At 60.7% G+C, this 55,276-nt stretch carries 57 protein-coding genes, 8 pseudogenes and 1 riboswitch (2 of these 66 cut by a window edge); of the genes and pseudogenes, 30 read left to right on the forward strand and 35 right to left on the reverse strand.

What is annotated here, in order from left to right; genetic code table 11:
* The 3 genes and pseudogenes from JO965_RS28430 to zigA form a co-directional block, all read right to left on the reverse strand.
* Nucleotides 1–327: the 5' end (the start) of a hypothetical protein gene (locus tag JO965_RS28430; RefSeq protein ID WP_203445400.1), read on the reverse strand. Its footprint begins 984 nt before the window's first position; only the first 327 of its 1,311 coding nucleotides appear in the window; it begins with the start codon at nt 325–327; the stop codon falls past the left edge of the window.
* A gap of 25 nt (nt 328–352) precedes the next feature.
* Nucleotides 353–1,041 (reverse strand): annotated as a pseudogene (locus JO965_RS28435) (DUF1826 domain-containing protein).
* Nucleotides 983–2,206: a zinc metallochaperone GTPase ZigA gene (gene zigA, locus JO965_RS28440; RefSeq protein ID WP_203445402.1), complete on the reverse strand. Its 1,224-nt coding sequence runs from the start codon at nt 2,204–2,206 to the stop codon at nt 983–985. The pseudogene JO965_RS28435 and the gene zigA overlap by 59 nt, the downstream one beginning before the upstream one ends.
* Nucleotides 2,207–2,301: 95 nt before the next feature.
* Between zigA and JO965_RS28445 the strand changes: the two genes are divergently transcribed.
* From JO965_RS28445 to JO965_RS28470, 6 genes and pseudogenes are all read left to right on the forward strand, one after another.
* Entirely contained in the window at nt 2,302–2,715 is a 414-nt protein-coding gene (locus tag JO965_RS28445) for a Fur family transcriptional regulator (protein WP_203445403.1), read from the forward strand.
* 42 nt (nt 2,716–2,757) lie between these two features.
* A pseudogene (locus JO965_RS28450) lies at nt 2,758–3,683 on the forward strand (metal ABC transporter substrate-binding protein).
* 86 nt (nt 3,684–3,769) lie between these two features.
* A complete protein-coding gene (locus JO965_RS28455; RefSeq protein WP_203445404.1) occupies nt 3,770–4,735 on the forward strand; it encodes a GTP-binding protein in 966 nt (321 codons plus the stop codon).
* A 12-nt stretch (nt 4,736–4,747) separates the two neighbouring features.
* On the forward strand, nt 4,748–5,056 hold the full coding sequence (locus JO965_RS28460; protein WP_203445405.1) for a hypothetical protein: 309 nt from the start codon (nt 4,748–4,750) through the stop codon (nt 5,054–5,056).
* 24 nt (nt 5,057–5,080) lie between these two features.
* A complete protein-coding gene (locus JO965_RS28465) occupies nt 5,081–5,608 on the forward strand; it encodes a transporter substrate-binding domain-containing protein (protein ID WP_203445406.1) in 528 nt (175 codons plus the stop codon).
* 16 nt (nt 5,609–5,624) lie between these two features.
* The gene (locus JO965_RS28470) at nt 5,625–6,320 is read left to right on the forward strand and encodes an amino acid ABC transporter permease (protein WP_203445407.1); all 696 of its coding nucleotides are present in this window, start codon (nt 5,625–5,627) and stop codon (nt 6,318–6,320) included.
* Between the two features lie 707 nt (nt 6,321–7,027).
* On the opposite strand, the gene JO965_RS28475 is transcribed toward JO965_RS28470, so the two are convergent.
* The 4 genes from JO965_RS28475 to JO965_RS28490 all read right to left on the reverse strand — a co-directional run bounded on the left by JO965_RS28475 (nt 7,028) and on the right by JO965_RS28490 (nt 8,792).
* Nucleotides 7,028–7,309, reverse strand: coding sequence for a SelT/SelW/SelH family protein (locus JO965_RS28475; RefSeq protein ID WP_203445408.1), 282 nt, complete (start codon nt 7,307–7,309; stop codon nt 7,028–7,030).
* Between the two features lie 36 nt (nt 7,310–7,345).
* Nucleotides 7,346–8,044: a hypothetical protein gene (locus JO965_RS28480; RefSeq protein WP_203445409.1), complete on the reverse strand. Its 699-nt coding sequence runs from the start codon at nt 8,042–8,044 to the stop codon at nt 7,346–7,348.
* Between the two features lie 159 nt (nt 8,045–8,203).
* Nucleotides 8,204–8,404, reverse strand: a complete 201-nt coding sequence (locus JO965_RS28485) for a hypothetical protein (RefSeq protein ID WP_203445410.1) — start codon at nt 8,402–8,404, stop codon at nt 8,204–8,206.
* 184 nt (nt 8,405–8,588) lie between these two features.
* Nucleotides 8,589–8,792: a hypothetical protein gene (locus tag JO965_RS28490; RefSeq protein WP_203445411.1), complete on the reverse strand. Its 204-nt coding sequence runs from the start codon at nt 8,790–8,792 to the stop codon at nt 8,589–8,591.
* A gap of 813 nt (nt 8,793–9,605) precedes the next feature.
* Here JO965_RS28490 and JO965_RS28495 point away from each other — a divergent pair.
* From JO965_RS28495 to JO965_RS28505, 3 genes are all read left to right on the forward strand, one after another.
* Nucleotides 9,606–9,953 carry an integration host factor subunit alpha gene (locus JO965_RS28495; protein WP_203445526.1) on the forward strand — a complete coding sequence of 116 codons (348 nt, stop codon included), beginning with the start codon at nt 9,606–9,608 and terminating at the stop codon, nt 9,951–9,953.
* Nucleotides 9,950–10,186 (forward strand): hypothetical protein, encoded by a 237-nt coding sequence (locus tag JO965_RS28500; protein WP_203445412.1) that lies wholly within the window; start codon nt 9,950–9,952, stop codon nt 10,184–10,186. The genes JO965_RS28495 and JO965_RS28500 overlap by 4 nt, the downstream gene beginning before the upstream one ends.
* Before the next feature lie 101 nt (nt 10,187–10,287).
* Entirely contained in the window at nt 10,288–10,557 is a 270-nt protein-coding gene (locus JO965_RS28505) for a hypothetical protein (protein ID WP_203445413.1), read from the forward strand.
* A 125-nt stretch (nt 10,558–10,682) separates the two neighbouring features.
* On the opposite strand, the gene JO965_RS28510 is transcribed toward JO965_RS28505, so the two are convergent.
* From JO965_RS28510 to JO965_RS28605, 20 genes and pseudogenes are all read right to left on the reverse strand, one after another.
* Entirely contained in the window at nt 10,683–10,844 is a 162-nt protein-coding gene (locus JO965_RS28510; RefSeq protein ID WP_203445414.1) for a hypothetical protein, read from the reverse strand.
* 797 nt (nt 10,845–11,641) lie between these two features.
* A complete protein-coding gene (gene phnN, locus JO965_RS28515) occupies nt 11,642–12,208 on the reverse strand; it encodes a phosphonate metabolism protein/1,5-bisphosphokinase (PRPP-forming) PhnN (RefSeq protein WP_246777040.1) in 567 nt (188 codons plus the stop codon).
* Nucleotides 12,205–12,924, reverse strand: a complete 720-nt coding sequence (locus JO965_RS28520) for a DUF1045 domain-containing protein (RefSeq protein WP_203445415.1) — start codon at nt 12,922–12,924, stop codon at nt 12,205–12,207. Before JO965_RS28520 ends, phnN (JO965_RS28515) begins: the two co-directional genes overlap by 4 nt.
* Nucleotides 12,924–13,667, reverse strand: a complete 744-nt coding sequence (gene phnL, locus JO965_RS28525) for a phosphonate C-P lyase system protein PhnL (RefSeq protein ID WP_203445416.1) — start codon at nt 13,665–13,667, stop codon at nt 12,924–12,926. Before phnL (JO965_RS28525) ends, JO965_RS28520 begins: the two co-directional genes overlap by 1 nt.
* 54 nt (nt 13,668–13,721) lie before the next feature.
* The gene (gene phnM, locus JO965_RS28530) at nt 13,722–14,927 is read right to left on the reverse strand and encodes a phosphonate metabolism protein PhnM (RefSeq protein WP_203445417.1); all 1,206 of its coding nucleotides are present in this window, start codon (nt 14,925–14,927) and stop codon (nt 13,722–13,724) included.
* A 1-nt stretch (nt 14,928) separates the two neighbouring features.
* Complete coding sequence (phnK, locus tag JO965_RS28535; RefSeq protein ID WP_203445418.1) at nt 14,929–15,726, reverse strand: phosphonate C-P lyase system protein PhnK; 798 nt, start codon at nt 15,724–15,726, stop codon at nt 14,929–14,931.
* Nucleotides 15,723–16,670 carry an alpha-D-ribose 1-methylphosphonate 5-phosphate C-P-lyase PhnJ gene (locus JO965_RS28540; protein WP_203445419.1) on the reverse strand — a complete coding sequence of 316 codons (948 nt, stop codon included), beginning with the start codon at nt 16,668–16,670 and terminating at the stop codon, nt 15,723–15,725. Before JO965_RS28540 ends, phnK (JO965_RS28535) begins: the two co-directional genes overlap by 4 nt.
* The gene (locus tag JO965_RS28545; protein WP_203445420.1) at nt 16,667–17,773 is read right to left on the reverse strand and encodes a carbon-phosphorus lyase complex subunit PhnI; all 1,107 of its coding nucleotides are present in this window, start codon (nt 17,771–17,773) and stop codon (nt 16,667–16,669) included. Before JO965_RS28545 ends, JO965_RS28540 begins: the two co-directional genes overlap by 4 nt.
* On the reverse strand, nt 17,774–18,379 hold the full coding sequence (gene phnH, locus JO965_RS28550; RefSeq protein ID WP_203445421.1) for a phosphonate C-P lyase system protein PhnH: 606 nt from the start codon (nt 18,377–18,379) through the stop codon (nt 17,774–17,776).
* Nucleotides 18,376–18,798 carry a phosphonate C-P lyase system protein PhnG gene (phnG, locus tag JO965_RS28555; RefSeq protein ID WP_203445422.1) on the reverse strand — a complete coding sequence of 141 codons (423 nt, stop codon included), beginning with the start codon at nt 18,796–18,798 and terminating at the stop codon, nt 18,376–18,378. Before phnG (JO965_RS28555) ends, phnH (JO965_RS28550) begins: the two co-directional genes overlap by 4 nt.
* Nucleotides 18,799–19,046: 248 nt before the next feature.
* Nucleotides 19,047–19,748, reverse strand: coding sequence for a phosphonate metabolism transcriptional regulator PhnF (gene phnF / locus JO965_RS28560; RefSeq protein ID WP_203445423.1), 702 nt, complete (start codon nt 19,746–19,748; stop codon nt 19,047–19,049).
* A 64-nt stretch (nt 19,749–19,812) separates the two neighbouring features.
* Complete coding sequence (locus tag JO965_RS28565) at nt 19,813–21,042, reverse strand: alkaline phosphatase family protein (RefSeq protein ID WP_371826948.1); 1,230 nt, start codon at nt 21,040–21,042, stop codon at nt 19,813–19,815.
* A gap of 7 nt (nt 21,043–21,049) precedes the next feature.
* The gene (locus tag JO965_RS28570) at nt 21,050–22,096 is read right to left on the reverse strand and encodes an ABC transporter ATP-binding protein (protein ID WP_203445424.1); all 1,047 of its coding nucleotides are present in this window, start codon (nt 22,094–22,096) and stop codon (nt 21,050–21,052) included.
* Nucleotides 22,093–23,109, reverse strand: coding sequence for an ABC transporter ATP-binding protein (locus tag JO965_RS28575; protein ID WP_203445425.1), 1,017 nt, complete (start codon nt 23,107–23,109; stop codon nt 22,093–22,095). The genes JO965_RS28570 and JO965_RS28575 overlap by 4 nt, the downstream gene beginning before the upstream one ends.
* Before the next feature lie 39 nt (nt 23,110–23,148).
* The gene (locus JO965_RS28580) at nt 23,149–24,633 is read right to left on the reverse strand and encodes an ABC transporter substrate-binding protein (protein ID WP_203445426.1); all 1,485 of its coding nucleotides are present in this window, start codon (nt 24,631–24,633) and stop codon (nt 23,149–23,151) included.
* Nucleotides 24,634–24,722: 89 nt separating this feature from the next.
* Complete coding sequence (locus JO965_RS28585; RefSeq protein WP_246777041.1) at nt 24,723–25,631, reverse strand: ABC transporter permease; 909 nt, start codon at nt 25,629–25,631, stop codon at nt 24,723–24,725.
* Nucleotides 25,631–26,542 carry an ABC transporter permease gene (locus tag JO965_RS28590; protein ID WP_203445427.1) on the reverse strand — a complete coding sequence of 304 codons (912 nt, stop codon included), beginning with the start codon at nt 26,540–26,542 and terminating at the stop codon, nt 25,631–25,633. Before JO965_RS28590 ends, JO965_RS28585 begins: the two co-directional genes overlap by 1 nt.
* Before the next feature lie 688 nt (nt 26,543–27,230).
* A complete protein-coding gene (gene tdh / locus JO965_RS28595; RefSeq protein ID WP_203445428.1) occupies nt 27,231–28,259 on the reverse strand; it encodes an L-threonine 3-dehydrogenase in 1,029 nt (342 codons plus the stop codon).
* Between the two features lie 20 nt (nt 28,260–28,279).
* Nucleotides 28,280–29,482 carry a glycine C-acetyltransferase gene (locus tag JO965_RS28600; RefSeq protein ID WP_203445429.1) on the reverse strand — a complete coding sequence of 401 codons (1,203 nt, stop codon included), beginning with the start codon at nt 29,480–29,482 and terminating at the stop codon, nt 28,280–28,282.
* Nucleotides 29,483–29,590: 108 nt separating this feature from the next.
* Nucleotides 29,591–30,208, reverse strand: a pseudogene (locus JO965_RS28605) (FAD-dependent oxidoreductase); the annotation flags it as partial.
* Between the two features lie 151 nt (nt 30,209–30,359).
* Here JO965_RS28605 and JO965_RS28610 point away from each other — a divergent pair.
* The 17 genes from JO965_RS28610 (at nt 30,360) to phnN (JO965_RS28690) (ending at nt 46,415) form a co-directional block, all read left to right on the forward strand.
* Complete coding sequence (locus JO965_RS28610) at nt 30,360–30,947, forward strand: helix-turn-helix domain-containing protein (RefSeq protein WP_246777042.1); 588 nt, start codon at nt 30,360–30,362, stop codon at nt 30,945–30,947.
* Between the two features lie 662 nt (nt 30,948–31,609).
* Complete coding sequence (locus JO965_RS28615) at nt 31,610–32,386, forward strand: DeoR/GlpR family DNA-binding transcription regulator (protein WP_203445430.1); 777 nt, start codon at nt 31,610–31,612, stop codon at nt 32,384–32,386.
* On the forward strand, nt 32,331–34,172 hold the full coding sequence (locus JO965_RS28620; RefSeq protein ID WP_246777043.1) for an ABC transporter substrate-binding protein: 1,842 nt from the start codon (nt 32,331–32,333) through the stop codon (nt 34,170–34,172). Before JO965_RS28615 ends, JO965_RS28620 begins: the two co-directional genes overlap by 56 nt.
* Before the next feature lie 6 nt (nt 34,173–34,178).
* The gene (locus tag JO965_RS28625; RefSeq protein WP_203445431.1) at nt 34,179–35,210 is read left to right on the forward strand and encodes an ABC transporter ATP-binding protein; all 1,032 of its coding nucleotides are present in this window, start codon (nt 34,179–34,181) and stop codon (nt 35,208–35,210) included.
* The gene (locus JO965_RS28630; RefSeq protein ID WP_203445432.1) at nt 35,207–36,166 is read left to right on the forward strand and encodes an ABC transporter ATP-binding protein; all 960 of its coding nucleotides are present in this window, start codon (nt 35,207–35,209) and stop codon (nt 36,164–36,166) included. Before JO965_RS28625 ends, JO965_RS28630 begins: the two co-directional genes overlap by 4 nt.
* Nucleotides 36,166–37,110: an ABC transporter permease gene (locus tag JO965_RS28635; RefSeq protein WP_203445433.1), complete on the forward strand. Its 945-nt coding sequence runs from the start codon at nt 36,166–36,168 to the stop codon at nt 37,108–37,110. Before JO965_RS28630 ends, JO965_RS28635 begins: the two co-directional genes overlap by 1 nt.
* Nucleotides 37,107–37,967, forward strand: coding sequence for an ABC transporter permease (locus JO965_RS28640; RefSeq protein ID WP_203445434.1), 861 nt, complete (start codon nt 37,107–37,109; stop codon nt 37,965–37,967). The genes JO965_RS28635 and JO965_RS28640 overlap by 4 nt, the downstream gene beginning before the upstream one ends.
* 10 nt (nt 37,968–37,977) lie before the next feature.
* Nucleotides 37,978–39,237, forward strand: a complete 1,260-nt coding sequence (locus tag JO965_RS28645; protein WP_203445435.1) for an alkaline phosphatase family protein — start codon at nt 37,978–37,980, stop codon at nt 39,235–39,237.
* 55 nt (nt 39,238–39,292) lie between these two features.
* Nucleotides 39,293–40,435, forward strand: a complete 1,143-nt coding sequence (gene phnM / locus JO965_RS28650; protein WP_203445436.1) for a phosphonate metabolism protein PhnM — start codon at nt 39,293–39,295, stop codon at nt 40,433–40,435.
* A 51-nt stretch (nt 40,436–40,486) separates the two neighbouring features.
* A complete protein-coding gene (gene phnG / locus JO965_RS28655) occupies nt 40,487–40,951 on the forward strand; it encodes a phosphonate C-P lyase system protein PhnG (protein WP_203445532.1) in 465 nt (154 codons plus the stop codon).
* A complete protein-coding gene (phnH, locus tag JO965_RS28660) occupies nt 40,948–41,583 on the forward strand; it encodes a phosphonate C-P lyase system protein PhnH (protein ID WP_203445437.1) in 636 nt (211 codons plus the stop codon). The genes phnG (JO965_RS28655) and phnH (JO965_RS28660) overlap by 4 nt, the downstream gene beginning before the upstream one ends.
* Nucleotides 41,584–42,693: a carbon-phosphorus lyase complex subunit PhnI gene (locus JO965_RS28665; RefSeq protein ID WP_203445438.1), complete on the forward strand. Its 1,110-nt coding sequence runs from the start codon at nt 41,584–41,586 to the stop codon at nt 42,691–42,693.
* Entirely contained in the window at nt 42,690–43,592 is a 903-nt protein-coding gene (locus JO965_RS28670; RefSeq protein ID WP_203445439.1) for an alpha-D-ribose 1-methylphosphonate 5-phosphate C-P-lyase PhnJ, read from the forward strand. The genes JO965_RS28665 and JO965_RS28670 overlap by 4 nt, the downstream gene beginning before the upstream one ends.
* A complete protein-coding gene (gene phnK / locus JO965_RS28675; protein ID WP_203445440.1) occupies nt 43,589–44,392 on the forward strand; it encodes a phosphonate C-P lyase system protein PhnK in 804 nt (267 codons plus the stop codon). Before JO965_RS28670 ends, phnK (JO965_RS28675) begins: the two co-directional genes overlap by 4 nt.
* A gap of 18 nt (nt 44,393–44,410) precedes the next feature.
* Nucleotides 44,411–45,133 (forward strand): phosphonate C-P lyase system protein PhnL, encoded by a 723-nt coding sequence (phnL, locus tag JO965_RS28680; protein WP_203445441.1) that lies wholly within the window; start codon nt 44,411–44,413, stop codon nt 45,131–45,133.
* Entirely contained in the window at nt 45,133–45,852 is a 720-nt protein-coding gene (locus tag JO965_RS28685; protein WP_203445442.1) for a DUF1045 domain-containing protein, read from the forward strand. Before phnL (JO965_RS28680) ends, JO965_RS28685 begins: the two co-directional genes overlap by 1 nt.
* Nucleotides 45,849–46,415, forward strand: a complete 567-nt coding sequence (gene phnN / locus JO965_RS28690; RefSeq protein WP_203445443.1) for a phosphonate metabolism protein/1,5-bisphosphokinase (PRPP-forming) PhnN — start codon at nt 45,849–45,851, stop codon at nt 46,413–46,415. The genes JO965_RS28685 and phnN (JO965_RS28690) overlap by 4 nt, the downstream gene beginning before the upstream one ends.
* A 495-nt stretch (nt 46,416–46,910) precedes the next feature.
* Here phnN (JO965_RS28690) and JO965_RS28695 read toward each other — a convergent pair.
* Both JO965_RS28695 and JO965_RS48235 read right to left on the reverse strand, forming a co-directional pair.
* Nucleotides 46,911–47,897, reverse strand: a pseudogene (locus JO965_RS28695) (IS481 family transposase).
* 112 nt (nt 47,898–48,009) lie between these two features.
* A pseudogene (locus JO965_RS48235) lies at nt 48,010–48,674 on the reverse strand (transposase); the annotation flags it as partial.
* A 92-nt stretch (nt 48,675–48,766) separates the two neighbouring features.
* On the opposite strand from JO965_RS48235, the pseudogene JO965_RS28710 reads away from it, so the two are divergent.
* The 4 genes and pseudogenes from JO965_RS28710 to JO965_RS28725 all read left to right on the forward strand — a co-directional run.
* Nucleotides 48,767–48,895, forward strand: a pseudogene (locus JO965_RS28710) (ring-cleaving dioxygenase); the annotation flags it as partial.
* Nucleotides 48,896–49,054: 159 nt separating this feature from the next.
* Nucleotides 49,055–49,161, forward strand: a riboswitch (SAM-I-IV-variant riboswitch).
* Nucleotides 49,162–49,201: 40 nt separating this feature from the next.
* Nucleotides 49,202–49,630 carry a hypothetical protein gene (locus JO965_RS28715; protein ID WP_203445446.1) on the forward strand — a complete coding sequence of 143 codons (429 nt, stop codon included), beginning with the start codon at nt 49,202–49,204 and terminating at the stop codon, nt 49,628–49,630.
* 589 nt (nt 49,631–50,219) lie between these two features.
* Nucleotides 50,220–50,431 (forward strand): annotated as a pseudogene (locus JO965_RS28720) (helix-turn-helix transcriptional regulator).
* A 122-nt stretch (nt 50,432–50,553) separates the two neighbouring features.
* Nucleotides 50,554–51,072, forward strand: a pseudogene (locus tag JO965_RS28725) (ISKra4 family transposase); the annotation flags it as partial.
* 212 nt (nt 51,073–51,284) lie between these two features.
* Here JO965_RS28725 and JO965_RS28730 read toward each other — a convergent pair.
* The 6 genes from JO965_RS28730 to JO965_RS28755 all read right to left on the reverse strand — a co-directional run.
* Complete coding sequence (locus JO965_RS28730) at nt 51,285–51,455, reverse strand: hypothetical protein (protein ID WP_203445448.1); 171 nt, start codon at nt 51,453–51,455, stop codon at nt 51,285–51,287.
* 124 nt (nt 51,456–51,579) lie between these two features.
* On the reverse strand, nt 51,580–52,149 hold the full coding sequence (gene phnN / locus JO965_RS28735; protein ID WP_203445449.1) for a phosphonate metabolism protein/1,5-bisphosphokinase (PRPP-forming) PhnN: 570 nt from the start codon (nt 52,147–52,149) through the stop codon (nt 51,580–51,582).
* The gene (locus tag JO965_RS28740; RefSeq protein WP_246777045.1) at nt 52,149–52,904 is read right to left on the reverse strand and encodes a DUF1045 domain-containing protein; all 756 of its coding nucleotides are present in this window, start codon (nt 52,902–52,904) and stop codon (nt 52,149–52,151) included. Before JO965_RS28740 ends, phnN (JO965_RS28735) begins: the two co-directional genes overlap by 1 nt.
* On the reverse strand, nt 52,901–54,094 hold the full coding sequence (locus tag JO965_RS28745; protein WP_203445450.1) for an alpha-D-ribose 1-methylphosphonate 5-triphosphate diphosphatase: 1,194 nt from the start codon (nt 54,092–54,094) through the stop codon (nt 52,901–52,903). The genes JO965_RS28740 and JO965_RS28745 overlap by 4 nt, the downstream gene beginning before the upstream one ends.
* Entirely contained in the window at nt 54,081–54,827 is a 747-nt protein-coding gene (locus JO965_RS28750) for a phosphonate C-P lyase system protein PhnL (protein WP_203445451.1), read from the reverse strand. The genes JO965_RS28745 and JO965_RS28750 overlap by 14 nt, the downstream gene beginning before the upstream one ends.
* A 10-nt stretch (nt 54,828–54,837) precedes the next feature.
* On the reverse strand, nt 54,838–55,276 hold the 3' portion of the coding sequence (locus tag JO965_RS28755) for an ATP-binding cassette domain-containing protein (RefSeq protein ID WP_203445452.1). It continues 389 nt past the right edge of the window; 439 of the gene's 828 nt are visible here — the last part of the coding sequence; its start codon lies beyond the right edge, outside the window — the gene reads right to left on this strand; the stop codon is at nt 54,838–54,840.

Genomic DNA, 55,276 nt, shown 5'->3' on the forward strand with positions numbered 1-55,276 from the left:
CTCGCCCTTCTCCACGTCGATGTGATCACCATGAGACTCATACGTCAGGCCTGTGTCGAGGAAGCGGACCGTGCCGGCCTCGTCGCCCGTCTTGATGACGGTGTAGCGGCCATCTTCGGTTGTGGAGAGAACTGGATTGGCTTTCGGGACAGCGAAGCTGTGGGTCACCTCGCCGCTGTCGAGATCGAGAATGCTGACCTTTGGCTGCTCATGGTCGGCGAACACAAGCCGACCGCGGGAGACGGCATGATCGTGTGCCAAGGCAACGCCGCTGAGGACAATGAGGGACGAGCCGAGAGCCAGTCCAAGCTTGAGACGTCTGTGCATGAAGTTCTCCTTATCGAGTTGTGAATCAGGAATGACGAGGGGACCTATTGATTGCTAGGAAGAGCCGGGCGATGCCTTGCCGCTCGATTGGAGGTGAGCGGTGCAGAACACCGGGACGTTCCGCCGTTGCACCGCGAGAACCGCGCATGATGGCGACCCAACCGCGATCAAGCTGTCTGATGTGGTCACTTGAGATCGGGGAGCCCTGCGGGAGGGTGACGAGACATGGGGTGGCAACCACTGGGTGCCGGGACCGCGATAGGTCGTGACAAGCCGGTAGAACACGTTGTCGACGTGGAACTTGCGGCAGGCGTCATCTTCAATGACGTCGAGGCGCAGGCACAGACGCTGCGCTCCCGTAAGCTGCTCGAACATCAGCCCGAGAAAGCTCAAATCATTGACGAGCCACTCGGCCAGCCAGTCCGGTCCGAACTCAGCTTTGGCCAAGCGCAATGGCACCTCGCGCCGCAACGTCTTGAGATCGCCCTCAAGTCGCAACCGCGGGAGACGATGCACCGGCAGTGCATCGAGCTCGGCGACCACGGCCGGATCGAGCGTTCGCGGCAGGACGCCGATCGGGCCGGACCTGAGGGTCTGACGCGTCAGTCTCTCCCCGACGATCATTCCGGCCCCGGGTGCAGGGCGAATCTCGCGTTCATGCCGCATCGGCGCGTCCCCAGAACGGGAAGGGATCGCGCAGGTGCCGGTAGGCATTGGGATCGAAGCGCGTGGCGGTCGGTGATCCGGTTAGGCAGTCATCGAGCGCCGCACGGATGGCGGCTTCATTCATGCCCGTGCCGATGAAGACAAGTTCCTGGCGACGGTCGCCCCAGACCGGGCTCCAGTGCCGCTCCAGAAGCGCCTGCCATTCGGGATGATCGGGCCAGTGCTGTTTCGGGATCGCGCCCCACCAGTGCCCCATCGCTGTCACCCGCGCGATGGCGCCGGCCAGGGAAAACTCACCCACCCACTTCGGACGCGTGGCGAGCCAGAAATGCCCCTTGGCGCGGATCAGCCCCGGCCAGGTTCGGTTGATGAAGGCGTTGAACTTATCCGGGTGAAAGGGCTGTCTGGCGCGGTAGACGAAGCTCTGGATGCCGTACTCCTCGGTCTCCGGCACATGCTCGGCATGGCCGTAAAGCTCCTTGTACCAGAGCGGATGCTGCTGCGCCTTCTCCTCGTCGAACAGCCCGGTATCAAGGATGTCGGAGAGCGCGACCTTGCCGAAATCGGTCTCGATCAGGCGTGCATCGGGATTGAGCGCCACCACGACCTTGCGCACCAATGACAGCGTATCGGATGATATGTCCGACACCTTGTTGAGCACGACGACATCGGCGAACTCGATTTGCTCCACGAGCAGGTCGACGAGAGTCCGTTCATCGCCCTCGCCCGCTGTCTTGCCGCGGTCGCGCAGGAAGTCGTTCGAGCCGTAATCCTTCAGGAGATGCGCGGCGTCGACCACCGTCACCATGGTGTCGAGACGGGCGACATCCGAGAGGCTTTTTCCGTTCTCGTCCCGGAACGAGAACGTGCTCGCTACAGGCAAGGGCTCGGCGATACCCGTTCCCTCGATGAGCAGGTAATCGAAGCGTCCTTCCTCACTCAGGCGTCGTACCTCCGCCAGGAGATCGTCGCAAAGGGTGCAGCAGATGCAGCCGTTGGTCAGCTCCACCAGCCGCTCGTCCGTGCGGGAGAGATTGGCGCCGCCGTCACGCACGAGATCGGCATCGATGTTGACCTCGCTCATGTCGTTGACGATCACCGCGACCTTGCGGCCTTCGCGGTTGTTCAGGACGTGATTGAGCAAGGTGGTCTTGCCGGCACCGAGGAAGCCCGAAAGCACGGTGACGGGCAGGCGGCGGTCGGGAGCAGGCATCACGGCGATCTCCGAACGTTGGCTGTTGCGGCTCATGGGCGTATAGTATACTGTACTTAGCACGTACCATATAATGTACGTCAAGGTGCTCGCGCATGAATTTTGCAAAAACAGACGGTGAGGTTGCCCCTTCCGCCCTGAACCGTACGCAGCAGCGGGTCCACCGGATCCTGACCGAGGCCAAGCGGCCTCTCACGGCCTATGCCATCCTCGGGCAGCTCCGCGGGCAGACTCAAGCGACACCGCCGACCGTCTATCGATCCTTGGCCAAGCTCATCAGACATGGGCTGGTCCACCGCATCGAGAGCCTCAACGCCTATGTGGCCTGCCCTGGGCACCACGTCTCCGGCGCGGTGGCCTTCGCCATCTGCAGCCATTGCGGCTCCGTCACGGAATTCACCGACTCTCGGATCAGCTATCGGCTCCAGGCCTGGAGCCGGTCTCATGCTTTCCGGCTCCAGGATACGGCGGTCGAACTCAAAGGCCTTTGCGCCTCCTGTGCCACCTGACGCTATTTCCGCCTTGCTCAGCAACGTTCGAAAGGAAACTCTATGATCAGTCGTCGCTCCGCCCTTGCCGCTCTAGCGTCCGTAGCCTTTGCCCTCTCCAGCCTGACCGTCCCTGCCCTGGCCCAACCATCGAAGCTCAAGGCCGTCGCCTCATTCTCGATCCTGACCGATCTCGTGCAGCAGGTCGGCGGCGATCGGGTCGAGGTGACGTCGCTCGTTGGTCCCAACGGGGACGCTCACGTCTTCTCACCAACCCCGGCAGACGCGACGAAAGTCGCCAATGCCAAAATCGTCTTCGTCAACGGGCTTGGGTTCGAAGGCTGGATCAACCGACTCGTCAAATCCTCCGGCAGCAAGGCCTCGATTGTGACGGCCAGCACCGGCGTCAAAGCGCTCAAGAACGAGGAAGAGCATGGTCACAGCCAGACCGGCCACGACCATGGTGACCTTGATCCTCATGCCTGGCAGAATGTGGCGAATGCTAAGATCTACGTGTCCAACATCCGCGACGGACTGATCAAGGCCGATCCTGCCGGCAAGGAAGCCTATGAGGCCAATGCCAAGAGCTACCTGGGCAAACTCGATGCGCTTGACGCGGAGGTGAAGGCTGCCATCGGGGCGATCCCCAAGGAGCGCCGCAAGGTCATCACGACGCACGACGCCTTCGGCTACTTTACCAAGGCGTATGGCATGGAGTTCCTGGCGCCGCAAGGCGTCTCGACCGAGGCAGAGGCTTCGGCGGCGGATGTGGCCAAGATCGTCAAGCAGATCAAGGCCGCGCACATTCCGGCAGTGTTCGTGGAGAATATCTCTGATCCGCGGCTGATCGAGCAGATCTCCCGGGAATCGGGCGCAAAGATCGGCGGACGCCTCTATTCCGACGCCCTTTCTGGTCCGAGTGGTCCGGTACCTACATCGACATGATCCGCAACAATGTGAAGGCATTCCAGGCAGCCCTGTCCAGCTGATTCACGGGCACCATCGTCCCACCTCGGAGCGCGTCTGCGCTCCGATCCTTCCCGCGAAGGAAGAACTCGAGATCGGGAGCCATTTCATGACCGACAAGATTCCCGTCACCGTCCTCACAGGCTATCTCGGCGCCGGCAAGACCACCCTTTTGAACCGCATCCTCACCGAACAGCACGGCAAGAAATATGCCGTGATCGTCAACGAGTTCGGCGAGATCGGCATCGACAACGAACTCGTCGTCGGCGCCGACGAGGAAGTATTCGAGATGAACAACGGCTGCATCTGCTGCACCGTGCGCGGCGACCTGATCCGCATCCTCGACGGGCTGATGAAGCGCAAGGGCAAGTTCGACGCCATCATCGTCGAGACCACCGGTCTTGCCGATCCAGCCCCCGTGGCTCAGACCTTCTTCATGGACCAGGACGTGTCCGACACCGCGCGCCTCGATGCAGTGGTGACGGTGGCCGATGCCAAGTGGCTCTCCGACCGCCTGAAGGATGCGCCCGAGGCCAAGAACCAGATCGCCTTTGCGGACGTGATCATCCTCAACAAGATCGATCTTGTGTCCTCGGGTGAACTGGAAGAGGTCGAGGCGCGCATCCGCGCCATCAACCCCTACGCCAAGGCTCACCGGACCCAGAACTGCGCCATCCCGATCTCGGAAGTCCTCGACCGCAAGGCCTTCGATCTCGACCGCATCATCGAGCTCGAGCCCGACTTCCTGGAGGAAGGCCATCACCATCACCACGACGAGGAGATGCAGTCCATCTCCCTGAGGACGGAACGGGATCTCAACGCAGAACGCTTTCTGTCCTGGTACTCCGACCTGACGCAGGTTGAAGGCCCAAATATTCTGCGCTCGAAGGGCATCCTGTCGTTCAAGAATGATGATCAGCGCTTTGTCGTCCAGGGCATCCACATGCTCATCGATGGCGCACCACAACGTCCTTGGGAGCCGGGGGAACGACGCGAGCCTCGCTTGGTCCTGATCGGCCGGCACTTGGACGTCCCGAGCCTGCAAGCCCAGTTCCAAGCCTGCGCGGCCGAGTGAGGCTCGAATTCGATGGCCTTTATATACCGCCGCAGCGACGGCTCGACGGTAGACCCGAGCCGGGAGCTCGCGGATCTTGTGCGCACGGTCCTGACCCTCGGGCCTGACGCAAGCGTCTCGATCATGCAGATGAGCTGCGGCTGCACGGTCCCGGATTGCAGCGAGGTCGAGACGCAGATCATGTTTGCCCGACCTGATCCAGAGGGGCAGCGAGGCCAGTGGCAACGTCTGCGGATAGCAAAGTCGATGCGCAGTGTGACGGCTGAGGATCTGCGCTTGGCGGCTAGAAGCATACCGAGGATGCGGGCAGGATTTCCCTGAGCATCTGACTGCCGTTTGTCTGTCTTGAATTTCTTCACCTTTCACCAAACCAACTCACTAAAGGAATACAGTTATGCGAACGCTTGTCTTGCTGACGCTCGCAGCAATCACATTCGGGGTTGCCAGTCCGACCATGGCGCAAGAGAACCTTCTGTCACGTGTAAAAACGGCAAGTCTATTGGCACTTTGGCAGGCTCCATTACGGAGAAGGACCTGACCGAAAATCACGCGAACAAGAAACTGGATGTCCGCGCCTACGAGAATGCCACCCTCGCGCTGTCGGACCTCGCCATTGGACGGGCCGATGCGGTGATTTACTCAGACGACGCCGGTGCCTACATCGCAAAAATCAACAACCTGCCCGTTCGGCCCGCCGTGCCGGTCAACAGGGAGGTCAATGCGATGGTTTTCAAGAAGGGTGAAAAAGCGTTCGAGGAAGCGTTGAACGCCGCTTACACCTCGATACGCGACGACGGCACATATCGTGCGCTGTCGGCCAAGTGGCTGGGTACGGTGGACATGGTCGCCGAGCTCAAGAAAGCTGCTAACTAGATGAAGGCCAGCCTTCATGATTGATCTTATCATAAGGGCCTGGCCCCTCCTCGTCACCGGGACGATTGCGACGATGGGCCTGGGCCTTGCGTCCTACTTGCTGTCGCTGCCGATCGGGCTTCTTGTAGCTGTGTCAAGACTCTATGGGTCGCGGCTCGGAAGGCTCCTCTCCCGGGTCTTCGTTTCGTTCATGTGTGGAACGCCATTGCTGGTGCAGGTTCTGCTGCTCTATTATGGCCTTCCTCAGATGGGGGTCGTTCTTCCGGCTGTCCCTACCGTTATCGCGGCATTTGCTCTTCATTCAGGCGCCTTCATCGGAGAAGATCTACGCGGCGCGATCGACAGCGTCGACCGTGGCCAATGGGATGCCGGCGCCGCGCTTGGCGCCAAGCCTCATCTGGTGCTGCTTCTCGTTGTCCTTCCTCAAGCGTTGCGTGCCGCCGTTCCCACGCTCGGCACGCGGTTCATCGGGGCAATGAAGGAGACCTCACTCGCCTCCATTGTCACCGTTGTCGAGTTGACGCGTGTAGCGGAGAAGGTCGGGTCGTCCTCCTTCCGCTACCTGGAAATGTTCGTGATCGCGGCCGGCATCTACTGGCTGCTTTCGTTCGCAATTGCACGCCTCCAGGCTCTCCTCGAAAGCCGCCTCCGGCTTCAACACCGCGCCGCAGCTCCGCCCAACCCTCACCCGGTCATGGAGGCAGGCGCATGAGCTATGACAAGAAGCACGCAGCTGTTTATGAAGAGGACAGGGAACACGCCCTGCCACCGGGAGAGGTCGATGTTTGGCTGACCGAGATGCGTCGATTGGCGAGGCATTCTCCGCTACGGAGACGCCTGTCAGCTGACATCTTGGGATGAGAATATCGGGATTCAGGCAGCTTTGGACATTAATAGTGAGGCAAACGGGCCGTTTAATTTCTCACTTCAGATGCCAATTCTAATGCGGTGCCCTCTACGCTGTCGCCAATTCCGCCTCCAAAATCCGCGACCAATGTTGGACGGCCGCCGTCTCAAAAGAAATGTACAAAGCCATCCAGTTTCTCAATTCAAATGTATAATCTCAAATTACATGCTCAAAGCTAAGTGCTTGAAAACGCTCACCACGACGTCTCACACCAAGATGCCAACGGACAGGAGGCGCCGCTTCCAACGCTCATGTCGCGGCAGTTGAGCAGCGGCGGTCAGACACTTGGTCAGCCTGCGCTCGCCTGTCCTCGGCGACATCACTGTCGATGGTCCAATCACCTCTGTCCCTTGCTCTGGTTCTGGGGCTAATTTTGACGCCATCCACTGTTCAACAGCTGCGGAAGCCTTCCTCCGAGCCTTGCGTGCATTGGCTTTCGCACTTTCAGCTTTTGCGGGTGGACGTTGTCGGACCATGCGCTCCGGCGGATCATCAGCGGGTGCTGGCGCGGACTACCGGTCACTGTGACCAAGACTGCGTGCGGGATCCAACTGGTCGCGGACCCGCTGCTTCAGGATCTTAGCCTCAGGAAAGCCGCCATCACGCTTGCGATCCCAAATGATCTCGCCCTCATACGCGATCTGAAACATTCCGCCAGTCCCCGGCACGAGGGCCACTTCGCCGAGATCGGTTCCAAACGTCGAGAGGAGCTCCTGAGCCAGCCAGGCCGAGCGCAAAAGCCACTGGCACTGTGTGCAGTAAGTGATGGTGATCCGGGAACGCGTCATGGTCATCGTCCCAATCCAAGAACCTGGCCATGCTTCATGTCATCAGCGCTGCCGCGGCTGCAGAGAGCGCGCCAGCTCGCGAATGACCACATCCTCAATGCCGAGATCATCGATCTCCTCATCCGCTTTGGTTTCCGTCGTAGACACAAGAGCCTTCGCGGATCGAGGACCAGCCGCCGCCGGTGCTCCTGATCTCGCGGCCTCATGCGACCCTGGCCAAGCGGTGAGACGCTCCTCCAGCAGGTCGAGTAGGCTGTGGAGACCCGCATTCGTGACATCGGCCGCCAGTGCCTCCGGAGCGCGATCGAGGGCCAGGCGGCGGCGCTGGTAGGCGGTCTCAGCACTGACCTCCGGTCCGAACCAGGGCAGCGGAGGCAAGTCCTGCCCGTCCTCTGGCGCACCGGCTATCGCAACCAGATCAAGAGCAACGGGCCTGACGAAGTGAAGAGCCTGGATCTCGCGCGAGCCGAGCGAGAGCGTGGTCCGCACATACTTCACCTGGCCTTGGCTGACTGCGAGCAGGGCCAGCGCATGAGCCAGAGGCAGGTCGACCCGCTCCTCGACCGCTGCGCCCTCACCGGCCTCCAGGATCAGGCTGCTGCGGGTCTCCGCGATCTGCACGCAGGCACTGCGGGCGGGCTGGTCGGGGAAGTAGCCTTCCCGCACGCGCTCGCCTGCCCTCTCCTTCCGGATCAGGCGGGCCAGCGACGGAGCAAGGACAAAGTGACGAAGCCTGCGCACGCGATCGGATCTCCCTCACAGGCGGGCTGCCACTCCTGACAAAGAGAAGCGCCTCGCGGGTGCGAAGTCGCTTGAGGTCTCGGGAGGACCGGATCAGAATGCCCGATCAACGAGGCTGGGGCTGTACCGGAAAAGGCACAGGGGCCGAGAGATGCGCCCTCAGAGCCCGGCCAGCAGGAGGCTCAGGCCGATCAAGGCCGCAAAGCAGACACCAAATCGGACGGCCGCTTGCGTGAACGTCGGGGCAACAGGAGACAATGCGGGCGTTGCGACCTCTGGGTGGCGCATGGCAAACACCTTCAACACATTTAGCTGGTTCTGGAAAAGCAACAAAGGGCGGATCTGCGCCTCTGCCGGCATCTCTCTGCGTGATTTCCACGCTGCTGTCTGTAGCCGGCAGGACACACTGCCGGCCTTGATGCGGCCTGATCGGGCAGGCCTGCTCCAGTCGAAGCGGAAGCGCTTTGGCCCACCGCACGAGCAGGGCTCGTCATGCCTTTCAGTGAGCGACAGCGACAAGAACTGGGAGCAGTAAGAAGCGTGGCTACTCCTCTGTCGCCTCAGCCGGCTTGGCCGACGTTGACCGTTTGCGTGGCTTGCGCGTGTAGGAGTTCGGCCGGGTCATCGGCGCGGGCGGATCAGCGGGTTGCTCCGATCTGGTTGTCCGACTGCTGAAGAACACCATGCTGCCGGTCAGGACGAACAGGAACGGCATGACCAGGAAGGCGAAGATCTGAGGATCGGTCATTCTCATGAATTCCGTGGTGCCAGGAGTGTAGGCTGCCAGCCTTAGCACGCTCGTGTGGGTGCGCGACGCCGGCGAGTGCCCGACTGGCATGCGGAATTGTCGCCTCCGCTGAGCGGCCACCATCCAAGATGTGGGTCATTCCCTTGGCACATGAGCGTCCTGGTTGAGATTTTTTAGACAGTGCCTCAGCCGGGGGCGCTGTCACAAGGTGGTGCGCACGGATACGGCTTTCCTATGGGACGAAGGTATTCGCCGCAAGGCCGCGGCAACACAATCTCGCACCCAGATCGGCGGTCCGTCGACTGTTGGTCTTCACGGCCGGATGGCTGAGCCAACTTGGCCGTTTGAGGTGATATGCGGTCCGGCGCCCCGGCCGCTGTGGCCTCGCGCCGGGCGCGTGCAGGATCCACCCGATGAGCCGTTGGGCTGCTCCGCGCCCTTGAAGATCAGATCGCAGGCGGCGTTCCAGGCCGGGCCTTCGAATTTCGGCGCTATGGCACGATGGCAGGCATTGCCCGCATTCTACCGGTTCACCATGTCAGCCACGCGGCGCAGGGTTTTCATCACCTGTGCTTCAGCATCACTCGCTCGGTTGCGGCATCGGCATCGTGGATCTGTGTCTTCCCGGTCACAACTTTTAGGAAAGTTCATCACGCAAATTTCGTAATCGATTACATCGACGCCATAAGACTTCTAAACTCAAGCCAAAATGATAATGCCGCTGCGCGGTCCGCATCTACCCTGCGGCGCTGCTCCTCCCAAACTCAGGCTGCCGTTGCCGGCAGCCCTTTTCCTTCGAGTGGGGTTGTCCTGATGACCGGCAAGAGTGTCACGCGCGCAGAGCTCGCTGAGGCTGTGTACCAACGGGTTCCCGTGACTAAGGACCACGCGTCAGATCTGGTGGATCAGGTCCTTGAGACGATCTGCGCCACGCTCGAACAAGGCGAGAGTGTGAAGCTGTCGTCGTTCGGGGTCTTCACCGTACGCCAGAAGGGTAAGCGCACCGGCCGCAATCCCAAGACCAACGTAGAAGTGCCCATTGAACCTTGCCAGGTCCTTACGTTCAGCGCCTCGCCTCATCTCAAGGCCCGCATGAACCAGGCTTCTTCCTCCGCAGGTGCGCTCGTCTCGAAGGATATCAAGGAGAGCGAACCAGCATGACGAAAGGATCAAGACCGAAGCCGGATGAGAGCATCTCAAGCGTTGCTCTGTCCGGCTGCTTGATCGGCATCGCTGCTGTCGCCCTGCACCAAATTCACCATGCCATCACAAACTCTATCCCGGAACCTGTCTACACCCATGCCTTGACCGAGCTGATCGCGGGAGCTTCAGGTGATGCCATCCTGTTCGCCGCCATTGCATTTCTCAGAGGTCGGCTCAAGGCAAGACGTTAGGCGGATCAACCGTTCCTGCGGGAATCGTATGAGCGCGTATTGTCACAGTTGTCGGTTAAAGTCCTGCGTCTAAGATTTCCTGACCGTTTGTGGATGAGCTGATGTCTCGAGACGAAATCGAAGTGGTCGCTGCGGAACTCGCGCGGGCTGGCGGTATCCCGTGGTTTCCTGGACGGGAGCGCGGCCCCTTGAAGCCGATTGCGGAGCGGTACCGGGAGCGGGCGCGTATGGCGATCGAGGCCCTCGACCGCTATCGCGCGCTCAAGCAGGGCAAAGCCTTGGACAGTAACGTTGGGTGCCTACCGGCTGAGCGACAGCAGAGTTCCGGCGCCTGCCCTCGTGCTGATATCTCGGCTCGGGCTAAAGGCTAAGTTGGATGTCGCTCCCGTACCGGAGCGACGGATATGTTTTTATAGCGGATCTGATCGTCCGATGCTTCAGGCCTTACAGGCGGATCGGGTTCCGGCGTGACGGAGTGATCAGGCGCGACAGGTCATCAGGCTTTTTCCGAAATTGCTTTGAACATCGGGCTGGCCAAGCAAGCTCGCAAAGCGGCTTCGCGGAGCTGATCTTTCTTGTGTTCCTTCAAGTCCTCCATGTTGAAATGGCTGCGCGCTTCGAGCCAGTTCTCTTGAGTCTCAACTGCCAGGGCCTCCATCAGCCGGCCGCATGAATGTTAATGCTGTTTGAATCGTGGTTGTCGCTAAGCATATTGGAGTGAGATTCCTGATTCTGGGGCAGCCATGGACATTTTGGTGTCAGACTCTGAGGCTTTGGAATCGCAAGGTAACTGCCGAGGTAAGGCGACTTCGGGACTCCCCCTGCCCTGCTCCATTCCGGTTACCGCGATGCACTGCTGAGCATTGATGTGCGCTCAACGCTCCGATTGACGGTTGTCGCGTCAGGCTCACGCCGCTCCAAATCCAGACAACGTTGGTGAGCCGGAGTCTCAGGTTAACGGCTCAATGCCAACGCGAATCTCACGTCAAATGCCCAAACCTTTGTCTCATGATAACAACTAAGTCACTGAAACCATTGGATCGCCTGTCTCACGCTAAAATGCCCCGTAGCGACGTCTCATGTGCTCGCAAAACGTCCACTGATCGGTAGAACTCCACAACGTCTTATCAGGCTTGGTTCGGGTGCTTGGCAAAGCCGACAGGGTGGTGCGTTTTGACCAGAAAGGTATCACGCCTGAATCCTCCGTCAGGGAAGCGTACCTTGCTGATGCCGACGAATAGCATGAGCGCAGAAGCAGCCATATGTCAGAGGATGATCGTGACCTGTCTTCTGCCTTTTGCACAAAACGCCAGATCTCTCCCCGCCGAACGGGGTGCCGATTCTTCTGCCGGAGCGCTCGAACACAAGCAGAGCTTGCGCTGACCTCAACAAGTCCCTGAGCCAGCGGCTAATCCTGGGCGCAACAAGGCTGCGCTACCTGCGCCATGGGCCGCCTCAGGTCGTGTTATCCGCTTGGGCGATGAGCACAGCGAGAAGGCATTGGCCAGCACTCTCGGGGGAACCTGAATTGTCGATCTGCAGCACATCGTCACCTTCGACACTTTGCTGTTCACCTCTGGCAAGACGCTGCCGGATGCTCTCCGGGTCTTCGCGGCCCCGCCCGGCCAGACGCTGCGCGAGGAGGTCCAAAGGTGCGGTCACGTTGACGACAAGCACTTGCGGATACCGCCGTCGCGCTTCGGACAGAACAGCCCGTGAGCCGTTGGCAACGACGACGTCGCCGCGCTCGAGCCACGCGTTGATGGCCGAGGGGAGTCCGTAGGACAGGCCATGGGCCTGCCAGTGCAGCGCGAAGGCGCCTGCGCGAACCCGCCGCTGGAACGCGTCACCGTCGAGCGGTTCATGGTCCTCGCCGACCGCGGCCGGCCGGCTGATAACACGGCGCACGAAATGCACGTGGCGCTCGGTTTGAAGTCGGCCGCGGGCGTAGTCGATCAGCGTGTCCTTGCCGGCCCCGCTTGGCCCGACGACCAGGATCAGTCTGCCCCGCAGCGCCATCATGGGCCGCCGAGCGCCGCTGCGACCGCCGCGCCGCTGTGGAAGGCGAACTGCGAGCGGACCATGAAATCGGCTTGATCGTGCTCCTGCACGAACAGGGATAAGGTATCGATGCGGTAATCCTCGGACAGATACGATTGGAAGACTGGCTCCACACGCTGTCTGATCCCGGCGCGCTCCGCTGCGGGAATGCGGTCGGTCAGCGTCAGATGAAACCGGAAGCGATCGCGCACATAAGGATAGCCCCATTGCACGAGATGGGCGGTCTCGGTCTCATCGAGCGGACTTTGCAGCCGCCGTTGCAGTTCCGATGCATTCATCGGGGCCCGGAAGCCGTCGAACTCTTCCACGATCTGCGCCGCCAAACCCCGCAAGGCCGGGATCGGACTGGCGGGAACGAGCGCGAAGAAGCCGCCGAGCAGATCGATCCTCAAAGGCCCGATCGGGCACGGCGGCCGTGACGCGGCAAACTGGCTGAGTGCCCGTTCCAGATCCGCGACCGAGGCGCCGTCGCGCAACCGGAAGGGGGCCTTGAGCGTGGCGTGAAATCCATAGCGGCGTGGCTCGGATGTGAATGCGAGGGCGGCCGTTCCACCCGCGCTACAGGCACCAGGCGCGAAAGCATCGCGGCCCAGCCATGAACTCGCCGCCACGGTCAGCGGATGCTCACGAGCCGGTGTGTAGTAGATGGCGTAGCGAGAGCTGGATGGTTCCGACATCAGGCGCCCGCCTCCGCCACGGCCAGCACAGCCGTGGTGGCCGCTTGAGTGCCGATCTCAAAGAGCCGGTCAGCGACGGCCTCGCGCACCTCCGCGTCGTGGAAGATGCCGACGATGGCGGTCCCGCGCGCCTTGGCCTCGGTGATCAGCGCGACCACGGTCTGCCGGTTGGCGGCGTCGAGCGAGGCGGTCGGCTCGTCGAGCAGGAGCACCGGATAGTCGACGATGAAGCCGCGGGCGATGTTGACACGCTGCTGCTCACCGCCCGAGAAGGTGGCGGGCGCCAACGACCAGAGACGCTCAGGGATGCGCAGCCGCGTGAGCAGGGTTCGGGCGCGCGCCTGGGCCGCCTCTACGGGCAGGCCGGTGGCGACCGCCGGCTCGGCGACGACGTCGAGGGCGGCGACGCGCGGGATGACGCGCAGGAACTGGCTGACATAGCCGATCGTGCGGCGGCGGATCTCCACCACCTCCCAGGGCTCGGCGGCCAAGAGATCGACGGTCGCGCCCCGATGCTTGACCAGGATCTGACCGGCATCCGGCTTGTAGTTGGCATAAAGCGAGCGCAGCAGCGTCGACTTGCCGGCGCCGGATGGCCCGTGCAGACAGACGCATTCGCCGGCTTTGACCGTGAGGTCGATATTATCGAAGACCGGCAGGACGATGCCGCCCTGGGTATGGAGCGTGAAGGTTTTGGAAAGGCCAACGGCGCGAAGCGCGGCGTTCGTTAGCACGAATTTCATGGAACGGTTCTCCCGGTGTCTGGTCGAAGACAACGTCTTGTGATCTGCGTTCTGTCAAAAGACCTGCCGGCCTTCTTTCCAGACTCTTCGGACAAGCGGAATGTCGTTGATCTCAGTGACGTGGCAGAGATCGGCTCGGCTGCCGATCTTGATCGCGCCTCTGTCGGCAAGGCCGGTCGCCGAGGCAGGGGCTGAACTGACGGTAGAGATCGCCTGTGGCAAGCTCATTCCGACCGGATCTCTGGTCAACTGAAAAGCTCCATGCAGCAGGCTCGCCGGAACGTAATCCGAGGCGAGGATATCGAGATGTCCGGTTGTCGCCAAATCCCGAGCGCTTACGTTTCCCGAATGCGAGTTGCCGCGAACGACGTTGGGTGCGCCCATCAGGACACGAACGCCGAGCGAGTGCGCCATTTCCGCCGCAGCCCGCGTCGTCGGAAATTCGGAGATCAGCACACCGGCAGATTTTGCCTCTCGCACGTGCTCGGGTGTTTCATCATCGTGGCTGGCGATCGGCAGTTGCCGAGCACGGGCAAGCGCGACGATCCGGGCTTGATTTTGAGGTCCGATCGTTCGGGACGCGTCCATCCATGCTTCAATACGGCGGTCGGCATCCTCTTCCGACCAGCCGTACTGCGTGATCTGCATCTCGCGGAAACGGTCGAGTTGCGGCGACTGACGATGACCGGGGGCGTGATCCATCACCGAGACGAGCTTCACAAGCGGATCGTCCACCAACGGCGTGAATCTGGACAGAACGTCCTCGTCCGTCACCTCACAGCGCAGATGTAGAAGATGGTCCGCTCGAAGCACGCCACAGTCCTGGGCTTTATGGATGCCATCGACGAGGATGGGCAGAATGCGAGCCCGATCGTCTTGCTTTCTGTGATCGCGGGTCGTTGATCCGATGCAAAGGGAATCGAAAACTGTCGTAATGCCCGCTGCGGTGACCAGGGCATCATGCGCTACAACAGCGGACAGCGGATTCCAAACTACTCCGGCCCGCGGTAGAGCATGCTTCTCCAGATTGTCGGTATGAAGGTCGATGAGACCCGGTATCAGATAGCCTCCTTCGAAATCGATCGCACCTGCCACCTTGCTTCTTCCCGGGGCGATGTCATTGATGTAGCCGTCAACGACATGGACGGTTCCTTCATAAATCTCGTCCAACAAGACGAGCCTTGCGCCGGTCAAGGTCAGTTCGTGGTTGATGGAGCGTTTGACCGCCACACCCGACGAGGAAGTGTCAATTCCGAACATTTTAAAGCACCGATGATACTAGAAGTTGCGTGTAGGCGTGATGCGGATCATCCAGGACCTGGTCTGCCAAACCGGTCTCCACAACGTTACCCCGCCACATCACGATGATCCGGTCCGCCAATAGCCGGGCAACGGAAAGATCATGGGTGACGATCACTGCCGAAATCCCAAAATCCATGACCAACTGTCGCAGCAGATCCAACAGCCGAGCCTGGACCGAGACATCGAGCCCGCCGGTCGGCTCATCCATGAAGACGAGGCGCGGCTTGGTGACGAGAATTCTGGCGATCTGCAGACGTTGCTGCATGCCGCCGGAAAAGGTTCTCGGGTGATGATCGGTGCGCCGCAGATCAATCTCGACCCGGGCGAGCCAATTCTGAGCTTCTTCGCGTATGCGGCCATAGTGCCGGGCGCCGATGGCCATCGGTCGCTCGCCTATGTTACCGCCTGCGCTGACTTCTATTCTGAGGCCATCGCGCGGATTCTGGTGCACGAGTCCCCAGTCGGTACGCATCAGCTTGCGCCGCTCTGGTTCTGATAAGGTCAGAATATCCGTTGGCCCCTTGTCATTGAGATCGTAAACCACCGACCCGGTGTCCGGCATCAACCGTCCCGAAAGGCAGTTGAGCATGGTCGACTTGCCGGATCCGGATTCGCCGACGATGGCAATGATCTCCCCTGGAAAGAGATCGAAGGAAATGTTCTGGCAGCCGATCGTCTTTCCATAGCCCTTTGTAAGATTTTGCACGGAGAGCAGTGGCTGGCGGCGATTGGATTGGACCTGAATTGCAGTGCTCATCGTGGTTGCGATCCCTTTTCGGTTTTCGACGTCGGGAGCGATTCCAATGGGACCTGGCCTTCACCCTCCGGTCCAGTGTGACCATGGTCTCGACGGGTTGCGCAGTAGTCGGTGTCCGAGCAAACGAACATTCGCTGCCCGCTGTCATTCACGACGATCTCGTCGAGGTAACTGTCGCTTGCTCCACAAAGCGAGCAACATTGCCTCCATTTCTGCACCCGGAACGGATGATCTTCGAAGTCGAGATTCTGCACTCGCGTATACGGTGGGACGGCATAGATTCGCTTTTCGCGGCCTGCGCCGTAGAGCTGAATCGCCGGATTGTCCGCGACCTTCGGATTGTCGAATTTGGGAATCGGCGACGGCGACATCAGATAGCGCCCGTTGGTCATCACCGGATAGCTATGAGCAGTGGCAATATGGCCGAAGCGCGCGATGTCTTCGTAAAGCTGGACGCTCATCAAGCCGTACTCTGCATAGGCATGCATCTTTCGCGTTTCAGATTCCCTCGGTTCCAGACTGCGCAACGGTTCCGGCGAAGGGACCTGGTAGACGATGACCTGACCCTCTCTGAGAGGCGTTTCGGGCACGCGATGGCGTGTCTGAATGATTGTGGCTGCGGCGGTTTGTTCGGTCGTCTCGATTCCAGCCACGCGCTTGAAAAATCGGCGGATCGAGACCGCGTTCGTGGCGTCGTCCGCACCTTGGTCGATCACCTTGAGCGTGTCGTTGGGGCCGATGACACTGGCGGTCACTTGTATGCCGCCGGTGCCCCACCCGTAGGCGAGCGGCATTTCGCGGCTGCCAAACGGAACCTGCAGGCCAGGAACGGCCATCGCCTTCAAGATGCACCGACGGATCATCCGTTTGGACTGCTCGTCGAGATAGGCAAAGTTGTAGGCTTGGCGGCCACGCTTGGCCACATCTTCACGAGCGCCAGTCATTCCGCCGCCTCCTTGGTTGAACGGCTGCCGACCTGCTCCTCGCGCAGCTGTCGGATGAACTGCAGGTCACCCTGAAAATCGACGTAGTGAGGCAAGGTCAAATGTGAAACAAACCCAGCCGCCTCGAGATTGTCGGTATGAGAAAGAACGAATTCTTCGTCCTGCGCGGGGTATTTCACATCCTCGCCGTATTCGCGGGACCGCAATGAGCGATCGACGATCGCCATTGCCATCGCCTTGCGCTCGCTCTTTCCAAAGGAGAGACCATATCCCCGCGTGAAGCGTGCCGGCTCATCGTCCGAGCCGGCAAACAAGTCCAGCATCTGGCATTCGGTGACGGTGATGTCCCCTATCGACACGGGAAAGCCCAGTTCCTCCGGAACGACCTCGATCGCGACGTCTCCGACCCGTGTTTCGCCGACATAGGGGTGGGCAGTGCCATAGCCGCGCAGGGCGGAATAAGCCAATCCCACGATAAATCCTTCATCGCCACGCGCAAGATTCTGCAAACGCTGATCGCGACCGGCCGGCAATGCCAGGGGCTCTCGCGTCAGATCGAAAACCGACGCTTCGTCAGCCGCAGGCAATTCTGCCTCGATCAGGCCTTCGTCGGAGATGCTGTCGAAAGCACGCGGACAATTGGCGTCGAGTGGGGTCGCAGCTATTTCCGCTTTCGGCTCCTCGAGCTCAGCGTTGTCGAGGAGGTCGAAATCAAGCAGCCGATGCGTGTATTCGTAGGTCGAACCGAGGACCTGCCCTCCAGGAACGTCCTTGAAGGTCGCGGAGATCCGTCGCTGGATGGCCATCCGATCCGTATCGAGCGCATTCGATACCGCGAAGCGCGGTAACGTCGTCCGAAACGCCCGGAGGAGGAAAATCGCCTCGACTGCGTCACCCTGGGCCTGCTTCAATGCCAGGGCCGCAAGCTCTCTGTCGTAGACAGAGCCCTCGCACATCACCCGATCGACAGCGAGACCGAGTTGCTCGGCGATCTGAGAAACCGTAAGTTCGGGAACTGCGGGATCGCCCCGTCTATCCTCTGCGATCAAACGGTGCGAGTTGAGGATAGCCTGCTCGCCTCCTTTTACAGCCACATAAGCCATTTAGATCTCCACCGATATGCTGCGAGGAAGCGCAATGATTGCGTTTCCGGCGGTAAAGAGGACATCGACCCCGATCGGGTAACAGTCCTGATTGAGCTGCCACTCTTCCCAAAACCAAGAGGGAAGCCCCTCAATGGCGGCGGAAACCTCGTGCTGGATCCCGGGGCCCCGCCATCGAACCGAGGGACCGCCGGTAAAGGAGGGCACCTGGACAACAATGGTCGTCGCGGTCTGCGGCTCCAACTCGGTTCCGAGGTGAAACTCTGCCAGGCGTGGCATTGTCGTCGGATCCGCCACGATGGCAAATGCCGCTTCGCCGGCGCCATCCACGAACGGCGTCCCGCAGTGAAATCCAAGGAAATTGCGGACGTCGCCGTGATTGGATCGGGAATCGAGCCAAACCGGCGTTTCGAAGTCTGCCAATGTGAGGCAAGCGGAGACGGTGCCCGGATTGAGCGGCCCAACTGCCGTAGCTTCAGAGCCGAGCGTTTGCGGGCGGCCTACATAAGCGTAGGCATCCAGGATACGGCGGAACGTGTCTTGGCTATCGAAGATAGGATTTGTGAATCCGGGCTGGATCCCGGAAGTGTCCATAATGCTGCTCATTCCGGACTCGTGCCTCGCGCCATTGCAAAAAAATCGACCTTTGTTGAAGCCGCCTTGCGGCTCTTGAGCTCACGGCGGCTCGCTTGCATTGCTTCAAATCGAGCGACCAATTCGCGGCTCTCGGTCGCGACATCATCCGCCCGTTGCAGGAGCGCATCGAAGACTGCCGCCAGTTCCGCATGGCGCTGGTCGCGTCCGAGCACGAAGGCGAACCCCGTCGTGCCATCGGCTAGCCTCAGGGCACATCGGGTCATCGTGACCTCACCGAGGTTGAACGGGCTGCCGGTACCGCCTGCGCGTCCACGCACCAGCACGAGGCCGATCTCGGGCCGACGCAGCCATTCATAATGAGGCGCGATGGGCAGATCGTTCCATGCGCGTTCAAGGTCATCGCACTTGGTTCGCGCCAGAACCGCCATCCATCGCTGTCTGTTTTCAATTTGATTGCGCACTTGCATCCGCTGCTTCGATTGCAGGCCTTGGCCAAGGCCAGGCCTAAGTTGATACCTAGATGTCTAGGTATCTATTTAGATGTTCTTTGCAACACTTTCATGACAAGAGGCTGGTTCAGCAAAAAAGTGTCGGTCGGATCAACAGAGGGAAGATGACCGGCGCTGGAAGGCTGAACCCGCGAGTGAGGCTGCCTTCCCGTTCGCCGGCAATCTCATTAATCATCGCCTTCTATCAGGTATTCGTATCTGTCGGCTCGGATAACACTGAAGGCGTATTTGATCGGCAACCCATCCGGAGTCACATCGACATTGGTTTCGAAAAGCACCGGGCTGGACGAAGATATTCGCAACAGAAGGGCTTCCTGTTGGGTGGGCCGTCGGGCCGTTATCCGCGTCCATTTTCGCTTGTATTCCGGAATGCCACAGCGCTTCAGGGCCGCAGTCGGAGAGTTCAGCCCCTCGAACGCCGTGGCGAGACCAGGAACTCGTTCGACGGGAAAATAGGCCGTCCCGGTCGCCAGGGGCCAATCGTTGATGAACGAAGTCGTCCTGACGGCGGTAACGAGCGCCGAGGGAGCGACCTTCAGATGCGTGGCAATATCAGGTTCAACAGAGATCTCGTTGATCGACAATATCTCCCGCTTGACCGACTTGTTCTGGCCAAGAAGTTTGAACGTGAATCTCGGATCACTGTCCAAGGTGTGCGAAATGAAATCGTCGGCAACGAAGGTACCGACACCGTGTTGCACCCGCAGAGCCCCTTCAGACTCCAAAACCTTGATGGCGTTTCGCACGGTATGGCGATTGACGCCAAATCGTTCTGCCAAGACCAGGTCCCCAGGCAGGCGACCGTTCTCGAAGGCTCCTGCATGGATATCGCTGAGTATTCCGGAGCGAACCACTTCCCAACGTTTCATTAAGCACCACTTCAACTGTCTATACGGCCGTTGCATTCCCCAAAATGGGTGCACAAAACCCTGCTTACTCGAAAAGCGGCCGATCGGGAAATGACTCAATGGGTAGCCCAAGGATGGATGCAAGAGTCGGAGCAAGGCGCGTTGCTTCAGCTCCTTCCGCCACCGCACTTGGAAGACCTGCCCCGGATAGGATGCAGATACGATCATCCGCACTCATACCTGGTCGAAATCCATGGGTGGATTTGTATTTCGGGCGACCGAACGGTTGGTCTGCCGGACGCCCGGCTGGCACCTCTTCGAAATCATGCTGCGGCGGAGCCACGAAGGTGGCAATGCGCTCGCGCAGCCCGACCGGCAAATGTGCATCGTTCCAGGGTTCCGCCCCGACGGCGGCGAGCCTTTGCGTAACCTCTGCACGATCGGCATCGTTGTCGACCAGGACATGCAGCGTCGCCCCCTCGGTGCTCCACGTTTTTCCGGGAATCACCAGCTCGGGCAAGATCGACGCGTTGATATTACCGTGACCGTGATCGCTGGTAATTGCGATCACGTAGTCGTCGAGCCGGCCGGATCGCCGCAGAGCCTCCAGGCAAAGACCAACGAGGGAGTCGGCGAAAGCAATAGAGAAATGGGCCTCTTCGCTCTCATAACCGAACTCGTGCTGGAACATGTCTGTGACATTGATCTCGGTGACGACCAGATCGGGCGGCTCTTGTGAGCCGATCAGCCTTGCGGCGGCGGAGACGGTCAGCTGGTCGTCGATGAGCGTCGCTGTGACCCGAGAGACGCTATCCGGCCTTGCGGACTCCTGAACGAAGGATGGCAGGGGAACTCCCGCCAGGCGACCGCGCGGATCCTTCACTCTCAGGAGATAGGGGACACTCCCGTCGCTCGGAACCTTGGTGAAGCCGGGGCCACGCATCCAGCTGGGCGGAACATAGACGGAGGTGTCTTCCGGGTCGATGAGAGCGTGCCCGATGCAGGCCACGTCCAGACCCGCGCGTGAAGCAAGGGTTGCAATCGTCGGCATATGAAGATGCTCCACCTCGGCCGCAATGAATGCTCCGTCGCTCAGAACGCGATTGCCAAAAACCCCGTGCATGTCTGCTTCGACGCCTGTGAGGATGGAAGCCCGACCCGGCATGGAGGTTCCCGGTACGGCCGAACGCATCCGGCGAACGCGGTATCCACTCTCCGCGAGCAAAGACAAATTTGGGAGACGATCCCGATGGCTTTCAAAATAGTCCGAGCTCACGCCATCGACCATGATCAACAGAAGTTTGCGACGCTTCATTTCAATGTCATCCCTTCAAATCGAAAGATTTTTGTTTGATGCAGGCCGTCCAGTGCCCTGGTACAACCTGCCGCAGTGCCGGTGAAGCCGTTGCACATTCTGGGCTTGCGATCGGGCACCTGGTTCTAAAGACGCAGCCGGATGGCGGTGAAACGGCACTCGGCACTTCACCTTTCAGGACCACCCGGTTTCGTCGAAGGCTTGGATGTTCGACCGGCAGTGCGGACAGCAAGGCTTCGGTATAGGGATGCGCAGGCGCATCCCAGAACATTGCCGAAGGCGCGATCTCCATGATCCGACCGAGATACATGACGATCACCCGGTCGGCGATGTGGCTGACCACGCGCAGATCATGCGAGATAAAAAGCATCGTCAGGGACAGCCTGTCCTTCAGATCCAGGAGCAAGTTGACGATCTGCGCCTGAACCGAAACATCGAGAGCCGAAATGGGCTCGTCGGCGACGATGAAATCCGGCTTGGTCGACAATGCCCTGGCGATGGCAATCCGCTGGCGCTGACCGCCGCTGAAGCCGTGCGGGTAGCGCGCGCCATGCGCCGGGGAAATTCCGACCTGGGAGAGGAGTTCTGCCACTCGCTCGAGCCGTGCTCGCGGCGTCAGATGAGCATGATGGATCGACAGCGGTTCACCGACGGTTTCCTCGACGGTCATGCGTGGGTTGAGGCTGCTATAGGGATCCTGGAACACCATCTGCATATGCCGCCGAAAAGAACGCATTTCGTTTGGCGTCAAGGTCGTCAGATCGACCCCATTGAACCGAACCCGACCGGAACTCGGCGAGGTCAGGCGCAGCAAGCTGCGCCCCAATGTTGTCTTGCCTGAACCGGATTCGCCGACCAGAGCAACGATCTCACCAGGAAATATCGAAAACGATGCTCCGTCGACGGCCTTGATGAATCTCTTGGGACGGAACGGCGACGTGCTGCGGAGCGGCAGGTGGACGCGAACGTCCTCAACCTCGAGCAGAGAAGGACCGCTGAACGCCGGGATCGCACCTCCATCGGGTGTGCCGGAATGAGCAAAGGCCGCTTTCATGCCGCAACCTCCGGCTCCGAAGCAGCATCGGTGATTTCGCGCCAACGCCAACAACGAACGCTGTGTCCGTCGGCCGTGTCGAGTTCCGGCATGTGGCGTGCGCAGTCCGCGACGGCGTAGCTGCAGCGCGGACGAAAGGAACAGCCGGTCGCCAGATGAGCAAGGTCCGGAGGGCTGCCGGGGATGGCAGAAAGCCGCCGCGGAAATGCGCGGCCGGGCTGCAATTGCGGCCGCGCTTTCAGCAGACCGCGCGTGTAAGGCATCCGTGGCGCATCGAAGATCTGCATGACATTGCCCTCCTCGACAATCCGGCCGGCATACATCACCACGACCCGGTCGGCGATTTCGGCAACGACACTGAGGTCATGCGTGATGAACAGCATGGCCATGCCGGTCTCCTGCTGTAGTTCGTGAAGAAGGGCGAGGATTTGCGATTGGACCGTGGCATCGAGAGCCGTCGTCGGCTCGTCGGCGATAAGCAATTTCGGACGACATGACAGCGCGATCGCGATCATTGCACGCTGCCGCATACCGCCGGAAAGCTGATGAGGATAGTCATCGAGACGCCGCTCGGCGTCGGCGATGCCAACGCGGTCGAGTAGTTCTCTGGCCTGTCGCCGTGCCTCTCGCGGAGTGCATCGTCGATGGGTCCGAAGGACCTCGATTATCTGGTTGCCGATCGTGTAGACTGGATTGAGCGCAGCCGCGGGCTCCTGAAAGATCATGGCAATGTCATTGCCAAGAATACTGCGCAGGCGTTGCGCCGGAACTTGAAGAAGATCCTCACCTTGATAGAGGACCTTCCCTGCAACTATCCGCCCCAGCGACTTCGGGATAAGGTTTAGAATGGAAAACGCGGTTACCGATTTGCCCGAGCCGGATTCTCCGACAAGGCAGATCGTGCTCCCTTGTTGAACCGAGAACGAAACCCCTTCAACTGCTTTGACAGTTCGACCTTGGGCGTAGAAGTAAGTGCGCAAGTTCTCGACGCGCAGGAGTTCGGCTTGGATCATCCTAAAACCTTCCTGGTAGCTAAGCGATAATAGTGACGATCACTTGAAGTGAATATTATCCGGCCGGAAATCCATTGTGTACTCCGTGTACGGAAGCCACTGAATCGTGGACCGAACTCCGTAGAATTCCGGCGCACGATAGAGATACGTACCGGGCGCTTCGTCCTCAAATATATCGATCATCATTTGATAGATATCGTAGCGCCGTTTGCTATCGAGTGTCGTCTCACCCTCGCTTGCAAGTTCATTAAAGCGCGCTTCGTCCTTCCAAAACCGCTTCGCCCAAGTCATATAAAGGGTGACTGCAGGGTCAGTTGGCACGACCCAGTCCGAACCGTTTCGTACAGCGAGTACCGGATCCTCCTTTTTCAGCTTGGTCCATCCCTCGTCAACACGGACGCTGGCATTGACGCCGATCGCCTTCCACATCTGAACGACAGCTTCCGCGACAGCAACGCCATTTGTGTAGTAAACGGGGTGAGTTACGAAATGGATCGGCTGCCCTTTGTAGGACGACTGCGAGAGCAGCTGACGAGCGCGCTCAGGGTCAAAGACCGGTGTGGGCCGATTGGGATTGTAGAGTTCCGGTCCCCAGGCCTCATACTGCGCCGAACGCGGAAGCGTAGCCTTGCCATCCCATAAAGCATCCACAAGCAGCTGGCGGTTGATCGCGAGATTGAGGGCCTGACGCAGTTTCTTGTCGGCCATTACCGGATTGAAGGTATTGTAGAGAAGGAAGTGATGGTTCATCAATGCGCTACGGACTTCGCAGCAACCCAGACCTGCTGCCGCCTTCAATTGATCTGGCGGAAGGCTGTTGATGATGTCGACCTCGCCGTTTGCGAGCGCAGTAATTCTCGCTGACACCTCCGGGATGGCTTTGAAGGTCAACATTGAGATTGTCGGCCGGCCGCGGAAGTAAGAGTCGTTTGCCTTGAGCTGCATGCTGTCGTCAGGCTGGAGCTTGAGGAAAGCGAACGGGCCCGTCCCAACCGGCTTTTGGCCGAATCCGCTCTCTCCCACCGACTCGAAATAGGCTTTTGGCACGATATTGCTGGAATGATAGGCAAGCAGGTGAAGCAGAATCGGGCTCGGACCCTTTGTCGTGATCCGGACGGTCAGATCACCGACGATGTCGATTCGTTCGATCACTTTGAGAAGATTTCGGGCACTGACATAATCAGAAGCAGGGTCCAGGATTCTATCAAAGGTGAACTTCACGTCAGCGCTGGTCAGAGGCTGGCCGTTGTGAAACCGCACCCCCGGTCGAAGCGAGAATTCCGTGGTGCGGTCATCGATCCGCTTCCAACTTTGTGCAAGGCCGGGAACAAGTTCATAAGCTGTCCGATCCTTGCTTCTGGAAAAGTCCCGCGCAACGAGCGTGTCGAAGATATTGTAGGTCATTGGGATGTCGACATTCCCAAGTGCCAATGCGGGATCGAAGTTGGCGCGGACCGCGTTGACGCCGACAGTGAGGGGGGGTCTCGTGTCTTCCTGCGCGACCGCGAAGGTCGGCAGTAGCATAGCGACCGCTATGAGTAGGTTTCGCATAGTATCTCCTAAGGTTGAGGTTGTGAGGTTTTCCTGCAGGAAGCGCTTGAGAGCGGCGCGATCTAGGCGCGGCTCCGAGGATCAAGAGTGTCGCGCAGCCAATCGCCGACCATGGATGCCGCCAGAGTGATTGCGACAATAACGACACATGGAAGTATCGCCAGCCACGGTGTGGTGATCAGGTAGTTTCTGGACTCACCCAGCAACGAACCAAGAGAAACATTTGGCGGCTGAACACCCACTCCAAGAAACGAGAGTGACGACTCCAGAACGACGATCTCGGCGAAGCTCAGGCTGGCCAAAACGATGACTGGCGACAAGGTGTTGGGAAGAACATGACGTATCGCAATACGCCAGGGTGATGCGCCTGAAGATCGAGCCGCTTCGATAAAACTGCGTCCTCGAAGGGTATGCACCTGGCCGCGGACGACCCGGGCATATTTATAATAGTCCGAGAATCCGACGATCAGCACCAGGACGAGCGGATTGGTGCCTATGAGGGCGACCGCTGTTAATGCCACCAAAGTGACCGGCACCGAAGCCTGCGCATCGACCACAGCCATGAAGCAATGGTCGATCCATCCTCCCACGCTTCCCGAAATGAGCCCACTGAGCGTGCCCGTGATGACTCCGATGATGACTCCGGCACCAGCAATGAGCAACGTGGTTTGGGTTGCGAAAAGAAGACGAGAAAGCACATCTCGCCCGAGATGATCCGCTCCCAGAATGTATTCTGTTGTACCCCCAGCAAATGCCGGCGGCCGGAGCCGGCTTAAGAGACTCTGGTCCGCTATATCATGCGGTGCAATCACCGGAGCGGCAGCGGCGAGCAATGCGATCACGGCAAGGATCAGGCATGAAGCGATTGCCACTGTCGGGGGACGACTACGCCGTCCTGTACCAGTTGGGATGAGTTCGTCTTCGGTGTCGGAAGCAAGCAGTCCTGACGCACTGGTATCTATGCTCATCATTACCTCCCACGCACCCGCGGATCCAGCAAGCCGTAACCCACGTCAACGAGAAGATTGGTGAAGATGATTGCTGCCGAAAACACGAGAATTCCAAATTGCAGCATGGCGAAATCGCGTTGCATGACCGCGTCGATCACGAGACGTCCTGCTCCAGGCCAGGCAAATACCGACTCCGTCACCACGGCGCCGGCGATCAGTCCGCCGAGTTGCAGGCCCAGAATAGTCAAGACCGGGAGTATCGCGTTTCTCAGTCCGTGCTTCACAACGACAAGGGATGGGCTCAACCCTTTACTACGCGCATAGCGCATGTAGTCCTGTGACAGGACCTCCAGCATGCTGCTGCGAACGAGCCTTGCTATGTTGGCGCAGGTCGCAAGAGCAAGTGTAACCGTAGGGAGGATCAGATGTTTCCATGTACCCATGCCTCCACTCGGCAGAAGCCTTAAGGAAAAGCTGAAGGTTAAAATGGCGGCAATGCCGACAACGAAATTCGGAATGGCCTGTCCCACGATTGTCGCGGTCGTGAGCGAGCGATCAAAGACGGTGTTGTGACGGAGCGCGGCCCATAGGCCGGCGGCCATACCAATCATGACGGACAATAAGAATGCCGGAACAGTCAGAAGGAGGGTATTGGGAACGCGTTCCATAAACAGTTCGACGACAGGCCGATTTGAGAAGAAACTCTGCCCGAAATCTCCTCGGAGGAGAGCTGCGCCGTACCGGACATATTGGGTTGGTATGTCATCATCGAGTCCAAGCTTTGTCCTAAGCTCAACTCGTTGGTCCTCAGGCAGGTCAGGCGGAATGAGGAAGGCTGTGGGGTCTCCCGTCATTCGTGTCGCAAAAAACACGATGGTGAGGATCGCCCACAACGTAAAAGCGCTGCGGAAGGCTCTTGATATGAAAAACACTAAACGCTCCTCCACGCACCGGTGGGCCGAAGTCACGGACATTCGACATCTGATAGAATGTTGCAGATAACCAGATGTCTAGGTATCTTCTTAGAGGTTCCATGTTACGCTTTGATGACAGTGTGACATACAGTGGAGCTGGTGGAATAAAACGTAATCGAAGTCATAATGGACGACGTACTGGAGGCTGGAAGAAGTACCTTGTCAAAGCGGCTTCAATTCTCAAGGCTCACATACCAAACAGTCTCTTGTTGGGAACTCACCATTCAACATCCCCAGCCAGCTCCTGGATAAGCCGTGGTCCATTGGCAAGTCTTCGTCCGAGGACCTCAAGGAAACTTCGGCATCACTCATTACCCTTGTCACCGGCGGCGACTGCTGTCGACCGCGAAGACGACCCTGCACTCGGCACACGCTCACGCGGCGCGCCTCTGATCCGCTTGGACTGAGCTCTCCTGAGTAACCCTCGACCCTGATCCCAGTGTCAAGCCGGTGAGTTTTTGAAAAACTACTTGCAAAATAGCCCGCGATTAGACGACCCCATCAAAGCGATTCCGGGGCTATTGGGAGCTTCTCCCGCAGTCCCACCGACTTCCATTCGACCCTGCCTTCAGCACGCAATTGGTGCCGGACGCAGCGCTGTCGTCTCCTGGCTCGACCAGGCTACCCTAGTCATCGACGAGAGTCCTCATGCATACCAATCAAGGACGATCTTTCCGCTGCTACCGCTTTGCATGACCTCAAAACCGGTCTTGTACTCCCTGACCGGCAACCGATGCGTGATCACCTTGCGGACATCAAGACCGCTTTCGAGCATGGCGAGCATCTTGTGCCATGTCTCGAACATCTCACGCCCGTAGACGCCTTTCACGGTCAGCATCTTGAAGACAACTTTGGTCCAGTCGACAGGAGCGGGCCGTGCGGGGATGCCGAGCATGGCGATCTTGCCGCCCATCACGAGATGCTCAACCATCTGATCGAACGCGGCCGGCGCGCCGCTCATCTCCAGTCCGACATCGAAGCCCTCCCTCATGCCGAGGCGCGCTTTGACCGAATGAAGATCCTCCTTGCGCACGTCGACGGGCACGACGTCCGCTACTTCGGACGCCAGGGCGAGGCGATTCGGATTGACATCGGTGATCACCACATGTCGCGCACCGGAGTGCCGGGCCACGGCCGCACTCATGATGCCGATCGGCCCTGCGCCAGTGATAAGAACATCCTCGCCGACAAGGTCGAAGGACAGGGCCGTGTGAACGGCGTTGCCGAGAGGATCGAGAATGGCGCCAAGCTCGTCATCGATGGCGTCTGGAAGCGGCACGACGTTGAAGGCCGGAAGACGGAGATACTCCGCGAACGCACCCGGGATGTTGACGCCGATTCCTTTGGTATCGGGATCGAGGTGGAACCGCCCGCCGCGGGCAGCCCGGCTGTTCATGCCGATGACATGACCTTCCCCGGACACCCGCCGGCCAACCGCAAGATGCCGGACATTGGCGCCGACCTCGACAATTTCTCCGGCATACTCGTGCCCGATGACCATCGGTACGGGTATGGTACGCCGCGCCCATTCGTCCCAGGCATAGATATGAATGTCCGTTCCGCAAATGCCGGTCTTGTTGATCTTGATGAGAACATCATCCGGCGTGATCGGCGGGATCGGAAGGTCGTCCAGCCAGAGGCCGGGTTGCGCTTCCGCTTTGACAAGAGCTTTCATGAGAACCCCTCTATGGACCATCAGATCACACCAAGCGCTTTGCCGGCGTCGATGAAGGCATCAATCGCGAAGCCTACGTCTTCGTCGGTCAGTGCGGCGGACATCTGGGTTCTGATCCGCGCTTTGCCTTTCGGCACGACCGGATAGAAGAACCCGGCGACATAGACGCCGCGCTCATCCAGAGCGGCTGCCATGGCCTGTGCGAGGCGCGCTTCATGCAGCATCACCGGGATGATTGGCGTCTCTCCCAGCAGCAGCTCAAATCCGGCCGTTTGCAGGCCCGCGCGAAACCGCTGTGCATGGGATGCCAAGTTCTGCCGCCTGTCGTCGGCCTTTTCCGCGATTTCGATGGCCTTGATCGATCCGGCCGCGACCGCCGGGGCAAAGCTGTTGGAGAAGAGGTAGGGACGTGATCGCTGCCGCAGAAGATCAACGATCGGCTGAGATGCGGCGACGAAGCCACCCATTGCGCCGCCCAGGCTCTTGCCCAACGTTCCGGTGACGATATCGACCCTTTGATCGACTCCGGTCAGAGCCGGAGTTCCCCGTCCGGCCTCGCCGAGGTGGCCGGTCGCATGGCAGTCATCGACCATGACGAGGGCGCCGTATCGCTCGCCCAGGTCGCAGATTGTCTGAAGGTTGGCCACATATCCGTCCATTGAGAACACGCCATCCGTGGCAATCAGCTTGAAACGTGCGCCATCCCGGTTCGCTTCCTTCAGCCGATCCTCAAGTTCGTTCATGTCGCCGTTGGCAAACCGATAGCGCTTGGCCTTGCAGAGGCGCACGCCATCGATGATGGAGGCGTGATTGAGGGAATCCGAAATGATTGCATCTTCCGCTTCGAAGAGCGGCTCGAACACCCCGCCATTGGCGTCGAAGCAGGCTGCGAACAGGATCGCATCGTCCTTGTTCAGATACCGCGCAATCCCCCGTTCGAGTTGGCGATGCAGCGTCTGCGTGCCACAGATAAAGCGCACCGACGCCATGCCGAAACCGAACTCGTCCAAACCCCGCTTCGCCGCAGCGATCACCTCGGGGTGGCCGGCCAGACCAAGGTAGTTATTGGCGCAAAGATTGACGACTTCGCGCTCCACGCCTGTGCCACCAACGCGAATTTTGCCGCCTTGCTGGCTGGTGATGAGGCGCTCGCGTTTGTAGAGGCCGTCGGCCTCGATCTGCGCGAGCAGCCCCTGAATGCGATCTTCGAATTTCGGTGCCATGGCGCCTCACATTTCCGATATACCGGACTAGTCCAATATATCGGAGCGACTGTCAAGAGATGTTCCCGACTCAGAGAGGGCAACGCCGTCCAAACCAGGGGTCACGGCTTAGCGTGAGGCGGCGTCCGAATGTGAAATCAGGGACGCCACCATCTCCGCAGTCGCGGCCGACAACGTCCATCCGAGTGGCTGTAGCCGGTGCTGTAGAAGACACCGGGTCTCTTGCCCGCGCATACGCGCGGCATCATGTCCGGCATCATCGGGCGAAGGCCCGACCACGGGACGCACTGCGCGTGCTCATCGAAGGGAAGTGCTTGCGGCATCAAGCAATCAGCGGCTCGATTCGTGCGCTTCGGATATCACGATTGAAACCGTTGAACCCGGCGGTGCCCGCCACTCGAAATCGGCCATCGCCCAGTCGGCTGGGACGATCTTTGCGTCGTCATCCAGAAGGCTGACCCAAGGCGCTGAGTCTCTGTCGGCGGGTTGGGTGAGTTCCACAGTGATCGAGTGCCCTTTCACAGGATAGATGTTGATCCCGTCGCCCAACTGCATGGCAAAGCGCCGAGAACGGACGCCAGCGCAGACGACGATCTTCTGGAACGACAGGCCAGCGATGGGCTCGGGCTGTTCCGCGCCCATACGGATCCGTTCGAAGCGGATCCTGATTTCGTCGTCACGTGCCTCGACATCGACGACATCGGATCCAAGCATGTCCTCAACGCCAAGACGTCGGCAGGCGGTTTCGGCGAGGCTCTCGGCGCCTCTCTCCTACAGTTCGTATCATGATGAAAACACCTCTACTTGGCAACAGGAAAGTTTGAGAAACGGGAAGGATTCCTTTATACGGGAATGTGACGGTGTGTTCGCGGCTTGCATGGGTCAAAAGAAGGTTAGAATGTCTCAACGTATTCCAAAGATCGGACCGGCCATTCAGAAGGAGCGCAAGGGGCGCAAGCTGACACTCGAGCAACTCGCCGCCCGATCCGGCGTTTCGAAGTCGATGCTCAGCCAGATCGAACGGGGTGAAGCCAATCCGACATTTGCGGTGGTCTGGAGCCTGACGCAGGCGCTGGACATCACCTTCTCCGACCTTGTTGGCACCGGCAGCACAGCGGCGAATGTCGACAAGATCGAAATCACATCAAAGGCACATACCCCAGAAATTCGGAGCTCGGATGGCCGATGTCGCCTGAAGATCCTCAGCATTCCGCGCCTCGCCGGCCAAACGGAATGGTATGACGTGGAAATAGAGGCGGGAGGCAGCCTGGACAGTGAGCCGCACGCGGCTGGTGCCTACGAACATTTCACCGCCCTGACCGAGGGATTTGAAGTCACGTGCGGGGAGATCACAATGCGTCTCAGACAGGGCGAGACCGCGCGCTACCCTGTTGATGTCTCGCATCGCATCTCCAACGTTGGTGACAAGCTCGCCCGCGGATTTCTTGTTGTACTTTTTAAGTGAAAAGCGATAGCGGAGCGAACAGGCCTAAGCACTGCCCCGTTGATCAACCCGTTGAGGTGCAATCTCAGAAGTCGTGCGTGCGAACTTGGCAATTAGGCGGCGTACCCTGTCCGGGTGAGGGCGCGGAGATCAAGCCTGCTGAGGCACTCGATGCGGAGGGGCAGCAGGATGTCGTTCTCCGCAGCAAAGTTATGCCCTGCGAGGAGGAAGCCGCGTGCGGACGATCTCCTTGCCGGACACGGATCGACGGGTGAATCTGAAACTGGACTTGCTTCGGGAGAGATACTGCTGGCGATTGGGTTGGATTGGTTGAGGTGGGCTCACCGTTTAAGCTGTGGAGGCTTGGGGTCAAACCTGGAGGCTTCCATATCGCTCCGACCGATCTTGAATGGTGATGTCCCAGCCTCGACCGCAACCGTCGCCCGCGCGGCCTTTCCTCATGACATTCCTTATCTGCTCTTGCGCGACCGGAACAAATTCGGCTTGATGCAACGTTACAGATCCGAATGGCCGAACCCGAGTTGGCAAGCCAATCACACCAAACTCAACATTCCGGTCCTCAAATCGTTTCAGTAGGTTTGTAGCGAGATCCGGCCCTTCCGCCATGGTGGTGTTTGCGGTTCGATTTGGTTACTCTGGTGCAAATGCTGCAAGAGAGAAGAATGTCGCTCAGCCATAATCGTCACAAGAAGCTCATCGAAATGATCCAGACGGACGGGGAAGTGCGCATCCGCGATTTGATGTTGCAGTTCAAAATTTCCGAGGAGACCGCGCGACGGGATATTAAGCAACTCGAACAGGACGGCTTGGTCGTGCGCGTGCATGGCGGTGCAGTCGCCACGCAACAACCGAAACTCCTGGCCATCTCGTCGCGCGCCATTTCTGAACGCGCGGAAAAGAACGCCATCGCCGAAATCGCGCTCGGCCTCTTGAAGCCGGGACAGAATCTTTTTTTTGGCGGCGGGAGCACGGTGCTGTCCCTGGCGCGCCGCATATCCATGCTGCCGGAAATGCGAATCGTCACCAACATGGTCGATACCGCCATCGCCGCCGCCGAAGGCCGGCGGCATCACGTCGTCATGCTGGGCGGTGATTTCAACGGCGATTATCGCACCGTGACCGGATTTGCGGCTCTGCGCACGCTTCGCGAACAGCACATCGATATCGCATTCATCGGGGTCAATGCGGTGCATCCGACGCTCGGCGTCTTCGACCATGAGGAGGTCGGTCAGGAACTCGCGGCGACGCTCGCAGAGCAGTCCCGGAAGATCGTCGTGCTCGCCGACCATAGCAAGATCGGTTCGTCGGCGCGCTACCGGATCCTGCCTCATTCTGCGATCGCCACAATCATCACTGACCGGAAACCCGCGCCGGACATTCTGAGTGCGCTTGAAGCCGCCGGAACACAAGTCCTGTATCCGTCACAGAACCCGTCATAATCCGTCATTAAGATCCTTCAAAACGGAAGATGCCGAGCGAAAACGCCTGAATTCGGAGGTGTATTGTCACGCCTCAGGCCTTTTCTACTGCATAGTTGAAAAACAAAAACCCTCACAACCCGTCTCAACCCTGCATAAAACTGTCACACAAGTGCTCTATATGCCGGCGGTATCGGAGCTGGGAGCGGGCTTGTCCGCTCGACCAACAGAGAGGGTTTTTGAGATGCAAACAACTCGTCGCACATTTCTCAGCATGACGGCTCTGGCCGCCAGCACAATGGCATTGCCCCGCTCCATCCTGGCAGCAACCGGCCAGCGGCCGAGCCTCAATATTGCCGTTCAGGACCTGCGCACCATACTGGAACCGGTCGACAGGAACGCCATCGCCAACGTTTCCTGGCGAGTTCAGTACAGTATTTATGACCAGCTTCTGCGGACCGATTATAACGACAACTATCGCCTGCATTTCGCACTCGCGAAATCGCTGAAGCAGATCGACGCGAAGACCTATGAGATTGTTCTGCGCGACAATGTGAAATTCCATGACGGCTCCACAATGACCGCTGACGACGTCGTGTATTCACTCGGGCCAGACCGGTTGCGTGGAGAGAAGGCCCCGGGCGCAGCGGTGTTTGGAAACTTTCTTTCCTGTCTTGCCGATGTGCAGAAAATCGATGATCGAACCGTCCGCCTGGTGACGAAAACGGAGGATCCGGTCTTCGCAGACCGACTCGGGGCCTGGGGCACACAGATCATCAGCGCCAAGGCACGGCATGCCGCCAGCAGCTATGAAGCTTGGGCAGCGAAACCGATCGGCACCGGCCCTTACAAGATCGGCAACGTTCGCGATGGCGACGAGATCACGCTGGTCGCGCATGATGAATATTGGGGCGGCGAGCCACCGTTTGCCTCTATTCGCTTCAAACGGCTGCCGGAGATCGCCGCCCGCATCGCCGGATTGAAGGCGGGCGACTACGACATTGTCACCGACATTACCCCGGATCACCTTGAAGAGATCGAAGGCATCAAGGGCCTTTCAGTTAGAGGCGACGAAGCCATGTGGTTCCGCTTCCTCACATTTTCTCCGCTCAAGACTTCCGTTTTGAAGGATGCGAATCTTCGACGCGCACTCGCTTCGGCTATCGATCGGGAAGCGCTGGCGGATGGCCTCTGGAACGGCCGGGCAAAGGCGCTCAACGGCTGGCAATTGCCGATCTTCGGCGAGATCAATGATCCAGGCCGCAAGGGGGCGTCATATGACCCGGAACTGGTCAAGGAACTGCTCGCCAAGTCGTCGTATAAGGGCGAAGAAATCCCCTATCCTTCCGTCGGCAATTATTATCCGATGCAGCTTGCCGACAACCAGGCCCTCGTCGAGATGTGGAAGGCCGTTGGGATCAACGTAAAGCTGATCATCTGCGAGAACTGGACGCAGGTAAAAGAGGCCGGCGGCATAGCCGATACCTCCGGTGGCGCCTTCTACGCCGATCCGGTTTCCATGCTCTGGCAGATTATCGGGCCGACAAATACGCTGCAGGCAACTGGCGGTTGGACCAATGCCGAGTTCAATGCGCTCGGCCATGAACTCGAGACAATCACCGATATCACCAAGCGCCGCGCGGCCTTCAAACGCATGCAGGATATTGTCGAGATAGAGGATCCCTGCATCACGCCGCTGCATACCATGCCGTTCCTCTACGGCCAAAAGGCGGATCTCGCCTGGCAACCAAATCCGTTGCCGCAGATGTGGCTCGGCCCGAAGCTGCCGCCTGACCCGGTGGCCTGAGCTCCCATGCTGAACGCACTTTTGCAGAACGGCGCGAGCCTCGCGCCGTCCCCGGCTCTCGGTGTCGGACATCCCGCCGCAGCGCTTGGGATCAAGATCTCCGGTTTGACCATAACGTTCGGCGGCGTGCCTGTGCTGCATGGGGTCGATCTCGCCGTTGGCAAGGGCGAAGCCGTGGGCATCGTCGGCGAATCAGGCTGCGGCAAGTCCGTGACGTGGCGGGGGGTGCTGGGCCTTTTGCCGAAATCCGCCGAGGTCAGAGGTGAAGCCTGGCTTGGCGATCTCGATCTTATCGGTACGCGCCGATCCGCCCTGGATCGCGTGCGTGGCGGACGCATCGCCATGATCTTTCAGGATCCGGCCAGTGCGCTGAACCCGGTGCACCGGATCGGCGCGCAGATTACCGAGGCGCTTCGCCTGCATCGCGAGCTTACGGGGGCTGCCGCAAGCGCCGAGGCCCGCCGCCTGCTCGACCAGGTCGGAATCGCTGATGCCAATACCAGACTCAAGACCTATCCGCATGAACTGTCTGGCGGCCAGAACCAGCGGGTGATGATAGCCATCGCGCTCGCCGGCCGACCCGAGCTTCTCATCGCCGACGAGCCGACGACTGCGCTGGACGCCACCGTGCAGGCGCAGATCCTGCTGCTGCTCAAGGAGATCCAACGCGACACCGGCATGGGGCTGGTGCTGATCAGTCACGACCTTGCCGCGGTGGGCGCGGTCTGTGATCGGGTTTGCGTCATGTATGCCGGGCGGATCGTCGAAAGTGCGCCAACACACACGCTTTTATCCGCCCCGCAACATCCCTATACGCGCGATTTGATAGGAGCCATTCCGCCATCGCATGGACCGCGCATGCGGTTGACCGCCATTGCTGGCGCCCCGCCGCAGCGCGTCCTGCCGCCGGGATGCGCCTATGCACCACGCTGCCGGGACGCGGTCACGGCATGCGGCACCGTCCGGCCGGAACTGCGGCCGGTCTCCGCGCAGCATTCAGCCGGTTGCCTTCGTCTCGAATCCGGAGGGGGCCGATGAGCCTGTTGCGTCTCGAAGCCATCACCCGCCGCTTCCCGCTCGGCTCCCCGGTCTTCGGATCACGGAAATATCTCGCCGCCGTCGATGGCGTGTCGCTGGAAGTCGAGATCGGCAAGACGACTGGCATTGTCGGAGAATCCGGCTGCGGCAAATCCACCACCGGCCGGATCGCACTCGGTCTGGAGCCGCCGGACAGTGGGCGGGTGCTGTTTGATGGTTCACCGCTACCGTCGGTCGACAGCAAGGCATGGCGCGCACAGCGACGTCAGATGCAGCTCGTCTTTCAGGATACCTTGGCTGCACTCGACCGCCGGATGACCGTTGGCGCCCTGATCGCCGAACCGCTGGAGATTCATGCCATCGGCGATGCTGCGAGCCGCAGGCAACGCGTGGATGAGCTTCTCCACGCCGTCGGCCTCGGAGAGGCCCATGGTGCGCTGTATCCGCATCAGCTTTCCGGTGGGCAGCGCCAGCGCGTCGTCCTGGCGCGAGCGCTGGCCCCGAAACCTTCGCTTTTGGTCTGCGACGAGCCGGTGTCGGCACTCGACGTCTCTGTCCAGGCACAAATCGTCAACCTGCTGATGGATCTTCAACAGGACCTCGGCCTCGGCATTTTGTTCATCAGTCATGACTTGCGCATCGTGCGCCATGTCAGCGACCAAATTGTTGTTATGTATCTTGGCCGCGTCGTTGAGCAGGGCCGCGCCGACGACGTCATTCATCGTCCCGCCCATCCCTACACGCAGGCGCTCGTGTCGGCCATGCCGCAGCTCCCGGGCGGCTTCGATCATTATGTCCCATTACCCGGCGAACCGCCAAGCCCCGCCGATCGACCGCCCGGATGCCCGTTTCATCCACGTTGTCCATTGGCACAAGACATCTGTCGCCAGAACCTGCCCGAACTCCTGCCGTCAGGTCCGGAGCGGAAGGTCGCCTGCCATCGCGTGAGGGACTGATGACCGCAACATTCATTCGTTATATGTCACCCAAAATCGTGCGCGCCGCAGTTTCGGTGCTAGTGGTCGTGACCTTTACATTCGTGGTCCTGCGTGTCTCCGGAGATCCGGCGCTGCAAATTCTCGGCCCCGACGCCCGAGCCCCGGATATAGAGGCGTTTCGCCAGCAGTTTGGGCTCGATCAGCCTCTGTATGTGCAGTATTTTCGTTACATCCTGGCGGCAATTTCCGGTGACTTCGGCAATTCGATGCTGGCTGGAAAACCAGCCTTGCAAGTTGTCTTTGATCGCGTGCCCCTGACATTGGCGCTGATGCTCCCGGCATTGGCGCTCACCATGTTGATCGGGATTCCGGTTGGTGCATATGCCGCCATGCATCGCGACAACTGGATCGACCGAGCCGTGATGACAATGACGGTGCTGGGCTTCACGGTACCGAGCTTTGTGCTCGGACTGCTGTTAATTCTGATCTTTTCGGTAACGCTCCGCTTGTTTCCTTCTGGCGGCTCAGATGGTTGGGCAAGCTTTGTCCTGCCGGTGCTAACGCTTGGATTGGGCGGGGCGGCCATTATCGCCCGCTTCACGCGCAGCGCCATGATCGAAGTTCTGTCGCAGCTCTATATCGTCGCGGCCAGCGCCAAGGGTGTGACGTGGCGGCAGGTTGTTCGTCATCACGCTTTTCCGAATGCGATCATTCCGGTGCTAACGCTCTTTGGCATGATGCTCGGCGGACAGGTTGCTGGCGCGGTCCTGGTGGAAAGCGTCTTCGGTTGGCCTGGCCTCGGCCAATTGCTGGTGGTTTCGGTTGGGAACCGTGATCTCGCCGTGGTTCAGGTCATCCTCCTTCTCGTTGCCCTGACGATGACATCGGCCAACTTGGTGATGGATCTGCTCTACGGTGTGTTCGATCCGCGCCTGCGTGAAACAAGGTCAGGATCGCGATGAATATGGCAACCATAGAAGACAAACTCCCGGTGATTCAGAGAACGGACTTGCCGACACTTCTTGCGGTGGGCTGGGTTCTGCTCATGCTAATCATAGCACTTGCTGCGCCGCTTATCGCACCCTACGAGATCACCGCCATCGACCTACGCCATCGCCTGGCGCCGCCTATAGGTTTCGGCGGAACGATGCAGCATATCCTCGGAACCGACGATCTCGGCCGTGATATTGCCTCGCGTCTCTTTTATTCGATCCGCACCAGCCTGCTGGTCGCCTTCGGCGCCACCGCCATCAGCGTGTTCGTCGGCACGGCAATTGGATTCGTCGCCGCCTATTTCCGCGGACTCGTTGAGCATGTCCTGCTCCTGATGATCGACGTGCAGGCGTCTCTCCCGTTTCTCATCGTGGCGCTGGCGATGCTCGCGTTCTTCGGCAATTCGCTGGTGCTGTTCGTCTGCCTGATGGGGATTTACGGCTGGGAGCGCAATGCGCGGTTGGCACGGGGGCTGGCAATGGCAGCCGGGGCGCAAGGATATGCGAGTGCGACACGCCAACTCGGCGCTCATCCTTTGCGCGTGTACCTCCGGCATATCCTGCCCAACAGTGCGGCAACACTTCTGGTCGCCGCTACGGTAACCTTTCCTGAAATCGTGCTGGTGGAAAGCGGCCTGTCCTTCCTCGGCCTCGGTGTCCAGCCTCCGATGACCAGTCTCGGCCTCATGGTCGCCGCTGGGCGTGAATATATTGCCCGCGCGCCCTGGATGCTCCTCTCACCGAGCCTTGTGATCGTGTTGACCGCTGTCGCAGTCAGCGTTCTTGGCGACTGGCTTCGCGACAAACTCGATCCGACCCTCAACTGACGGTATCCCCATGCAAAGAAAACTGATCGCAATCCAGGTCGACGGCGTAAGCGCCGATACCTTTGAAAAATATGCGCATCGCTTGCCGAACATGAACCGGCTCGCTGCTGCGGGCCTGCGTGTCCGCCGGCTGAAATCGGCCGTGCCGGCGACCTCCGTTCCCGGCCGGGCGACGATGCTGACCGGCGTCGGACCAGAGGTGCACGGCGTTTACGGAAACCACATCTTCCGTGGTGATGCGTTCGTGGCGCCGCTCGCCGAAGACCTGCAGGTGCCGACGATCGCGGCTCATGCCAAGGCCGCCGGTCTCGACGTCGTGACGATCGGTCAGGCGCTGGTCGATCCGGCCGATACATCTGTCTACGTCTCGCCCTGGTGGCTGCGCGGCTTCATGACAGGGCATCGCTTCGGAAAGATGGTCACCCCGGAGGCTTTGGCCGCTTCGCGAGCGATCCACGACCCCGAGAACAGGCTCGTCCTTGCCGGCATGACGGATATGGATGCTTTTCGGGCGCCGGTCGATGACAGCGCACCGGTGTTGATCGCTGGCCTTGCGCTCGATCAGTTCATCAATCGCGCTGTTGTCGCCCTGCTTGGTTCGGCTCGCCCACCGGATCTCGTGTTGACGGAGATCGAAATGCCGGATTCGTTCCAGCATTATCTCGGCTATGACAGCCCGGCGGCGATCTGGTCGGTGGAATTTGCCGACATGCTCATCGGCAACGTGCTCGCCGTGCTGGAAAGCACCGGGCGCCGCGATGACTACGTTATTGCGGTCGCCAGCGATCATGGTCATGGCCCGGTCGACACGGCGATTTTTCCAGAAGCGATCATCCCCGAAATGCACTGGATGACGGAAGGCGCGAGCCTCTACGTTTCACTCAAGACGCCCGGCGATCTCGAGAGAGTGGCCGAGCGGCTGCTGCCATACGGCGTCGAACTCTGGAACGACCATCATGTGCCGGAAAATCTTCGTGGCACGGTGGCGATGTTCGTCGCGCCACCCCGGCATTCGTTCGAGGAGCGGCCCAAGGATGCTTCAGGACCGCTCTCGGCGACGGGCAGTCCGCGCGCCATCTCGACGCACGGCTTCCGACCGGGCAGCCCTGAGGACGATCGCATGTTCATTCTTTCCGGCAATGGTGTTGCGCCGCAGATCATCGAGGGAGCGAATGCAGACCAGTTTGCGCCGACGCTGGCCAGCGTGCTTGGGCTATCGCAGGCGCCTTATGCGGGGCGTTCCTTGATCGCGGAAGTGAGCCACCCATAGTGCGGGGCCTGCAAGCGCTTGAACTGCACCTGAAGTAAATCGAAGAAGATATCCAATGTGCTTACAAATCTCCAACGCGCGCATCGTGTGCGAAAATCATGTCGCAGAGGCGGGCCTCGCAATCTGCGATGGCCTCATCGATTCTTTTGAACAAGGTGGGACACCGAAAGCGGAAGCTATCGACTTTGAGGGCGACTTCCTGCTGCCCGGCCTGATCGATCTGCATACCGACAATGTCGAACACTTCATGCAACCGCGGCCGGGCGTGCAGTGGCCTTCTTCCCTTGCTGCAGTGCTTGCCCACGATTGGCAGTTGCTCGGCAGCGGCATCACGACCGTGCTCGATGCGCTCGCGCTCGGCGACTACGACAGCGGCGGCGCTCGTCTGGTCATGCTGAACGAGGCCATCGACGGACTGACGCAGGCGCGCGAAGCCGTTCTTCTAAAGACCGACCACTATTTCCACTTCCGTTGCGAACTTTCCGATGCGGCCCTGTTCCCGATTGTCGAAAGGCATATCGACAATCCCGGGCTCAGACTCATCAGCATGATGGACCACACGCCAGGCCAGCGGCAGTGGCACAATCTGACGCTCTATCGCGAGTTTCGCCGCAAGAAGAACGCCCGGGTGTGGACGGAAGACGAGTTCGCGCTCTACGTCGCCGAACGCCGCGAGCATCAGCAGCAGTATGTCCCGCCGAGCCGTGCAATCATCGGACGCCTCTGCCGCGAGCGCAATATCCGCATCGCCAGCCACGACGACACAACTGCCACAGACGTCGATCAATCGCATGCCGACGGCATCACGATCAGCGAGTTTCCGACGACAGTCGAGGCGGCGAGCCGCGCCCGCGAACTCGGCATGAAGATCGTCATGGGCTCGCCGAACATCATCCTCGGCGGTTCGCATTCTGGCAATGTCAGTGCGATGGAGCTCGCCGACCGTGGTCTCCTCGACGTGCTGACTTCCGACTACGTGCCGGGAAGCCTGCTGCATGCCGCATTCGCGCTAGCGGGAAAAGGCTTCGATCTCCCGGAATCGGTCGCCATGGTGACGAAGAACCCCGCCGACCTGCTCGGCTTTGCCGATCGCGGCCGCATCGCTCCCGGCCTGCGCGCCGACCTGATCCGTGTGCGCCTCGTCGACGGCGTGCCGGTGATCCGCAACATCTGGGTCGCCGGTCGACAGTATCTCTAACGGGTGCGCGAGCGAAAAAAGGAACAAGAAATGATGAACTCGAACATGAGGATGGAAGCCGAGCAGGCTGCCATCGCACAGCGATCCGACTGGCTCAGCATCCTGTCGCGCAGTATCGGCAGTGAGCTCGAGGCTGTGGGGGCCGACGTGGTGAGCGGCGTGACCTTTGAATGGCTTCGGACTCCGCATGTCGGCTTGGTGATGGTTCGGGGCCGCGCCGGGGGGGCGGGCAATGTCTTCAATCTCGGCGAGATGACGGTAACCCGCGCTTCGGTGCGGCTTGAAGACGGAACCGTCGGGCACGGTTACATCCAGGGCCGCGACAAGCGCCAGGCCGAACTGGCCGCCATCGTCGATGCGCTGCTGCAGCGGCCGGACCGCCATGACGAGATTTTGGCGAAGGTGATCGAGCCGCTTCGGGAAAAAGCCGAAGCACGGCGTCTTGAGAAGAGCCGCAAGGCCGCAGCCACCAAGGTCGAGTTCTTCACCATGGTTCGCGGGGAGAACCCGGCATGACGATACAGTCTTCAGCATCAAACGTGCGTACCGTTCCCCCCGCCGGCGCTTCGCTGCAGCCCGGCTTTGCCGATCCGGTCTTTGACGCGCAGGCGGTGTTTCGCGCGAGCTTACTCGCAACCGCTTATCCCGGCCGCGTCGTGCAGGTCGATCGCGCTTTGATGCCGCCGCGGCCCTTATCATCGGCAACCGCGGCACTCTGCCTGACGTTGATGGATTTCGAGACGCCGGCCTGGCTCGACCGACAGACGGCATCCGGCGAGGTGGCCAAATGGCTGCGCTTTCACTGCGGCCTGCCCGTCACAGACGATCCGATGACGGCGCGCTTCGCTCTGATCACCGACACGATGACCATGCCGCGCCTCTTCGAGTTTCATCCGGGCGACGTGGAATATCCTGATCGCTCGACGACGCTGATCATCCAGGTTCCGTCGCTCACCGAGGGACCTACGACCACCTGGACTGGCCCCGGCATCAAGACGAGCGCGAGCGTCGGCATCGACGGGTTGCCCTCCTGGTTCTGGTCCGACTGGAACTTGAACCGGGAGGTCTATCCGCGCGGAATCGACGTCATCTTCACGAACGGCAATACCCTGGTGGGCCTGCCGCGCACGATAACAGTGGAGGCATAAATGGCTTATGTTGCCGTCAAGGGTGGCGAACAGGCCATCCTCAACACCCACAGGCTGATCTCGGAAACGCGGCGCGGCGATCCGGTCTTAGCCGAACTGGCGCTCGCTCAGATCAGCGAGCAGTTCGGCCTTGCCGTCGATCGGGTGATGGCGGAAGGATCGGTCTATGACCGCGAGCTTGCGGCGCTCGCCCTCAAGCAGGCGCAAGGGGACGTGATCGAGGCGATCTTCCTGCTGCGCGCCTACCGCACCACGCTGCCCCGCATTGCCGTGTCCGAACCGATCGATACATTGAGGATGGCGATCCGCCGGCGCATCTCGGCGACGTTCAAGGACATTCCAGGCGGTCAGGTGCTCGGACCCACCTACGACTATACCCACCGGCTGCTCGACTTTGCCTTGGCAGCCGAAGGTCTGGAACGACCGCAGGCGGAACGCACTGCTGCTCCCCTTGAGGAGGAAGTCCCGCGGGTGGTCGACCTGCTCGACAGCGAGGGCCTGATCGAGGAGGAAAGCGACGAGGGCCAGGGCGAGATCTTCGATCTGACCCGCGAGCCGATGAGCTTTCCGGCCGGTCGCGACCAGCGCCTGCAGAATCTCGCCCGCGGCGACGAGGGTTTTCTGCTCGGACTCGCCTATTCGACGGTCCGTGGTTACGGCGGCGCTCATCCCTTCGTTGGTGAACTGAGGTTGGGCGAAGTGGTGGTCGAGATCGTCCCCGAGGAGCTCGGTTTTCCGATCGCGGTCGCCGAGGTCACCGTCACCGAGTGCCAGATGATCAACCAGTTCCACGGCACGGCCGCCAAACCGCCGCAGTTCACCCGCGGTTACGGCCTCACCTTCGGCCATAACGAGCGCAAGGCCATGGCCATGTCGCTGGTCGACCGGGCGATGCGCGCCCGCGACCTCGGCGAGGACGTGCGCTACCCGGCACAGGACGAGGAATTCGTGCTCTCCCACACGGATAACGTCGAGGCGAGCGGCATGGTCTCGCATTTCAAGCTGCCGCATTACGTCGACTTCCAGGCCGAGCTGGCGCTCGTCCGGCAATTGCGGGCCGAACACGGGGCCGCCCGCGCGACAGCCCAGATGAAGGAGGCCGCGGAATGAGCGCGACATCATCACAGCCGCACGACGACGGCTACAACTTCGCCTATCTGGACGAGCAGACGAAGCGGATGATCCGCCGCGCGCTGCTGAAGGCCCTGTCCATTCCCGGCTACCAGGTGCCCTTCGGCGGCCGCGAGATGCCGCTTGCCTATGGCTGGGGCACCGGCGGCATCCAGGTGACGGCGAGCGTCATCGGACCTGACGATGTCCTGAAGGTGATTGACCAGGGCGCCGACGACACCACCAATGCCGTCTCCATCCGCCGTTTCTTCCAGACGGTGGCCACCGTCGCCGTCACCGAAGCCACCGCGGACGCGACCATCATCCAGACCCGCCACCGCATTCCCGAGGCGCCGCTGACGGAGGGCCAGGTGCTCGTCTATCAGGTGCCGCAGCCGGAGCCCTTGAAGAAGATCGATCCGCGCGAGACCGAGACCCGCAAGATGCATGCCTATGCGGAATACGGCGCCATGCAGGTGACGCTGTACGAGGACGTCGCCCGGTTCGGCCGCATCGCCAAGACCTACGACTATCCGGCCATCGTCAACGGCCGGCATCTGATGTCGCCCTCGCCGATCCCGAAGTTCGACAATCCGAAGATGGAGAACAATCCGGCGATCCAGCTGTTCGGCGCCGGCCGCGAGAAACGCATCTATGCCGTGCCCCCCTATACCACCGTCCGCAGCCTCGATTTCGACGACCATCCCTTCGAGGGGCAGACCTGGCAGGGCTGCTGCGCGCTCTGCGGCTCAACGACCAGCTATCTCGACGAGGTGATCACCGACGACAAGGGGTCGCGCCTATTCGTCTGCTCCGACACCGATTTCTGCAACACACGCCAGATCGAGGCCGCCGCTGCTTCCAAGGCAAGCAATGAAACGGCAGGAGAGCAAAAATGACTTTCAATCCGGTACGCAAATCGGCTTTGAAGCCTCCCTTGCTCGACGTCGCTGGCCTGTCCAAGTCCTATGGCGGCCAGATTGGCTGCCGCGACATTTCCTTCACGATCCGACCCGGCGAGGTGCTCGGCATTGTCGGCGAAAGCGGCTCCGGCAAGTCGACCTTGCTCGCCTGCCTGTCCGGCCGGCTGACGCCGGAGGCCGGCACGATCACCTATGACATGCAGGGCCGCGGCCCGGTCGACATCCTGACACTGTCCGAGCCCGAGCGGCGGCGGCTGGCGCGCACCGACTGGGGCATCGTCCACCAGAACCCGCGCGACGGACTGCGCATGGATGTGAGTGCCGGTGGCAACATCGGCGAGCGGCCGATGGCGATCGGCGCCCGCCATTACGGCCAGATCCGGGCCGAGGCGCAGGACTGGCTGCACAAGGTCGAGATCGACCTTGCCCGCACCGACGACCAGCCGCGCACCTTCTCTGGCGGCATGCAGCAGCGCCTGCAGATCGCCCGCAACCTCGTCACCCGACCGCGGCTGGTGTTCATGGACGAACCGACCGGCGGCCTCGACGTCTCGGTCCAGGCGCGCCTGCTCGACCTGCTGCGCGGCCTCGTGCGCGAGCTCGGCATCGCCGCCATCATCGTCACCCATGATCTCGCCGTCGTGCGCCTGCTCGCCGACCGGCTGATGGTGATGCAGCGCGGCCGCGTCATCGAGCACGGCCTGACCGACCAGGTGCTCGACGATCCGCATCACCCCTATACGCAACTGCTCGTCTCCTCTGTTCTGCAGGTCTGAGGCGGCAAGGACATCATCATGACCCTTCGTTTGCACGCCGTTGGCCTTTCCAAGACCTTCACGCTCCACACCCAGGGCGGCATCGTCCTGCCGGTCTTCGCGGCTATCGATCTGACGGTCAAAGCCGGCGAATGCGTCTGCCTGCACGGGCCATCCGGCGCCGGCAAGTCGACGCTGCTGCGCTCGCTTTATGCCAACTACAAGCCGGATGCCGGTCAGATCCTGGTCGAGCATCGGGGCGAGACCGTCGACTTGCTCGCCGCCGAGCCCTGGGAGGTGGTGGAGATCCGCCGCCGCACCATTGGCTATGTCAGCCAGTTCCTGCGCGTCATCCCGCGCGTCGGCGCTCTCGACGTCGTCGCCGAGCCGGCCATCGCCAACGGCCTGCCGGCCGAGGCAGCCAAGGCGCGCGCCCAAACCCTGCTCACGCGCCTGCGCATCCCTGAACGGCTGTGGTCGCTCGCGCCCGCCACCTTCTCGGGCGGTGAGCAGCAGCGCGTCAACATCGCCCGCGGCTTCATCGTCGACTATCCCATCCTTCTCCTTGACGAACCGACCGCCTCGCTCGACGCCGCCAACCGGCAGACCGTGGTCGCGCTGATCACCGAGGCCAAGGCGCGCGGGACCGCCATCGTCGGCATCTTCCACGACGCCGAGGTGCGCGAGGCCGTCGCCGACCGTCTGTTCGAGATCGGCACTCAAGCGGTTCCCGTGCCGGCTGTGGCGGAGGCGTGCGCCTGATGTCGGAACCCTGCAGCTCTCGCTATGCCATTTACTACACACCGGCTCGGGACCATCCACTGACCGTGGCGGCGGGTTCATGGCTGGGCCGCGATGCCTTCGCGCCTGGTGCCGGTAGCGGGAGCGGGACGGCCGCCCTCGCACTCACATCTGAGCCGCGCCGCTATGGTTTCCACGCCACGCTCAAGGCACCCTTCCGGTTGCGCGGCGGCGCCTCGGTCGCGGATCTGGAACGGGCGCTCGGCCAGTTTGTGGCGTCACGGCCGCCGTGCCCGATCGGGCCTTTGAGGATCGATCTGCTCGGCGGCTTCTTCGCGCTCGTTCCCGCCAGTCCGACCCCGGCCTTGCGGGGTTTGGCGGCGCAGATCGTGGAAGAATTCGATGGCTTCCGGGCGCCGATGAATGCATCGGAACTGCAACGGCGGCTGCAAAGTCCGCTCGATGAGACTGAGACCGCCCATCTCGTGCAATGGGGCTACCCTTATGTGCACGATCGCTTCCGGTTTCATCTGACGCTGACCGACCGCATTCCCGCAGCGGAGCGCGCCGGGATCAGACAGCGTGTGGAAACCGTCTTCCAACCGTATCTGTCCGAGGATTACCGCATCGATACCGTGTCCCTGTTCGTGCAGGAGCACGATCAGGCCGATTTCATCATTCGCTCGCAGTTCGCCTTCCACAGCGGCGCGGTGGTCGCAGCGGCGATAGGCGGCCCATGATGGCGCCACGGGGCAGACTGATCCTGGTCGCCGGGCCAAGCGGGGCCGGCAAGGACACGCTGATCGACTACGCCCGCATTCGGCTACAGTCCGATCCGCGCGTGCATTTCGTGCGCCGTGTCATCAGCCGGCCGGCCGCGGTCGGCGAGGACCATGACCCTGTCGATTGTGACGCGTTCCAGCGCCGGGTTCGCGCAGGCGCCTTCGCGCTGCACTGGCAGGCCCATGGTCTTTCCTACGGACTCCCCTCGGCCATCAACGACTGGCTCGAGCGCGGTGATGTCGTCGTCGCCAACGGCTCGCGGGCTGTTCTGTCCGAAGCGCGACGGCGGTATCCGCAATTGCTTGTCGTCAACGTGACCGCACCTTTGGACATCCTCGCGCGCCGTCTGGCCGGGCGGGGACGCGAAGACCCGGAGAGCATCCGGCAGCGTCTTGCCCGCAATGACCAGCAGAGCATTGACGGTGACGATGTGCTGCAGATCGACAATTCAGGGTCACCCGAGAGTGCTGGCCAATGCCTTCTCGCTGTGCTCATTGCCCAAGCGGATAACACGACCTGAGGCGGCCCATGGCGCAGGGGCGCCCGAATATTTCTCCGCACCTGCGGCACAAATGCGACGGTGATACATTGGGGAGCGGACCATTCCTGGCACTCGCAACGCGCATGGTATTCCTCGGAGGCAGGGCCTGTCGCCGCTATCCGAGACGCTGCCATGCTCGCTCTGGCGACGCCTCCAACCTGGTCATCGTGCTGGCATAGCGGCAGACAAAGGACCGAAAGCACGTAAAGTAAGTTGCAGGTAAACTTCATGAATGAGTGCGATCGGAGTGTGTGGCGGCCTTCTAGGGGCCAGCGCAAGATTTGCTCCTACTGAACGCTGGCATTATCAATCGAACACCGCCACTTTAGGGACGACGTCGATCCCACCGGCTTTGGCCGGCCGCATTTGCCGTCCGACAGCTGATCGAAATACCGCCGGAAGTTGGAGTGCCGGCGGAATCCGTGCCCATAGTGTCTTGGTGATTTGACGTCCTTTGCGCGTGCGCCGTGGCGCCTAGCTGTCTGGATGCGAAACCTCCTTGGCAGCTGCAACGACTTGCAGAGCTTGAGGGAGAGCATCGGGATCGGGCGGCTTGAAGCGCGCGTTGACGAGTTTGGGCTCCGCGGCCAGGCGCCGTTGCACGACCTGCTCGGGTGAAGCTCCCTTGAGCACGCGCTGGCGTCTCCTGTTGTAGGCCTGGTTGAAGCCTTTGAGCAGCTTCTCCAGATCCCGATGGCTGTAGATCGTGATGCCCAGCACCTCACGCTGCACCCGCCCGTTGAAGCGCTCGGCCAAGCCGTTGGTTTGCGGCGTGTAGGGCCTCGTCTTGCGGTGCTCCACCTTCAGTTTGCGGCAGACCGCCTCGAAGCCATTGGCGGTAAAGCATGAGCCGCGATCGGTGAGCACGTGCGTGATCTTGAAGGGGGCAGCGCGGATCGCCGCTTTGAGGAAGGCGATCGCGCTGCCTGTCAGTTCGTCATCATAGACGGCCAGATGCACCCAACGCGAGCAGCGGTCGAGAGCCACAGACAGATAGCGCTTGCGGCACTCGCCATTGGTGGTCTGCAGCTTGGGCAGGTGCTTGATGTCCATATGCACGAAGCCGAGATCATAGTCCCTGAACGTGCCGCTCTCGCGCTTGCGCTGGTGCGCCGGTGGTAATCGTCCCAGACCCTCAGCCTTGAGGATACGGTAGACGGTATCGCGGTTGAGATGCGGCAGGAAATGGCTGACCACAAACGTGAGATCATCGAGCGGGAAGCCGGTGGCCTGCCGAAGGGCGCAGACGATGGCGCGCTCCTCGTCCGTGGCTTTCCAGGGCAGCTTGTGCGGCCGGCTGGAACGATCCTAGCGGTCCTCAGCCCCGCGCTTGCGCCATTAGCGAATGGTCTCAGTGCTCACGCCGAAGCGTTTGGCCAACACGCCCGTGGGCTCAGGCGAGCGCGCGATCTCGATGCGGACAGCTGGGGTGGTGCGGGCTTGCGGGTGGATGGACAGCATCACGTCCTCCTGCGGTAAGGAGTTCGGCGTCGCAGGCCGTCAAAGCGCCAGGCGTAGTCCTCAATCGCGCAACGCACCTGATCCCAACAACGTTCCGCTACCAAACAGCTTAGCCTGTGACGACACACTGCGCCCAGCGAAAACCGATCTCGTTGAAGTAGAGATCCGCGAGATGCGGGCTGATGTTGTGGAACACACCCGGGACTGTGCGGTGGATCCGGTCATTGAAGCCTTCCGCCGAGTTGGTGTGAACCGGGCCACGCGCAAATTCGCGAGCCTTATAGTGGACGATAGGCGTCCCGCCGCGGCTTGCCACCCAGATACAAGCTATCGATCTCGACCACCCCATCAAGGGCTTTCTCCCGCCATCAGGCGAAGAGCATGGCCCATACGCCAAGCCGTCGGCTGGCTGACGCCGAGTGCTTCCGTCAGGCGGATGGAGGAGATACCCTTGTCCGACTGCAACATCAGCCATAGGTCTGCCAACCAAGTCCGCAAGGGCAGCTTTGTGGCATGTAGAGATGTGCGGGTGGTGACGGTGAACTGAAACCGGCAGGTGCCGCTCGAGCATTGGTAGAGTCTGGACCGTGCTCGCTTCCCGTTCTCCCGACATGCCAGGGTGATGGACCGCCGATAGTCGCAGGCCAGACAAATCCGCCCCGTGGGCCGGACCATGGCTTCGAGCGGATGCCGACAATGGTCTTCATTCTGGAAAGCTCGGACCACATCCGATACGGTGGTGATGCTCGCTAGCGCCTCGCGTACGAGCAAATCCATACTGACCTCCCGATCCACGGTCGATCACCACATCGGAATCTCACGCCGCGGCCTAGGTGCGAAGGAACAGCTGTCTTTGGTGGACAATGCCGGAGATCGCCACCGACGGTCCGGGTTTTGCCACGGACGAGCCGATGGATACGCTCGGCGAGACGCTGTCTCTGCCGCCATTCTTGGAAGGCTCGCGTAAGCAGATTGAGGCCGGCCTGCCGCCGGCTTGATCTTACGGAATCCGGTCACACCAGCAATCAACCCAAATAAATCTCAGCGGCTGTCTTGCCGCTGAACACGCACCCAGCCGAACGTCCGCCTGATGTTGTTAAGACAAAACAATACCATTGTTCCTCGCTTGCAAACCGCGAAGGTGCGCGCTAAACCAAGGCCAACATCAAGAGTTGGACTGACGTCCAACGCCAACCTGCTGACCGAGCAAGGTGGCGCTTCCGCCAGGAAGGATGTGGCCGAACCGGCAACCAAACGGGATCTAAGCCACTGCGTCAGTCCGCTCACAGGTTTGGAGTGGAGTGATGCAAGGGGACAGTATGACCGAGCTGCCGCTGGTGACCGGACCTTTCGATGCGGTCTGTTACGTGGGCTCCTGTCAATGGAAGAGACGCTTCAGCCGATCTGAGTGGTCGCATATCTACATCGTCGCCCATCGCGGGTCGCAGAACGAGCATGGAAAACAGAACAGGGCTTGGACACACGTCTATCGGATTGCCCACGACACCCGGACACGGCGGCCGGTGGTTTATCTCGAGGCGGTGCAGCAGAGCGATTGCATGGCCCAAGGACTCGCCAAGGCCCGACAGCTCATCGAGAGCTTCAGCGAACCTTCCTCTTGGGCGCAAGACACTCTGAGTTCTATCGACATAGATAAAGCCGCTGCGGTACGAACGCTGAGTTCGGGTGTTGGCTACGACAGGAGTTCCCAAGGATCCGGTGGGGTTGTCTAATCGCGGGCCACTTTGCAAGTTTTTCCCAACAACTCACCCGCTCGGCCTATGATGGAGAGCATGAGGAAATGTCGGGCAACACTGTCGCCTGCGGTCTCGGCTCGACGTGCACGGCCGTCGAATGGGCTTAATCGCCGCCTTCTGGAAGGCTCCTCTCTCACTGGCTGCCCTACAGATCCTTATGCTCCCACTGTGAGGTGCTTGGGCCTGCCCTGAGTCAAGGTTATGCGGGCCGGCTCCTGCAATTGCGAATTGCCTTCGGGGATGAAGCGAGTGGTGCATCCCCGGCAGCCGAATCCTCTCGCATCCAGCAAGAGAGTAGAGGCGCTCCAAGTTTGATCCTCGGCAACATCGAGCGCTTGTAGACCCGCCGATGTGCCGTCTCACGTATCCGTTTCCCCTACGCCCGATGCAACCGACTTCCACCGGACAGGCTCATTTGTTCGTGCAGAAGTGTGAGCCGCCGCACAGCGGCAGGCCCGACAAGTGATCTTGGGTGTCACTAACCCCAGGCCGCCACCTCACGCTCAGTTATTGGCGCAAAGCTGGCGACATGGCTTCGGCCCGTTGCGCAATCGAAGGAGGCGGTATGACAGGCAGAAAATTTCTAACCCCGGACGAAGTGGCGGAACGCTACCGCGGCGGCGTGTCGGTGGGAACGCTCAGAAACTGGCGCGCGATGAGGATCGGTCCATCGTTTGTGAAAATCGGGAAAGCCATGCTGTCCCCGTCGAGGAGCTTGATGCGTGGGATGACAAGAATAGAGTGCAGTGTCGTGCGTCAAAGCGCCTCGCCGAGTAAACAGGTGATCCAGCGTGATGATCACGATCGGGCATTTTGAACATACCCCAATGCCCGCCACTAGCTCTGGCCAAACCGCTAAATTTTGGTTTGATATCCGCGCATTAGGTAATTGATTCGCGTGGTTCCACATCACCATGCGGATCACAGTCCTGCGCCAGTTTGCCTAAGGCTTGGTGCACCACGACAAGGACGCCGGGATGGCGGCTCTCGATGAACTGCGTCGGATCAAGTGGTTCCTGTGGCAGGGCAGCACCCATCGAGCCAGCGAGGTCATTGATAATCTGCTGCTCGATCTCGAAGCCCTCGATAGTCGCTATCCCAACCTGCGCAAGTTCAGAACGGCTATGCGGGAGTCCCAAGCCTACATCGCCAGCTACGAGGCCAGCCTGATCAACTATGGCGAGCGCTACCGCTCTGGTGAGCGGATCTCCTCGGCTTTTGTCGAGGCAACGGTGAATGCGGTCGTCAGCAAGCGCTTTGCCAAGAAGCAGCAGATGCAGTGGAGCCGACGCGGGGCTCATCTGCTCCTGCAGACGCGAATCAGGACCCTGGATGGTTCGCTACGTGCCGCATTCGAGCACTGGTACCCCGGTATGATGAACGACAATAACAGGGATCAGAGTCGAGCAGCCGCCTAACTGCCCCACAACCCCTCGTGCTCTCCGAGTCCGGTGAGCTGGTCCTGTGTCAACGGCGCGATCAATGCATCGGCGCCAGGCGACGGCAGGATGAATTTCCGCCCCGCAACGTGTCCATCAGGACGGCGACGATCGGAAAACCGCGATCGGTCGATTGTGCTGCCCTGGCGGCAAGGTTGACCATCATCGGCATATCATCGCGAGCGGAACCCTCAGGCCGCGCAGCGCAGCGAGCTCCAGCAGGCCCGATTGCGGGCCCCGCGCCTGGCAAGCGCCAATTCAAGCTCCTTAGGATCGAGCGTATCGTGCCGAATGAGCCCGTCACCGTCCGAATGGATGCCAAATAGCAGTTGCCGTTCGTCGGTCAGCAGACAGCTAGCCATCCGATCCTTTCTCCCGGTACGCGCGATACCTGCCTTGCGGAAGCTGTCATGCTCGGCCGTGGGCCAGGAAATAGCGCAGATGGCAGAGATCGAAAGGGCGCGCGCCTACAGCATGGGGCATACCTTAATTGGCCGTGCCGGCTTGTGCGATGAGCACAGCGAGAAGGCACTCGCCGGCAATCTCGGGTGAAGCTAAATTGTCCATCCGCAGCACATCGTCACCTTCGACGCTCTGCTGGTCATTGCGGGCAAGACGCTGCCGGATGCTCTCCGGGTCTTCGCGTCCCCGCCCGGCCAAGCGGTGCGCGAGGATGTCCACAGGCGCGGTCACGTTGACGACAAGCAGTTGCGGGTAATGCCGACGCGCTTCGGGCAGCATGGCCCGCGAGCCGTTGGCGACGACGACATCACCGCTTTCGAGCCACGCGTTGATTTCCGAGGGGATACCGTAGGACAGGCCGTGCGCCCGCCAGTGAAGGGCAAATCGGCCTTCGTGAGCCAGCCGCTCGAATTCACTTGGTTCGACGGGTTCGTGATCCTCGCCGGCCCCTGCCGGACGGCTGATGATCCGCCGCACGAAGTGAATGCGCGGATCGGTCCGAAGCCGATGGCGGGCATAATCGATGAGGGTATCCTTGCCCGCCCCGCTCGGACCGACGACAAGGACAAGACGGCCACGCAATTCCCGTGTCATCAAACCGCCGTCCTGAGAGCGGTCCCGGTCTTCAGCGCGAACTGCGAGCGGACAACAAAATCGGCGTTGCGGTGTTCCTGCACGAACAGGGACAGGGCGTCGATGTGATAGTCTTCAGACAGATGCGGCTCGAAGATCTGCTCCAGACGGGACCGCATTGTCGCGCGCTCTTCTTCCGGGATACGATTGGTCAGGGTCATGTGGAAGCGAAACCGGTCGAAGACATAAGGGTAGCCCCAGGAGACGAGGTTGGTCATCTCAACTTCGTCGAGCTGGCGGCTCATGCGCCGCTTGAAGTCGTCTTCACTAATTGGCGCCCGGAATTGATCGAATTCCTCAACGACGCGCGCGGCAACGCCCCGCAGTGACGGAAAGGGCTGGACCGGAACCAGCGCGAAGAAGCCACCGAGCAGATCGATCCGTAAGGGACCGATCAGGCAGGCCGGCATCTTCGCGGCAAAGCCGCGCAGCGTCTGTTCGAGCGCTTCGACGGAGGTTCCTTCCTTCAGTCGGAACGGCGCCTTGATCGTCGCGTGGAATCCGTAGCGCCGGGGTCCCGATATCAGCGCCGGCTCACCGACATTGGCGGTGCTTGTCCCCGTCGCGAGAGCATCTCGCCCCAGCCACGTCGTTGCCGCCGCCGTCAAGGGGTGTTCCGGCGCCGGCGTGTAGTAGATGGCATAGCGGGGCTCATCCGCCGCTTTGAGTATCGTTGCGGCGGCACGTCCCGATTTCGAATGTTCGAGGTTATTCACATCGCCACCTCTTTCAGGCGGCTGCGGCTTGCCGCGGACCTTCCCTGGTCCGCCAGTGTTCCGTCCGACCAGATCAACCTGCCACCACGTAGCGTCGCGCGCAAGCGCGGCATGCGACCACGGTCGGCAATGAGGAGATCGGCCCGCAGCCCCTTGGCGATCTGACCGCGGTCTTCGAGACCCAGCGCCTTCGCGGGATTAGCACTTGCGAGCGCTACGGAAGCTGAAAGTTCGCCTTTGCCGCGATCCGCAAGTGCAATGACGGCCGGCAATATCGCCGAAGGGTGATAGTCGCTGGCAAGAATATCGAGCATGCCGGCGTCGTAGGCTTCGCGCGCCGACAGGTTTCCGGAATAGGACAATCCACGAAGCGCGTTGGGAGCCCCCATGGCGGTCGCAAGACCAAGGCGTTTTGCCTCGGCGGCCGCCTCGATCGTGATCGGGAATTCGCTGATCACCGCACCTAGGCTGTGAAGCAATGCGACTTTCTCGATGCTGTCATCGTCATGGGAGGCGATGACGATGCCGCGGCTCTTGGCCAGTTCGGCAAGGCCAGTCACGATATGCAGGGCATCGGCCTGCCCGTCGGCCATTCTCTGCCTGACCAATTCGGCCGCCGAAGCCTCGTCGATCTTCCGCTCTCTTGCCAAATGCGCCACATGCTTTTCGATGTCACGGTATTGGCCTTGTCCGGGCGTGTGGTCCATCAAGGAAATCAGGCCCAGCGCGCCGCCCGCCATCAGTTTCTGAGCGATCGTGAGCGCGGTCGGCAACGTCACCTCGAAACGGGCATGCACGCGGTGATCGATCAGCAGATCATCCCGCATGGCCGTGAGCGCCTCGATCATGGCGGTCGTATGCTCGACGGAGCGGACACGGCCGTAAGTCACAGGCTCAAACGACAACGCCGCAAATGCCGTGGTGACGCCGCAGGAGGCGAGTTTCTTGTCGAGGTCGTAGATACCGAGTTCCAGCGGCATACGTACGTTGGTGCGCGGTTCGACCTCCTTTTCGATCATGTCGCCGTGCAGGTCGACGAAGCCGGGAAGCAAGAGGCGGCCTTGACCGTCGATATCGGCCTTGTCGACCGGGGTATCGCGAATGTCAGCGATCAGCCCGTCGTCTACCCGGATCGCGCCCCGCTCAATCACACGATCCGGCAAGACGATCTCGAAATTACTGAGCCACATGGTCTGCGCCGTCCTCGATCTTGATGGCCTTCAGATGGATTTCCCGGTCGATCAGGTGTTCGACATCTTCCGGGTGGTGGAAGACGCCGATCATGGCGACACCGGATGCCTTGAGCTGACCGAGACGTTCGACCAGCGCCTTGCGGGCGTCGCGATCGAGCGAGGCGGTCGGCTCGTCGAGAAGCAGAAGGCGTTGCGGCAGGATCAGAGCACGGGCGAGATTGACCTTCTGCTGCTCGCCGCCGGAGAAGGTCGACGGATAGGCAGCCCAGAGCTGCTTCTTGACCCCGAAGGCAGAAAGCCAGCGCCGTGCCTCGACCAGGGACTCTGCATGCGGCGTGCCGGCGAGCCTGAGCGGCTCAGCGACAAGTTCTTCGGCCGCGACCCGGGGCCGGGCATTGAGGAACTGGGTGACGAAGCCGATCTCGCGTCGGCGCAGGATAGCGATATCGACATCGGCGGCCGAGGCGAGATCGATAATGCCTTCTTTGGTGTGGTAGGCGACACGGCCCGCGCGCGGGAGATAGGAGCGGTACAGGGTACGCAGCAGCGTCGACTTGCCGGCGCCGTTTTCACCTTTGAGCAGAATGAACTCGCCTTCGCTGAGTTCGAAGCTGATGTCTTCGAAGGCAAACAGCGTGCGTTTGAGATGATGCATCTCGAACTGCTTCGAGAGGCCGTCGACGCTGAGCACCGGTGGCGGCGTCTTGGCAATAGAAACCTGCATGTTCATATCGATCCCTTCAAAGCTTGGCGTGGACGAGCTGCTGGGTGTAGGCGTGCTGCGGATCCTGGAAGATCTGGTCCGCCAGTCCCTGTTCGACCACTCGGCCACGCCGCATGACCATGACCCGGTCGGCCATGGTGCGGATAACGCCGAGATCGTGCGAGACCAGCACCATGGTGATCGCCCGCTCGCGCTGCAGCCGCTTCAGCGTGTCGAGCACAAGCGCCTGGACACTGACGTCGAGGCCGGTCGTCGGCTCATCGAGAAGCAGCACGGCCGGCTCCAGTGCGATCGCCTTGGCGAGCTGCACGCGCTGCTGCATGCCGCCAGAGAGTTCGCGCGGCGTCGCGTCCATCCGGGCAGTTGGAAACTCCGACGCGTCGAGAGACTGACGCGCCCGTTCGCGCAGTTCCGCGAAGTTGCGCTTTCCGGCTATCAGCAGGCGCTCGGCAACA

The organism is Microvirga sp. VF16, from assembly GCF_016864375.1.
Lineage (GTDB): Bacteria > Pseudomonadota > Alphaproteobacteria > Rhizobiales > Beijerinckiaceae > Microvirga.

Bases quoted from the DNA above. Each gene is read 5' to 3' on its own strand.
- zigA (WP_203445402.1), bottom strand. From the start codon at position 2,206: ATGCCTGCTCCCGACCGCCGCCTGCCCGTCACCGTGCTTTCGGGCTTC.
- JO965_RS28445 (WP_203445403.1), top strand. From the start codon at position 2,302: ATGAATTTTGCAAAAACAGACGGTGAGGTTGCCCCTTCCGCCCTGAAC.
- JO965_RS28455 (WP_203445404.1), top strand. From the start codon at position 3,770: ATGACCGACAAGATTCCCGTCACCGTCCTCACAGGCTATCTCGGCGCC.
- JO965_RS28460 (WP_203445405.1), top strand. From the start codon at position 4,748: ATGGCCTTTATATACCGCCGCAGCGACGGCTCGACGGTAGACCCGAGC.
- JO965_RS28470 (WP_203445407.1), top strand. From the start codon at position 5,625: ATGATTGATCTTATCATAAGGGCCTGGCCCCTCCTCGTCACCGGGACG.
- JO965_RS28475 (WP_203445408.1), bottom strand. From the start codon at position 7,309: ATGACCATGACGCGTTCCCGGATCACCATCACTTACTGCACACAGTGC.
- JO965_RS28485 (WP_203445410.1), bottom strand. From the start codon at position 8,404: ATGCCGGCAGAGGCGCAGATCCGCCCTTTGTTGCTTTTCCAGAACCAG.
- JO965_RS28490 (WP_203445411.1), bottom strand. From the start codon at position 8,792: ATGACCGATCCTCAGATCTTCGCCTTCCTGGTCATGCCGTTCCTGTTC.
- JO965_RS28495 (WP_203445526.1), top strand. From the start codon at position 9,606: ATGACCGGCAAGAGTGTCACGCGCGCAGAGCTCGCTGAGGCTGTGTAC.
- JO965_RS28500 (WP_203445412.1), top strand. From the start codon at position 9,950: ATGACGAAAGGATCAAGACCGAAGCCGGATGAGAGCATCTCAAGCGTT.
- JO965_RS28505 (WP_203445413.1), top strand. From the start codon at position 10,288: ATGTCTCGAGACGAAATCGAAGTGGTCGCTGCGGAACTCGCGCGGGCT.
- JO965_RS28510 (WP_203445414.1), bottom strand. From the start codon at position 10,844: ATGGAGGCCCTGGCAGTTGAGACTCAAGAGAACTGGCTCGAAGCGCGC.
- phnN (WP_246777040.1), bottom strand. From the start codon at position 12,208: ATGATGGCGCTGCGGGGCAGACTGATCCTGGTCGTCGGGCCAAGCGGG.
- JO965_RS28520 (WP_203445415.1), bottom strand. From the start codon at position 12,924: ATGTCGGAACCATCCAGCTCTCGCTACGCCATCTACTACACACCGGCT.
- phnL (WP_203445416.1), bottom strand. From the start codon at position 13,667: ATGAAATTCGTGCTAACGAACGCCGCGCTTCGCGCCGTTGGCCTTTCC.
- phnM (WP_203445417.1), bottom strand. From the start codon at position 14,927: ATGTTCGGAATTGACACTTCCTCGTCGGGTGTGGCGGTCAAACGCTCC.
- phnK (WP_203445418.1), bottom strand. From the start codon at position 15,726: ATGAGCACTGCAATTCAGGTCCAATCCAATCGCCGCCAGCCACTGCTC.
- JO965_RS28540 (WP_203445419.1), bottom strand. From the start codon at position 16,670: ATGACTGGCGCTCGTGAAGATGTGGCCAAGCGTGGCCGCCAAGCCTAC.
- JO965_RS28545 (WP_203445420.1), bottom strand. From the start codon at position 17,773: ATGGCTTATGTGGCTGTAAAAGGAGGCGAGCAGGCTATCCTCAACTCG.
- phnH (WP_203445421.1), bottom strand. From the start codon at position 18,379: ATGAGCAGCATTATGGACACTTCCGGGATCCAGCCCGGATTCACAAAT.
- phnG (WP_203445422.1), bottom strand. From the start codon at position 18,798: ATGGCGGTTCTGGCGCGAACCAAGTGCGATGACCTTGAACGCGCATGG.
- phnF (WP_203445423.1), bottom strand. From the start codon at position 19,748: ATGAAACGTTGGGAAGTGGTTCGCTCCGGAATACTCAGCGATATCCAT.
- JO965_RS28565 (WP_371826948.1), bottom strand. From the start codon at position 21,042: ATGAAGCGTCGCAAACTTCTGTTGATCATGGTCGATGGCGTGAGCTCG.
- JO965_RS28570 (WP_203445424.1), bottom strand. From the start codon at position 22,096: ATGAAAGCGGCCTTTGCTCATTCCGGCACACCCGATGGAGGTGCGATC.
- JO965_RS28575 (WP_203445425.1), bottom strand. From the start codon at position 23,109: ATGATCCAAGCCGAACTCCTGCGCGTCGAGAACTTGCGCACTTACTTC.
- JO965_RS28580 (WP_203445426.1), bottom strand. From the start codon at position 24,633: ATGCTACTGCCGACCTTCGCGGTCGCGCAGGAAGACACGAGACCCCCC.
- JO965_RS28585 (WP_246777041.1), bottom strand. From the start codon at position 25,631: ATGATGAGCATAGATACCAGTGCGTCAGGACTGCTTGCTTCCGACACC.
- tdh (WP_203445428.1), bottom strand. From the start codon at position 28,259: ATGAAAGCTCTTGTCAAAGCGGAAGCGCAACCCGGCCTCTGGCTGGAC.
- JO965_RS28600 (WP_203445429.1), bottom strand. From the start codon at position 29,482: ATGGCACCGAAATTCGAAGATCGCATTCAGGGGCTGCTCGCGCAGATC.
- JO965_RS28610 (WP_246777042.1), top strand. From the start codon at position 30,360: ATGGGTCAAAAGAAGGTTAGAATGTCTCAACGTATTCCAAAGATCGGA.
- JO965_RS28615 (WP_203445430.1), top strand. From the start codon at position 31,610: ATGTCGCTCAGCCATAATCGTCACAAGAAGCTCATCGAAATGATCCAG.
- JO965_RS28625 (WP_203445431.1), top strand. From the start codon at position 34,179: ATGCTGAACGCACTTTTGCAGAACGGCGCGAGCCTCGCGCCGTCCCCG.
- JO965_RS28630 (WP_203445432.1), top strand. From the start codon at position 35,207: ATGAGCCTGTTGCGTCTCGAAGCCATCACCCGCCGCTTCCCGCTCGGC.
- JO965_RS28635 (WP_203445433.1), top strand. From the start codon at position 36,166: ATGACCGCAACATTCATTCGTTATATGTCACCCAAAATCGTGCGCGCC.
- JO965_RS28640 (WP_203445434.1), top strand. From the start codon at position 37,107: ATGAATATGGCAACCATAGAAGACAAACTCCCGGTGATTCAGAGAACG.
- JO965_RS28645 (WP_203445435.1), top strand. From the start codon at position 37,978: ATGCAAAGAAAACTGATCGCAATCCAGGTCGACGGCGTAAGCGCCGAT.
- phnM (WP_203445436.1), top strand. From the start codon at position 39,293: ATGTGCTTACAAATCTCCAACGCGCGCATCGTGTGCGAAAATCATGTC.
- phnG (WP_203445532.1), top strand. From the start codon at position 40,487: ATGGAAGCCGAGCAGGCTGCCATCGCACAGCGATCCGACTGGCTCAGC.
- phnH (WP_203445437.1), top strand. From the start codon at position 40,948: ATGACGATACAGTCTTCAGCATCAAACGTGCGTACCGTTCCCCCCGCC.
- JO965_RS28665 (WP_203445438.1), top strand. From the start codon at position 41,584: ATGGCTTATGTTGCCGTCAAGGGTGGCGAACAGGCCATCCTCAACACC.
- JO965_RS28670 (WP_203445439.1), top strand. From the start codon at position 42,690: ATGAGCGCGACATCATCACAGCCGCACGACGACGGCTACAACTTCGCC.
- phnK (WP_203445440.1), top strand. From the start codon at position 43,589: ATGACTTTCAATCCGGTACGCAAATCGGCTTTGAAGCCTCCCTTGCTC.
- phnL (WP_203445441.1), top strand. From the start codon at position 44,411: ATGACCCTTCGTTTGCACGCCGTTGGCCTTTCCAAGACCTTCACGCTC.
- JO965_RS28685 (WP_203445442.1), top strand. From the start codon at position 45,133: ATGTCGGAACCCTGCAGCTCTCGCTATGCCATTTACTACACACCGGCT.
- phnN (WP_203445443.1), top strand. From the start codon at position 45,849: ATGATGGCGCCACGGGGCAGACTGATCCTGGTCGCCGGGCCAAGCGGG.
- JO965_RS28715 (WP_203445446.1), top strand. From the start codon at position 49,202: ATGCAAGGGGACAGTATGACCGAGCTGCCGCTGGTGACCGGACCTTTC.
- JO965_RS28730 (WP_203445448.1), bottom strand. From the start codon at position 51,455: ATGGCTAGCTGTCTGCTGACCGACGAACGGCAACTGCTATTTGGCATC.
- phnN (WP_203445449.1), bottom strand. From the start codon at position 52,149: ATGACACGGGAATTGCGTGGCCGTCTTGTCCTTGTCGTCGGTCCGAGC.
- JO965_RS28745 (WP_203445450.1), bottom strand. From the start codon at position 54,094: ATGTGGCTCAGTAATTTCGAGATCGTCTTGCCGGATCGTGTGATTGAG.
- JO965_RS28750 (WP_203445451.1), bottom strand. From the start codon at position 54,827: ATGAACATGCAGGTTTCTATTGCCAAGACGCCGCCACCGGTGCTCAGC.